The 53,613-nt window shown below is 56.5% G+C and carries 60 protein-coding genes, 8 pseudogenes and 1 other annotated feature (2 of these 69 only partly in view); of the genes and pseudogenes, 44 read left to right on the top strand and 24 right to left on the bottom strand.

The genetic code is table 11. The features are described 5' to 3' along the window. From HNQ72_RS23020 to HNQ72_RS22990, 7 genes are all read left to right on the top strand, one after another. A protein-coding gene (locus HNQ72_RS23020) for an FAD-dependent oxidoreductase (RefSeq protein ID WP_210334168.1) crosses the window boundary here: on the top strand, positions 1–713 show its 3' portion. Its footprint begins 898 nt before the window's first position; the window shows 713 of its 1,611 coding nt (coding positions 899–1,611); the start codon falls outside the window, past its left edge; its stop codon occupies positions 711–713. 36 nt (positions 714–749) lie between these two features. Next, complete coding sequence (locus tag HNQ72_RS23015; protein WP_183995632.1) at positions 750–2,021, top strand: ABC transporter substrate-binding protein; 1,272 nt, start codon at positions 750–752, stop codon at positions 2,019–2,021. Positions 2,022–2,033: 12 nt separating this feature from the next. Beyond that, a complete protein-coding gene (locus HNQ72_RS23010) occupies positions 2,034–2,966 on the top strand; it encodes a carbohydrate ABC transporter permease (protein WP_183995630.1) in 933 nt (310 codons plus the stop codon). After that, on the top strand, positions 2,956–3,798 hold the full coding sequence (locus tag HNQ72_RS23005; protein ID WP_148174173.1) for a carbohydrate ABC transporter permease: 843 nt from the start codon (positions 2,956–2,958) through the stop codon (positions 3,796–3,798). The genes HNQ72_RS23010 and HNQ72_RS23005 overlap by 11 nt, the downstream gene beginning before the upstream one ends. A gap of 16 nt (positions 3,799–3,814) precedes the next feature. Further along, the gene (locus tag HNQ72_RS23000; RefSeq protein ID WP_183995628.1) at positions 3,815–4,879 is read left to right on the top strand and encodes an ABC transporter ATP-binding protein; all 1,065 of its coding nucleotides are present in this window, start codon (positions 3,815–3,817) and stop codon (positions 4,877–4,879) included. Between the two features lie 246 nt (positions 4,880–5,125). Then, positions 5,126–5,380: a FitA-like ribbon-helix-helix domain-containing protein gene (locus HNQ72_RS22995; protein ID WP_183995626.1), complete on the top strand. Its 255-nt coding sequence runs from the start codon at positions 5,126–5,128 to the stop codon at positions 5,378–5,380. After that, positions 5,377–5,796: a type II toxin-antitoxin system VapC family toxin gene (locus tag HNQ72_RS22990; protein ID WP_183995624.1), complete on the top strand. Its 420-nt coding sequence runs from the start codon at positions 5,377–5,379 to the stop codon at positions 5,794–5,796. The genes HNQ72_RS22995 and HNQ72_RS22990 overlap by 4 nt, the downstream gene beginning before the upstream one ends. 330 nt (positions 5,797–6,126) lie before the next feature. On the opposite strand, the gene HNQ72_RS31365 is transcribed toward HNQ72_RS22990, so the two are convergent. Beyond that, positions 6,127–6,483 carry an NAD(P)-dependent oxidoreductase gene (locus HNQ72_RS31365; protein ID WP_373289475.1) on the bottom strand — a complete coding sequence of 119 codons (357 nt, stop codon included), beginning with the start codon at positions 6,481–6,483 and terminating at the stop codon, positions 6,127–6,129. Here HNQ72_RS31365 and HNQ72_RS22980 point away from each other — a divergent pair. After that, positions 6,448–6,555 (top strand): annotated as a pseudogene (locus HNQ72_RS22980) (ATP-binding cassette domain-containing protein); the annotation flags it as partial. The gene HNQ72_RS31365 and the pseudogene HNQ72_RS22980 overlap by 36 nt on opposite strands. 54 nt (positions 6,556–6,609) lie before the next feature. On the opposite strand, the gene HNQ72_RS31140 reads toward HNQ72_RS22980, so the two are convergent. Continuing rightward, positions 6,610–6,834, bottom strand: coding sequence for a hypothetical protein (locus HNQ72_RS31140; protein ID WP_188868346.1), 225 nt, complete (start codon positions 6,832–6,834; stop codon positions 6,610–6,612). A gap of 317 nt (positions 6,835–7,151) precedes the next feature. Here HNQ72_RS31140 and HNQ72_RS31135 point away from each other — a divergent pair. Further along, a pseudogene (locus tag HNQ72_RS31135) lies at positions 7,152–7,510 on the top strand (winged helix-turn-helix transcriptional regulator); the annotation flags it as partial. 128 nt (positions 7,511–7,638) lie between these two features. Here HNQ72_RS31135 and HNQ72_RS22965 read toward each other — a convergent pair. From HNQ72_RS22965 to HNQ72_RS31360, 7 genes are all read right to left on the bottom strand, one after another. Further along, on the bottom strand, positions 7,639–8,127 hold the full coding sequence (locus HNQ72_RS22965; RefSeq protein ID WP_183995620.1) for a GlcG/HbpS family heme-binding protein: 489 nt from the start codon (positions 8,125–8,127) through the stop codon (positions 7,639–7,641). Between the two features lie 96 nt (positions 8,128–8,223). Beyond that, the gene (locus HNQ72_RS22960) at positions 8,224–8,805 is read right to left on the bottom strand and encodes a response regulator transcription factor (RefSeq protein WP_183995618.1); all 582 of its coding nucleotides are present in this window, start codon (positions 8,803–8,805) and stop codon (positions 8,224–8,226) included. Continuing rightward, a complete protein-coding gene (locus tag HNQ72_RS22955; RefSeq protein WP_183995616.1) occupies positions 8,802–10,253 on the bottom strand; it encodes a sensor histidine kinase in 1,452 nt (483 codons plus the stop codon). Before HNQ72_RS22955 ends, HNQ72_RS22960 begins: the two co-directional genes overlap by 4 nt. A gap of 349 nt (positions 10,254–10,602) precedes the next feature. Continuing rightward, complete coding sequence (locus HNQ72_RS22950) at positions 10,603–11,649, bottom strand: glutathione synthase (RefSeq protein WP_183995614.1); 1,047 nt, start codon at positions 11,647–11,649, stop codon at positions 10,603–10,605. Next, on the bottom strand, positions 11,649–13,535 hold the full coding sequence (locus HNQ72_RS22945; RefSeq protein WP_183995612.1) for a flavohemoglobin expression-modulating QEGLA motif protein: 1,887 nt from the start codon (positions 13,533–13,535) through the stop codon (positions 11,649–11,651). The genes HNQ72_RS22950 and HNQ72_RS22945 overlap by 1 nt, the downstream gene beginning before the upstream one ends. After that, entirely contained in the window at positions 13,532–14,425 is an 894-nt protein-coding gene (locus tag HNQ72_RS22940; protein WP_183995610.1) for an N-formylglutamate amidohydrolase, read from the bottom strand. Before HNQ72_RS22940 ends, HNQ72_RS22945 begins: the two co-directional genes overlap by 4 nt. Before the next feature lie 417 nt (positions 14,426–14,842). Beyond that, complete coding sequence (locus tag HNQ72_RS31360; protein ID WP_183995608.1) at positions 14,843–15,106, bottom strand: DUF982 domain-containing protein; 264 nt, start codon at positions 15,104–15,106, stop codon at positions 14,843–14,845. Between the two features lie 885 nt (positions 15,107–15,991). Between HNQ72_RS31360 and HNQ72_RS22930 the strand changes: the two genes are divergently transcribed. The 3 genes from HNQ72_RS22930 (at position 15,992) to HNQ72_RS22920 (ending at position 17,200) form a co-directional block, all read left to right on the top strand. Next, the gene (locus HNQ72_RS22930) at positions 15,992–16,195 is read left to right on the top strand and encodes a CsbD family protein (RefSeq protein ID WP_183995606.1); all 204 of its coding nucleotides are present in this window, start codon (positions 15,992–15,994) and stop codon (positions 16,193–16,195) included. Positions 16,196–16,327: 132 nt separating this feature from the next. Next, complete coding sequence (locus tag HNQ72_RS22925; protein WP_183995604.1) at positions 16,328–16,804, top strand: PRC-barrel domain-containing protein; 477 nt, start codon at positions 16,328–16,330, stop codon at positions 16,802–16,804. Positions 16,805–16,957: 153 nt separating this feature from the next. Continuing rightward, complete coding sequence (locus tag HNQ72_RS22920) at positions 16,958–17,200, top strand: hypothetical protein (RefSeq protein ID WP_183995603.1); 243 nt, start codon at positions 16,958–16,960, stop codon at positions 17,198–17,200. A 909-nt stretch (positions 17,201–18,109) separates the two neighbouring features. On the opposite strand, the gene HNQ72_RS22915 is transcribed toward HNQ72_RS22920, so the two are convergent. Together HNQ72_RS22915 and HNQ72_RS30705 are read right to left on the bottom strand one after the other, a co-directional pair. Then, positions 18,110–18,313, bottom strand: a complete 204-nt coding sequence (locus HNQ72_RS22915; RefSeq protein ID WP_183995601.1) for a cold-shock protein — start codon at positions 18,311–18,313, stop codon at positions 18,110–18,112. Between the two features lie 476 nt (positions 18,314–18,789). Next, positions 18,790–19,026, bottom strand: a complete 237-nt coding sequence (locus HNQ72_RS30705; RefSeq protein ID WP_244654461.1) for a hypothetical protein — start codon at positions 19,024–19,026, stop codon at positions 18,790–18,792. Between the two features lie 389 nt (positions 19,027–19,415). Between HNQ72_RS30705 and HNQ72_RS22910 the strand changes: the two genes are divergently transcribed. The 6 genes and pseudogenes from HNQ72_RS22910 to HNQ72_RS22885 all read left to right on the top strand — a co-directional run bounded on the left by HNQ72_RS22910 (position 19,416) and on the right by HNQ72_RS22885 (position 22,004). Next, complete coding sequence (locus tag HNQ72_RS22910) at positions 19,416–19,613, top strand: hypothetical protein (RefSeq protein ID WP_183995599.1); 198 nt, start codon at positions 19,416–19,418, stop codon at positions 19,611–19,613. A gap of 300 nt (positions 19,614–19,913) precedes the next feature. Beyond that, on the top strand, positions 19,914–20,282 hold the full coding sequence (locus HNQ72_RS22905; RefSeq protein WP_244654462.1) for a response regulator: 369 nt from the start codon (positions 19,914–19,916) through the stop codon (positions 20,280–20,282). Positions 20,283–20,667: 385 nt separating this feature from the next. Beyond that, positions 20,668–20,877: a cold-shock protein gene (locus tag HNQ72_RS22900; RefSeq protein WP_183995595.1), complete on the top strand. Its 210-nt coding sequence runs from the start codon at positions 20,668–20,670 to the stop codon at positions 20,875–20,877. Between the two features lie 119 nt (positions 20,878–20,996). Then, a complete protein-coding gene (locus HNQ72_RS22895) occupies positions 20,997–21,221 on the top strand; it encodes a hypothetical protein (RefSeq protein WP_183995593.1) in 225 nt (74 codons plus the stop codon). A 30-nt stretch (positions 21,222–21,251) separates the two neighbouring features. Next, positions 21,252–21,631, top strand: a pseudogene (locus tag HNQ72_RS22890) (DUF6481 family protein). A 144-nt stretch (positions 21,632–21,775) separates the two neighbouring features. Further along, positions 21,776–22,004, top strand: a pseudogene (locus HNQ72_RS22885) (hypothetical protein). Between the two features lie 129 nt (positions 22,005–22,133). Here the strand turns inward: HNQ72_RS22885 and HNQ72_RS22880 are convergent. Beyond that, a complete protein-coding gene (locus HNQ72_RS22880) occupies positions 22,134–22,286 on the bottom strand; it encodes a hypothetical protein (protein WP_183995591.1) in 153 nt (50 codons plus the stop codon). Between the two features lie 857 nt (positions 22,287–23,143). After that, positions 23,144–23,198: a sequence feature (sul1 is cis-regulatory element that is thought to sense ions involved in sulfur or methionine metabolism; They are found in Alphaproteobacteria), on the top strand. Between the two features lie 217 nt (positions 23,199–23,415). Here HNQ72_RS22880 and HNQ72_RS22875 point away from each other — a divergent pair. From HNQ72_RS22875 to HNQ72_RS30700, 10 genes and pseudogenes are all read left to right on the top strand, one after another. Beyond that, positions 23,416–24,384, top strand: a complete 969-nt coding sequence (locus tag HNQ72_RS22875; protein WP_183995589.1) for a DUF707 domain-containing protein — start codon at positions 23,416–23,418, stop codon at positions 24,382–24,384. Between the two features lie 12 nt (positions 24,385–24,396). After that, entirely contained in the window at positions 24,397–25,521 is a 1,125-nt protein-coding gene (locus HNQ72_RS22870) for a UDP-galactopyranose mutase (protein WP_183995587.1), read from the top strand. A gap of 429 nt (positions 25,522–25,950) precedes the next feature. Beyond that, on the top strand, positions 25,951–26,589 hold the full coding sequence (gene paoA, locus HNQ72_RS22865) for an aldehyde dehydrogenase iron-sulfur subunit PaoA (protein ID WP_183995585.1): 639 nt from the start codon (positions 25,951–25,953) through the stop codon (positions 26,587–26,589). After that, positions 26,586–27,536 (top strand): FAD binding domain-containing protein, encoded by a 951-nt coding sequence (locus HNQ72_RS22860; protein ID WP_183995583.1) that lies wholly within the window; start codon positions 26,586–26,588, stop codon positions 27,534–27,536. The genes paoA and HNQ72_RS22860 overlap by 4 nt, the downstream gene beginning before the upstream one ends. Before the next feature lie 3 nt (positions 27,537–27,539). Beyond that, positions 27,540–29,738, top strand: a complete 2,199-nt coding sequence (paoC, locus tag HNQ72_RS22855; RefSeq protein ID WP_183995581.1) for an aldehyde oxidoreductase molybdenum-binding subunit PaoC — start codon at positions 27,540–27,542, stop codon at positions 29,736–29,738. A gap of 70 nt (positions 29,739–29,808) precedes the next feature. After that, complete coding sequence (locus HNQ72_RS22850) at positions 29,809–30,711, top strand: XdhC family protein (RefSeq protein ID WP_183995696.1); 903 nt, start codon at positions 29,809–29,811, stop codon at positions 30,709–30,711. A 44-nt stretch (positions 30,712–30,755) separates the two neighbouring features. Beyond that, the gene (moaA, locus tag HNQ72_RS22845) at positions 30,756–31,766 is read left to right on the top strand and encodes a GTP 3',8-cyclase MoaA (protein WP_244654485.1); all 1,011 of its coding nucleotides are present in this window, start codon (positions 30,756–30,758) and stop codon (positions 31,764–31,766) included. A gap of 12 nt (positions 31,767–31,778) precedes the next feature. Then, positions 31,779–32,390 (top strand): nucleotidyltransferase family protein, encoded by a 612-nt coding sequence (locus tag HNQ72_RS22840; protein ID WP_183995577.1) that lies wholly within the window; start codon positions 31,779–31,781, stop codon positions 32,388–32,390. A gap of 208 nt (positions 32,391–32,598) precedes the next feature. Next, on the top strand, positions 32,599–32,853 hold the full coding sequence (locus tag HNQ72_RS22835; RefSeq protein ID WP_183995575.1) for a type II toxin-antitoxin system Phd/YefM family antitoxin: 255 nt from the start codon (positions 32,599–32,601) through the stop codon (positions 32,851–32,853). Then, positions 32,850–33,261, top strand: a pseudogene (locus tag HNQ72_RS30700) (PIN domain-containing protein); the annotation flags it as partial. The gene HNQ72_RS22835 and the pseudogene HNQ72_RS30700, both read left to right, overlap by 4 nt. Positions 33,262–33,489: 228 nt before the next feature. Here the strand turns inward: HNQ72_RS30700 and HNQ72_RS22830 are convergent. Continuing rightward, entirely contained in the window at positions 33,490–33,882 is a 393-nt protein-coding gene (locus HNQ72_RS22830; RefSeq protein ID WP_183995573.1) for a hypothetical protein, read from the bottom strand. Positions 33,883–34,163: 281 nt separating this feature from the next. Here HNQ72_RS22830 and HNQ72_RS22825 point away from each other — a divergent pair, with 281 nt between their 5' ends. From HNQ72_RS22825 to HNQ72_RS22815, 3 genes are all read left to right on the top strand, one after another. Continuing rightward, positions 34,164–35,453 (top strand): TadE/TadG family type IV pilus assembly protein, encoded by a 1,290-nt coding sequence (locus HNQ72_RS22825; RefSeq protein WP_183995571.1) that lies wholly within the window; start codon positions 34,164–34,166, stop codon positions 35,451–35,453. Positions 35,454–35,851: 398 nt separating this feature from the next. Continuing rightward, on the top strand, positions 35,852–36,169 hold the full coding sequence (locus HNQ72_RS22820) for a PepSY domain-containing protein (protein ID WP_183995569.1): 318 nt from the start codon (positions 35,852–35,854) through the stop codon (positions 36,167–36,169). A 43-nt stretch (positions 36,170–36,212) separates the two neighbouring features. After that, positions 36,213–36,824, top strand: a complete 612-nt coding sequence (locus tag HNQ72_RS22815; protein WP_183995567.1) for a general stress protein — start codon at positions 36,213–36,215, stop codon at positions 36,822–36,824. A 225-nt stretch (positions 36,825–37,049) separates the two neighbouring features. On the opposite strand, the pseudogene HNQ72_RS31125 reads toward HNQ72_RS22815, so the two are convergent. Next, positions 37,050–37,166: pseudogene (locus tag HNQ72_RS31125) on the bottom strand (IS3 family transposase); the annotation flags it as partial. Positions 37,167–37,198: 32 nt separating this feature from the next. On the opposite strand from HNQ72_RS31125, the gene HNQ72_RS22810 reads away from it, so the two are divergent. After that, a complete protein-coding gene (locus tag HNQ72_RS22810) occupies positions 37,199–37,354 on the top strand; it encodes a hypothetical protein (protein ID WP_183995565.1) in 156 nt (51 codons plus the stop codon). 894 nt (positions 37,355–38,248) lie between these two features. Next, positions 38,249–39,154, top strand: coding sequence for an NmrA family NAD(P)-binding protein (locus HNQ72_RS22805; RefSeq protein ID WP_183995563.1), 906 nt, complete (start codon positions 38,249–38,251; stop codon positions 39,152–39,154). A 1,445-nt stretch (positions 39,155–40,599) separates the two neighbouring features. Here HNQ72_RS22805 and HNQ72_RS22800 read toward each other — a convergent pair. After that, positions 40,600–40,818 carry a hypothetical protein gene (locus HNQ72_RS22800; protein ID WP_183995561.1) on the bottom strand — a complete coding sequence of 73 codons (219 nt, stop codon included), beginning with the start codon at positions 40,816–40,818 and terminating at the stop codon, positions 40,600–40,602. Between the two features lie 212 nt (positions 40,819–41,030). Between HNQ72_RS22800 and HNQ72_RS22795 the strand changes: the two genes are divergently transcribed. Next, a complete protein-coding gene (locus HNQ72_RS22795) occupies positions 41,031–41,336 on the top strand; it encodes an oxidoreductase (protein WP_183995559.1) in 306 nt (101 codons plus the stop codon). A 220-nt stretch (positions 41,337–41,556) separates the two neighbouring features. Here HNQ72_RS22795 and HNQ72_RS22790 read toward each other — a convergent pair whose 3' ends face one another. The 3 genes and pseudogenes from HNQ72_RS22790 to HNQ72_RS30690 form a co-directional block, all read right to left on the bottom strand. Further along, positions 41,557–41,808 carry a hypothetical protein gene (locus HNQ72_RS22790; RefSeq protein ID WP_183995557.1) on the bottom strand — a complete coding sequence of 84 codons (252 nt, stop codon included), beginning with the start codon at positions 41,806–41,808 and terminating at the stop codon, positions 41,557–41,559. Between the two features lie 74 nt (positions 41,809–41,882). Further along, positions 41,883–42,181: pseudogene (locus tag HNQ72_RS30695) on the bottom strand (non-homologous end joining protein Ku); the annotation flags it as partial. Next, positions 42,181–42,360: pseudogene (locus HNQ72_RS30690) on the bottom strand (non-homologous end-joining DNA ligase); the annotation flags it as partial. The pseudogenes HNQ72_RS30690 and HNQ72_RS30695, both read right to left, overlap by 1 nt. A gap of 225 nt (positions 42,361–42,585) precedes the next feature. On the opposite strand from HNQ72_RS30690, the gene HNQ72_RS22785 reads away from it, so the two are divergent. After that, positions 42,586–42,864 carry an HU family DNA-binding protein gene (locus tag HNQ72_RS22785; protein WP_183995555.1) on the top strand — a complete coding sequence of 93 codons (279 nt, stop codon included), beginning with the start codon at positions 42,586–42,588 and terminating at the stop codon, positions 42,862–42,864. A gap of 150 nt (positions 42,865–43,014) precedes the next feature. On the opposite strand, the gene HNQ72_RS22780 is transcribed toward HNQ72_RS22785, so the two are convergent. Next, positions 43,015–43,656, bottom strand: coding sequence for an NrsF family protein (locus HNQ72_RS22780; protein ID WP_183995553.1), 642 nt, complete (start codon positions 43,654–43,656; stop codon positions 43,015–43,017). Beyond that, complete coding sequence (locus HNQ72_RS22775; protein ID WP_183995551.1) at positions 43,643–44,200, bottom strand: sigma-70 family RNA polymerase sigma factor; 558 nt, start codon at positions 44,198–44,200, stop codon at positions 43,643–43,645. The genes HNQ72_RS22780 and HNQ72_RS22775 overlap by 14 nt, the downstream gene beginning before the upstream one ends. 194 nt (positions 44,201–44,394) lie before the next feature. Here HNQ72_RS22775 and HNQ72_RS22770 point away from each other — a divergent pair, with 194 nt between their 5' ends. From HNQ72_RS22770 to HNQ72_RS22755, 4 genes are all read left to right on the top strand, one after another. Continuing rightward, on the top strand, positions 44,395–44,670 hold the full coding sequence (locus tag HNQ72_RS22770) for a pentapeptide MXKDX repeat protein (protein WP_183995549.1): 276 nt from the start codon (positions 44,395–44,397) through the stop codon (positions 44,668–44,670). Between the two features lie 78 nt (positions 44,671–44,748). Next, entirely contained in the window at positions 44,749–45,612 is an 864-nt protein-coding gene (locus tag HNQ72_RS22765) for a cytochrome b/b6 domain-containing protein (RefSeq protein WP_183995547.1), read from the top strand. Further along, positions 45,609–46,385 carry a molybdopterin-binding protein gene (locus tag HNQ72_RS22760; protein ID WP_183995545.1) on the top strand — a complete coding sequence of 259 codons (777 nt, stop codon included), beginning with the start codon at positions 45,609–45,611 and terminating at the stop codon, positions 46,383–46,385. Before HNQ72_RS22765 ends, HNQ72_RS22760 begins: the two co-directional genes overlap by 4 nt. 108 nt (positions 46,386–46,493) lie before the next feature. After that, the gene (locus HNQ72_RS22755) at positions 46,494–47,111 is read left to right on the top strand and encodes a hypothetical protein (RefSeq protein WP_183995543.1); all 618 of its coding nucleotides are present in this window, start codon (positions 46,494–46,496) and stop codon (positions 47,109–47,111) included. Positions 47,112–47,161: 50 nt separating this feature from the next. On the opposite strand, the gene HNQ72_RS22750 is transcribed toward HNQ72_RS22755, so the two are convergent. The 4 genes from HNQ72_RS22750 to HNQ72_RS22735 are packed head-to-tail and all read right to left on the bottom strand — an operon-like array spanning position 47,162 to position 50,086. Next, positions 47,162–47,689, bottom strand: a complete 528-nt coding sequence (locus tag HNQ72_RS22750; RefSeq protein WP_183995541.1) for a lipocalin family protein — start codon at positions 47,687–47,689, stop codon at positions 47,162–47,164. Positions 47,690–47,709: 20 nt separating this feature from the next. Beyond that, positions 47,710–48,261 carry a hypothetical protein gene (locus HNQ72_RS22745; protein WP_183995539.1) on the bottom strand — a complete coding sequence of 184 codons (552 nt, stop codon included), beginning with the start codon at positions 48,259–48,261 and terminating at the stop codon, positions 47,710–47,712. Continuing rightward, positions 48,258–49,289, bottom strand: coding sequence for an SAM-dependent methyltransferase (locus HNQ72_RS22740; RefSeq protein WP_183995537.1), 1,032 nt, complete (start codon positions 49,287–49,289; stop codon positions 48,258–48,260). The genes HNQ72_RS22745 and HNQ72_RS22740 overlap by 4 nt, the downstream gene beginning before the upstream one ends. Beyond that, the gene (locus tag HNQ72_RS22735) at positions 49,286–50,086 is read right to left on the bottom strand and encodes a DUF1295 domain-containing protein (protein ID WP_183995694.1); all 801 of its coding nucleotides are present in this window, start codon (positions 50,084–50,086) and stop codon (positions 49,286–49,288) included. The genes HNQ72_RS22740 and HNQ72_RS22735 overlap by 4 nt, the downstream gene beginning before the upstream one ends. A 192-nt stretch (positions 50,087–50,278) precedes the next feature. Between HNQ72_RS22735 and HNQ72_RS22730 the strand changes: the two genes are divergently transcribed. The 5 genes from HNQ72_RS22730 to HNQ72_RS22710 all read left to right on the top strand — a co-directional run. After that, a complete protein-coding gene (locus HNQ72_RS22730) occupies positions 50,279–51,538 on the top strand; it encodes an SAM-dependent methyltransferase (protein ID WP_183995535.1) in 1,260 nt (419 codons plus the stop codon). A gap of 5 nt (positions 51,539–51,543) precedes the next feature. Then, positions 51,544–51,918 carry a DUF2147 domain-containing protein gene (locus HNQ72_RS22725; protein ID WP_373289476.1) on the top strand — a complete coding sequence of 125 codons (375 nt, stop codon included), beginning with the start codon at positions 51,544–51,546 and terminating at the stop codon, positions 51,916–51,918. 23 nt (positions 51,919–51,941) lie between these two features. Then, positions 51,942–52,373: a DUF2177 family protein gene (locus HNQ72_RS22720; protein ID WP_183995532.1), complete on the top strand. Its 432-nt coding sequence runs from the start codon at positions 51,942–51,944 to the stop codon at positions 52,371–52,373. Positions 52,374–52,504: 131 nt separating this feature from the next. Beyond that, the gene (locus HNQ72_RS22715) at positions 52,505–53,047 is read left to right on the top strand and encodes a sigma-70 family RNA polymerase sigma factor (protein WP_183995531.1); all 543 of its coding nucleotides are present in this window, start codon (positions 52,505–52,507) and stop codon (positions 53,045–53,047) included. Continuing rightward, positions 53,044–53,613 carry the 5' portion of an anti-sigma factor gene (locus HNQ72_RS22710; RefSeq protein WP_183995530.1) on the top strand. The gene runs 159 nt beyond the window's last position, so 570 of the gene's 729 nt are visible here — the first part of the coding sequence; the start codon lies at positions 53,044–53,046; its stop codon lies off the right edge, out of view. The genes HNQ72_RS22715 and HNQ72_RS22710 overlap by 4 nt, the downstream gene beginning before the upstream one ends.

The raw sequence follows: 53,613 nt of genomic DNA, 5'->3' as shown, positions 1-53,613 counted from the left end.
TTGCGCCGGGTTTCTATCAGTCCGACATCTGCCTCGTGAACTGGCCGATGATCGACTACATGGACGGCACCATCATCGACGTCCCGGACGAGGAAAAGGCGCGGCATCTGAAATCGGCGGCTGACCTTTCCTATTCTGTCTTCTACTGGCTGCAGACGGAAGCACCGCGTCTTGATGGGGCGCAGGGTTACCGCGGCCTGCGTCTACGTGGTGATATCACAGGCACCGAACATGGCCTCGCCATGGCGCCCTATATCCGCGAAGGCCGGCGTATCAAGCCGGTGACGCGGATCGTCGAGCAGGACCTGTCCTTTACCGTCCGCGGGGAAAAGGGCGCGATGCGGTATCGCGACAGCATCGGCATCGGCATGTACCGCATCGACCTGCATCCCTCGACAGGCGGCGACAACTATGTCGACGTGCCATCCTGCCCGTTCGAGATCCCGCTCGGTGCGTTGCTGCCGCAACGGATGAAGAACCTTATTCCCGCCGGCAAGAATATAGGCACGACGCATATCACCAACGGTTGCTACCGCCTGCACCCGGTCGAATGGAATGTCGGCGAGGTGGCCGGCATGCTGGCGGCCTGGTGCCTGGAGAAGGGACTGACGCCGCATCAGGTGCAGGAAGCCGACAGTCATCTGGCGGAATTCCAGGCGGTACTGACCCGTGAAGGCATCGAGTTCCGCTGGCCGGAGATCGCCGCCTACTGATTTTTGATCGAACCCATCTTTGGAGGAGGACTGGGAATGCTTTATCAAAGGACTTTGAAATCGACCGCCTGCGCGCTGGCGATCCTCGGATCGCTTGCGCTGGGCGGAACTGCCCAGGCGCAGGATGCGGTCAATCTTCGGATGACCATCTGGAGCGCCAATGAAGCACATTTGAAGCTGTTCAACGAGATCGCCGCGGGCTTCAAGCAGAATCATCCGAATGTCAGCGTCACCTACGAGTCGCTGCCGTTTGAGACTTATACGACAGCGCTGACCACCCAGATTGCCGGTGGCAACGCTCCCGACATGGCCTGGATCTTCGAGACCTCTGCCTATGACTTCGTCAAGTCCGGTGCGCTTTATCCGCTGACCGACACGCTGAAGGCGGCAGAAGGCTATAATCTCGAAGAAGTCGGTACCGGGGCCACCGAACGCTGGACTGAAGACGGCAAGCTCTACGCCTATCCGTTTTCGACTTCGCCGTTCGCCGTTTTCGTCAACAACGACCTGATCAAGGCTGCGGGCGCCAAGACACCGGCCGAGATGATCGCTGCAGGCGAATGGACCTGGGACAACGCGATCGAAACGGCCGCCGCCGTTGCCAAATCCGGCAAGGGCGGGCTGGTTGTGCGCGACTTCAACTATCAGGCATGGCAATACCTTACCTCTGTATGGAACGGCTGGGGCGCATCGCCTTGGAGCGAAGATGGCAAGACCTGCACCATGGCCGACAAGCCGATGGCGGATGCGCTGACCTTCATCCACGACGCCGTGTTCGCCAAGAAGGCGATCCCCGGCCCGGGCGAGACAGTCGATTTTTTCGCCGGCAATGCGGCGATGACGATCACCCAGATCAGTCGCGCCTCGCTATTGCCTAAAGAAAAGCCGTTCAGCTGGGATCTCGTGCCGCTGCCGAAGGGCTCGGCAGGTGAATATGCGCTGATCGGCCAGGCGGGTGTCGGCGTCATGCAATCAGGCAAGAATGCTGAAACGGCTGCCGAATTCGTCGCATACATGACCAATCCGGAAAACTCAGCCAAGCTCAGCCAGTTCTTCCCCTCTGCGCGAAAGTCACTTCTGAATGCCGATATCCTGAAAAAGACCAATCCGTTGCTCAGTCAGGAACAGATCGAAAAGGTCGTAATTTCAGGGATTGCTACCGGCAAGGTTATGCCCGGTCATACCGGTTTTGCACAGATCCAGCAGATGGTTCGCTCCAATCTCGACGCCGTATGGCGGCCGGAGGCGGACGTGCCGGCTACTCTCCAGAAAATCTGCGGCCAGATCGGCCCGTTGCTGAAGCGCTGAAGGAGGTTGGTAATGGCTGTCGCGCAGGAAAACGCTCGTCCGGAAGGCCGTTCCTCATCGCCGTTCTGGACGATCGCCCGGCGCGACAGCCTCGCCGGCTTCCTCTTCATCGCGCCGCAACTGATCGGGATCATCGTCTTCGTACTGATCCCGCTCGGGCTGGTCTTCTGGTATTCGCTGCACGAGTGGAACGTGCTCGCGAACACCTTCACCTATACCGGTGCGCAGAATTACCGGATGCTGATGGAGGACGAGGGCCTTCTCGAAGTGCTGGGCGCGACGGCAATCTTTTCCGCCGGGCTGGTGATCTTCAACCTGGCGCTGGCCTTGCTGCTGGCCGTGCTGCTGAACCAGAAGCTCGCCGGCATCGCAGTCTTCCGCACCCTGTTCTTTTCGCCAGTCGTGGTTTCGCTGGTTGCCTGGACGATCGTCTGGGGTTTTCTCCTACAGAAAAACGGCGGCATCAATGGCATGCTCCTGACGTTCGGCATCGAAGGGCCGAACTGGCTCAGGGAAGAGACCACCGCGATGATCTCGGTCATCGTCGTGCAGGTGTTCAAGAATGTCGGTTTGAACATGATCCTGTTCCTGGCCGCCTTGCAGGGCGTGCCGAAGGAACTCTACGAAGCGGCGCGGATCGATGGCGCGCCGACCTTCAAGCAGTTCCGCCGCATCACCCTGCCGCTGATCAGCCCGACCATTCTGCTGACCTCGATCATCACCATCGTCGGGTCGCTGCAGGTCTTTGCCCAGATCGCGGTGCTGACCCAGGGCGGGCCGGGCCTCTCGACCACCGTGCTGGTCTACTATCTCTACCAGCAGGCATTCCAGTTTCACTTCTTCGGTTACGGCTCGACGCTGTCCATCCTGCTGTTTGCCATCGTCGCCATCCTGACATTCGCCCAGTGGCAGATGCGCAAGAGGATCGTCTTTTATGAGAGCTGATATTTCCCCGCGCGCAAAAGTGGCGCTCTACGGAGTGATGTGCGTATTGCTCATCCCCTTCGTTTTCCCGACATGGTGGATGGTGACGTCGTCGATAAAGCCGATCAGCGATATCTTCGCCTTCCCGCCGCAACTCGTGCCGCAAAGCTACGACTGGACGACTTATTCGAAGGTCTTCGAATTGCAGCCCTTTGTCCGGCAGTACTGGAATTCCGCCTATATCGCGGCGGTGGTGACCGTTGGCACGATGATCATCTCGTCTATGGCGGGTTATGCCTTTGCCCGGATCAGGTTTCCTTACGCGAATGCGATCTTCATGATCGTGCTGCTCGGCCTGCTGATCCCGTCCGAAGTGACGATCGTGCCGCTATTCCAGATGTTTCTGAAGGCCGGCATGGTCAACACTCACTGGCCGCTGATCCTGGTGCCGATCTTCGGCGCGCCCAGCGTATTCGCCACCTTCGTCATGCGACAGTTCTTCGTGACGCTTCCGGCCGAACTGGAAGAGGCGGCTCGCGTCGATGGTCTCGGACGGTTCAAGATCTTTACCAGGATCGCCCTGCCGTTGGCAAAACCTGCACTGGCATCGGTGGCCATTTTCACCTTCCTGCATTCCTGGAATCTGTTCCTCGAGCCTATCGTATTTCTTTCCAGCGCCGAGATGTTCACGCTGCCGCAGGCGCTTACCCAATATACCGACGCCTATGGCGGGCCAATGTGGAACATCCAGCTCGCAGCCGCCACCCTGACGGCGCTGCCCGTCCTCATCGTCTTCATCATTGCCCAGAAGCAATTCGTCGAAGGCCTCGCCCATACAGGCCTCAAGGGCTGAACAACCGGATCACATCATGGCAGACGTCACCCTTTCCGATATCCGCAAGAGCTATGGCGCAGTAATGACCGTTCACGGCGTCGATCTCGACATCAAAGACGGCGAGTTCGTCGTGCTGGTCGGGCCGTCAGGCTGCGGTAAATCCACACTTCTGAGAATGATCGCCGGTCTGGAAACGATCACCGGCGGTACCCTGAATATCGGCGGCAGTGTGGTCAATGACCTCGACCCGAAGGACCGCGACATCGCCATGGTGTTCCAGTCCTATGCGCTTTACCCGCATATGACGGTTGCGACCAATATGGGCTTTTCGCTGGAGCACCGCGGTGCCAGCAAAGCCGTAATCGCCGAGCGGGTAAATTGGGCGGCAGGCATATTGGGCCTTACCAGTCTTCTTGATCGTTATCCGCGACAGCTCTCCGGCGGCCAGCGGCAGCGCGTCGCCATGGGCCGCGCGATCGTTCGCAATCCGCAGGTCTTCCTGTTCGACGAGCCGCTGTCGAACCTCGACGCGAAGCTGCGTGTCGTGATGCGCGGCGAGATCAAGGCGTTGCATCAGAAGCTGAAGACGACCACTATCTACGTCACCCACGACCAGGTGGAGGCGATGACCATGGCCGACAGGATCGTCGTGCTGAACGGCGGCAGGGTAGAGCAGATCGGTGCGCCGCTCGATCTCTACGACCGCCCGGCCAACCAGTTCGTTGCGGGTTTCATCGGATCGCCGTCGATGAATTTTCTCGAGGGCAAGATAACGGAGGCGGGCTTCCAAACATCGGGCGGGGTTTTGCCCCTGCCTAAGTTGATAAACAGCGAAATGGGGCAGACTGCCGTCTACGGCATTCGTCCCGAACACTTTCGATTGTCTGACCATCCCAGCCACGCAAGTGTTCCTGCCGAAATCGTTCTCATCGAGCCCATGGGACCCGAGACGCAAGTGACAATGAAGTTTGGGGAAACTCAGGTAACCGGCGTCTTCCGTGAGCGGATCAATGGTGCGCCTGGCGAAGTGATACACGTCTCGCCTGAGGTCGGCTCCATTCACCTGTTCTCTGAGGACGGTGATACCCGCCTCAACTAACTACGCGCTCATACCGCGATTTGAACTATGAGTGCGAAGCGAACTTGCAGCCGCGTCATAGAGCAATCGGCCGTTTTCGTGGAATGAGCGGTTTCTCAATCGCTTACGGATAAATAGGTACGGGTCGAAGGTTCAGATCTGCTGAAGAGCTCAAACTAACAGTTCGCGCTCGGAGCGTGACTTGAAGAATGATATCATTTTCATTATGTTGATAGCGCAGCGAGACGATAGATAAGGATAGTGTTCATGGCAGCGGTCACCATTCGAAACATCTCCGATGAAACGCATCGAGCGTTACGCGCACGAGCAGCTCACCATGGCCGTAGCACCGAAGCCGAAATTCGTGACATCCTTGAAGCTGCGGTTCGTCCATCTGGACGCGTGAAACTAGGATCGTTGCTTGCGGCAATCGGCCGTGATGCCGAATTGTCAAACAGTGACGTCGAAGCGCTGCACCGACAGCGCGACAGGACCCCGGCAGAACCGATGACTTTTGAATGATCTTACTAGACACTAATGTTATATCTGAGCCTTGGAAGCCGGCTCCTGATAATGCTGTCCTGACTTGGCTGGACGCACAAGCCATCGAGACGCTGTTCATATCCGCGATTTCAATTGCCGAACTTCGTTTCGGGATCGCCTCAACGCCCTTAGGGAAGCGTCAGACAATTCTCCACGATCGGCTTGAAGAAGAAGTTCTTCCGCTCTTTGACGCCCGAATTCTGCCCTTTGATGTAGGTACCTCGAAGTTCTACGCGGAGCTGATGGCCGGCGGCCGAACATCCGGAAAGGCGATCGGGAAGGCTGATGGATACATTGCTGCTACGGCAGCAGCAAACCATCTCGCAGTCGCAACGCGAGATGTAAGCCCGTTTGAGGCAGCAGGATTGAGAGTTATCAATCCTTGGGTCGCCTAGGCCTTCAGAAATGCGGGGCGCTGGTTCGAGTCTCATCAGGAGCTAGACCGCTTGAAATCGTAAGCAGCTGTGACCGAAACGGGGACGTAACGGTTGTTTCCCACGCCCCACGCGATAGAGTCTGGAAGGCTTAAGCTAACGTCTCAAGGTCTGCTCGGATTGTTAATGTCAACGATCGTTTTACTCGTTCACGCGAGCTGATTTCTAAACGCCTTGCCATCAGCCAACGCGTTGATGTTGGATGCAAAATTCTCGATCCGCCTAGCGAAATTTTCGTTCGCCTGGCCGGAATGGTGCGGCGTCATGATGACATTTGGTAGGGCCGCGAAGTCATATTGGGTCGGCGACCACAGGACGCCTTTCCCGCCGGGGCACTGATACCAGACGGATGGCCGCGCCGGCGATTGTTCTTTCTCTTAGAGCTTTGAACAACGCGCCTTCGTCGATGATGGGGCCACGTCCCACATTGATCAAGAAACTATCCGGGCCCAGGTCAAGCAATTCGGCCTCTCCGATACTGCCTCTCGTCTCTTCCGAACGAGGAGAGGTGACGACAGCGAAAGCGGATTTTTTCATCACCCAGGATATCTCGGACGGAGACCTGACCTTTTCGACGTTGGGCGAGGCCTTGCAAGCAATTCTGGACCGCATGGGCTCGGCCATCTCGCAGATCGCTTTCCGTCCCAACTTTCCGGCGGCCAGCAACAGCGTGTGGCGATCTGCCGGGCGCTGGTCTATGAGCCGCGCGTTCTGCTTCTGGTGCTACACCGAGCCACCGGATGATTGCATCCAGGCCTGGCCGCACCTGCTTTTTCAGTTTTGTGGCGTCAAATCGGCTTCAATCCCGCAGGCCTGACTAATCGCCGTCCAGTCGATATGGCCATTCAGGAGCGGGGGCGATTTCCGGTAGATAGTCAAGCTGAGCAGGAAGGGCCGGATGTTCTCCAGCACCCGCCTGGATACAATCGGCGCGATACGTAGCTCGCAGAACTTTGATATCTTTCGCTGAAAATGGCGTGATGAAATGTCGTTGGTCATAATCATTCCGTTTCTCTCGGCGGCAATGCCGAGGGCGAGCGGAATTAGGGGGCGAGCGTTAAGAACGGATGTATCGGGCGTGGCAATTCAAACACTGCCTGACCATCGCAAACATGTGCTAGGCATATAACTCTAGCTCAGCGCTCGGCAGTTCGATGTAATCGCGTTAATTAAGCGCGCTTATTTAAGTCCACTGCTTATTTAAATTAAGCGCGTCTTGCTTAAATAGGAAGTCGGGCCGGTAATCGGTTATGTCTGATCCCCAGTCCAAACATCGTCTGGGTCGTTTCGTTGAGACGATCGCCGCCAATGAAATAGCCTGGCTAGATTTTTTCCTTGCCGGCGTCGCCGACACTGCCAATCAGGCGTTTGAGGCTGCGAGCCAGATCGTTGATCTTTTCAAGGAAGACCGGGAGCGGATCACGATAGGGAGTGACAGAGCGGGATCGGCTCTACGTATTCACGAGCTTTTCCAGCAGAATCCTTTTCAGCGGCGAACCAGATTGTGCAGATCACGGGTCTGTCCGCACCAACGGTCAACGCGGCACTCACCGATCTAGAGCGATTGGGCATCGTCGATGAGGTGACCGGCCGCAAGCGTGGACGCGTGTTCAGCTATCGACGATACCTTGCAATTCTAAGCGAAGGTACCGATCCCCTGCCTCTCAGTTCGTGACAAATAACTGGGCCAAAGGCTCGTCTCCAATCAAAAGCTTTACAATGGACTTCATCAGGCCCACAGAAAGCTGCCGAAATAGCGAAGCCCCGAGTTTTAGCCCGGGGCGTCAGAGTCCTCCGGCCGACCTATTTTAGACGGGAAGAGAGTTTTTCGACCGCCTTATTGGCACAGGTCTCGTCCAGATGGCCGCCGGGCGCACCGGCCACACCAATTGCGCCGACTGTCGCGCGACCAGCCTTGACGGGTACGCCGCCAGCAAGAACAAGGAAACCCGGAATGTCCACAAGGCCTGCCGCACCTGCGTTCTTGGCGACGTTTTCTGCCATCGCGCTTGTCGGCGTGCGTGAAGACGCTGACGTAAAGGCTTTTGCGGTTGAAGCATTTGCTGTATGCGCGCCAGCATTGTCGGAGCGGACGAGCGCGAGCAGCCCGCCGAAGCGATCGGTGACAGCGGCGGCGACATTGTAGCCATCTGCGGAGCACGCGGCCACTGCTGCCTGTGCAAGTTCGACAGCCAGCGGCGTGCCGAGGCTGGTCTGCTGGACGACATCCTGCGCGAGAGCCGAAGTGGTGAGAGACGTAGCAAGTGCAAGCGAAAGCAGGGCGGTTTTCATGGTGTCAGCCTTTCGGTTGGTGAGTGGACTGCAGCCAACCTAGCCGGACAAAAGACACCACGAAATTCGCATCGCCACCGAAGAGTATCGGTAAGATTACTGATGCCCGGCAAGCCAGATGCGCGTCTGTTCGGCGACAGCGGAGGTCCCGAATTTCATGGCAATGTTGGCGCGGTGGCTATCGATCGTACGCACGGAGACTTCGAGTGCGGCGGCGATGTCCTTGCTTGAAAAACCCTTTGATGCCAGCTCGATCACCTCTCGCTCGCGGGCCGTCAAAAGGTCGATCAAATGACTGTTTTCTTGGAACGCCAGAAATTCGCCGAGCATTGCCTCGCAGGACGTGATCGCTTCCATCAAGACATGTTCGTCGACAGGTTTTGTCAGGAAATCCGAAACGCCAGCTTTGAACGCACGACGGCAGGCTTCAATGTCGCCATGCCCTGTGATCATGATTTTGGGCCATCCGATGCGCAGATCCGTCAGTTTGTTCATCAGCTGAAGACCGCTCGTCGCCGGCATCCTCAGATCCAGGATGAGAATGCCGGGTTGCGCCTTTTCGATATTCGCCAGCAGGTGGGCCGCGTCCGGATATGACGTGACCTCCCTGCCATAGGTCGCAAGCAGAAGCGTCAGGGCCTCACGCACGGAAGGATCGTCGTCTACCAGATGGATCATCGTAACACACAGGTTGGGAGATGGATGGTGAAACGGGCACCACCATCATTACATGCTTCGATCGATCCGTTCATCTTTTCCAAGAGACGGGCAGAGAGCGGCAGCCCGAGGCCCATGCCGTCCGTCTTGGTCGTGAAGAACGGATCGAATATGCGGCCGAGCGACGAGGGTTCGATGCCGGGGCCATTGTCTGCAACGATGATCAGCACCTCATCTCCTAGGCGCCGGACATCGACCGTTATCCTCGGGTTCTGTCGGCCTGCAACGGCATCGGCAGCGTTGCGAACCAGATTGTGAAGAACCTGCTGAAACGAGATCACATCGATGCAGCCGGTTCCGACTTCGTCGGACTGCGTCACCACGAGGGTGATGCCGCGCTGTGCCAAATCGGCTTTGACGAGCCGCAGCGCGTCGGTGACTGCCTCGGTCAGGGGAATTTCTTCGATCCGGGCCGGCGCCCCGGAAACATAGGCGCGCATGCGGGCAAGGATTTCCCCGGCACGCCTTGCGTCGCGAATGTTCGCATCGACCGCAGTTACCAGGATGTCGGGGCGATCGATTGTCAAAGCGCGTTTTGCCGCCTGGCTCTGGCTGAGCATGGCCGCAATCGGCTGAGCCAGTTCATGGGCGATGCCTGACGCCATTTCCCCCATTGCGTTTACGCGACCGGCCTGGGCGAGTTTCGCCTCCTGTTCAAACAACGTGGCACGCCGCTCCTGCGACTGGCGCTCCCGGCTGGCATGGCGATACCGCATGATCAGCCATGTGATCGCTGCCAATGCTGCCAGCAAGGGCAAGGCCAGGTGCGGGGGAGCGAGTTCATTCGGCCTAAAACCGCGGCTCACCGTCAGATGAAGGGGCTGGCTGTGATTGCTGGTGTCCAGCGCATTGGACGCTGTCAACAATGCATGGGTGCCGCGGGATGTTTCTAAGAGCACTGCGCCGTCCAGTGAAAGCGTGGACGAATAGTCCGCACCGCCATCGCCCATATCCAGCAAGGCGTCCGTGTCGATACGCAGGCGCAGGATCCGCTTGGGCGCAACCAGTTTGAAGATCTCGTAAGCGTGCGGTGTCGTAGCAGGGCGGGCTGACGTATCACCGATTTTATCAAGGCCGGTCAGATCCAGGTTCGGCTGTAGGTCCGCGATTTCAGGATTTTGAGCTCTTCCGTAAGATACTGCCCTTACGGTTCCATTGCCGATTGTGATGGTCGTTATATTGGTGATGCGGGGATAGCGGGCAATGATATTCTCGGCCAGGCCCTGGATGCTCGTTGATGGCTCGTCAGGTGACATGCGAACGACTGCGCCGAGCCCGGACAGGTGGGCGTCGTGCTGCGCCAGCCTTTCGGCAAGAAGCATTTCCATGCTCCTTGCCCGCTCCGAGAGAGCAGAAAGACCGGACACGTATTGATAGGCAACCAATAGGCCGATGGTGGCAAGGCTCATCAATAGCCACACTGCCAAGGCACGAAGAGGAAATACGCCCGCTTGTTTCAGCTGTCTCAAGACCATGGATGTTATGGTTCGTTCTCCTGCCGATGACCGAAAGCCAAGCAATAGCCTTTTCGCGCGCAACGACAATCCGTAAACCTACCGTCCTCGACTTAATGACAGCAGCCAGCAACGCGAGTCGGCGAGGACCGGAGGCCTTGGACGTCGAAGCGAGAGGCGAGTGCTGTTTGCCTCCCCCTCGCATCCACGTCTGCAATTCTGGAGGCTCTCACCACCGGTCAGCGTTTAGACGGCGTCTCTTCTACAGGTCGCGGGCTCCAATCCCTTCAAGGCGAAAGACCCATCAAAGAGTCGCAAGTGCCCGATTACTTAGCTTGCCGCCATAGTTCTCGCGCATGTTGATCTTCTGCTCCAGTGAGACAATGACGTCCACGGACAGATCGACACCGTGAAGCGCTGCGATGTCGGGCAGGCCGCCCGGAGTAAATACGTTGATCTCAAGGATCTTGTCGCCAACGATGTCGAGGCCAACTAGGAACATCCCGTCTTCGACCAGTTTAGGTCGAACCATTTCAGCAACCGCAAGGATTTCTGGTGTTATCTCGGCTGTCGCTGCGGTGCCCGCTGCATGCATGTTTGAACGTACCTCACCGTCGGCAGGGACACGACGGAGGGCAGCGTAAGTACCGTCTCGTTGCAGAGGGCGACCATTCATCAGGAACAGGCGGATGTCACCGGCTGTCGCGTCCGGAAGATAGCCCTGCGCAATCAAGTAACCTTCGCCGCTGACCGCCTCGAAAATCTGGTTGAGATTTGACTCCTTGCTAGAGGCGATCTTGAACACGTTCTTCCCGCCGGAGCCCTGCAGAGGTTTTAGGATAATACCCTGCTCCTGCTCGTCGATGAAGGAACGGATCTCTTCAATACTCTTGGAGATCAGAGTGGTCGGGCGAACTGCGTCGGGAAATCCCTGAAAATATAGCTTGTTCTGGGCCCGTGCCAAGCCGTCTGGGTCATTCACGGTAAGCACGCCGTGCTCGGCTGCCAAACGACCGAAGATAATTCCGGCATGGGCTGCCCAGGGCCGCTCATCCGCGTCCTGCGAGGGATCGTTGCGGAGAAAGAGGACATCGATGTCCTTGATCGGGATCGTCTGGATCTCGGCCTGCTCACCCCGCAGAGCAGCGACAAACGAATCAGGCTTTTTGATCTTTCCACTTTTGAAAGTCGTCGCGCGCACCAATAAGCTGTCGTCAGGGCGCAGTACAAAATCGCCGGGTGTAACATAACAGACATCATGTCCGCGAGCGATTGCGGCTAGCGCCAAAGCGGTGGTTGTGTAGATGGCCGTCTCTTCGGCGATCGAATTTACGAAAAATGCAATTCGCATCACGTCTCCTGTCGCTGGATCATGTCGAGCGGTCGCATGCCGTCTCTGGCGCGGGCCAATCGGGTGCGACCTTCATCGGTCTCAAGGAAAAGCGGACGTACGGCAGGAAGGTGCAGCAGGCCTCGCTCCGCCAGTTCCTGCATCACCCCAAAATGCGAGGCAGCAATCTTGCCCATCCAGAAAGGTTCGAGCGCGCCGCCCCCACGCAAATGATCGAGCAGGGCTAGAAGTCCGCGCAGATAGATTGCATCTTTTGCCAAACCGCCGCCGCGATAAAGTCGCAGAACGACATTGAATGCAGCAGAGGTCGAGAAATTATGTTCCTCGATTAGGAGAGAATTGGTTTCCCGGAAAGTCGCACCATCAAGCATGGACGCGCAGCCAACAACCCGTCCCGCGATCAACCGCAGCCGCGCCGGCGTCATGCCGCCTGACAGGTATTCGGAAAACACCGCCAAGCCTTCCTGCATGCCCTCATATCCGGCCAAACCGGAGCGGAACAGCCGCAGCCCTTGCGCCGATCCATTGAAATAGGTGAGCAAATGAACACCGATCTCATGCGACAATAAAGGTTCTACCCGGCGCGCGTCCATCACCGTGCTGCGGGCGATTAGCAGCCGATGACCGGAAACCATCAGGCCGGACGGCAAGTCGTCGCGGATCTCGACGGAAACTTCGAAATCGTTCAACTGTCGATGATAGGCGGCAATCATCGAACGGGCACGATGTTCTATCTGATAGCAATCGGCGATTTTTCCTCGCGATCCTGCGTCATCATCTCCACTCGGTTCACCCTCGTTGAGGTGTGTAAGGATTGTTTTGGCCTCACTCAACAGATGCGGTTCGACCGGGCCGTAAAGTGCGCGTCCGAATTCTATGAACTGTGATTTCTGACGGGACGAAATCAGCGAAAGCTGAAGATCGAGCTCCTGCTGTTTTTCACGATAAAGCTGATGCAGGACCGGATCTTCAAGGTGATCAAATGAAATCGAAAAAAGCTTCTGTTTTGCCGCCTCGACCTGCAAGGTGAGGGGACGATACAGAAGAACAGGCTCCTGCTCCCCGTCCTTAAATGCCTCGAATGCCGCTCCCGCATTGATTGGGGTGACCGCGAGAAGGAAATCGAAGGTCGATGCCACGTCATCAATACTGCGATCGAGCCGCGTCACCGCATCCACGAACGCTCTGCGACCGAGCGCTCTATGTGTTTTGAGTTTGAGGATTTTCGCCGTCTCGACACGGTGTGTGACAGCCCGCAGACCTGCATCAAACAGCATCGACACCAGTTGATCACGCAGTTCCGGATAGATTTGCTCGCTTTCGGGCTGCCGGTAGACTGGGGCAAACCGGACAGCGAGCGTCGAGGCTTCCAGATCGCGCGACGCTTTGTCGACGTGTGTGGGCGGAGTTGAAACACGCTCTACGCGCGGCGTGCGGAACCTGGCCTCGCTGTCTTTGATAGCTGCAGAAAAGGTTTCGGCTGCCTCCATCATGTCAGCGCTTGCCCATATCGCAATCTCGAACGGTGGTAGGTAAGGCGCGTCTTCCGTCAGGAAACGATCCTGCTTCAGTTCGCCAATATCGAATAGAATGAACACGCCGAATTGTTTGCGGAGGGATACCTCAATTGCCTCGACAACTATCAGCGCGATAGCTGCATTGGGAGCGACGAGATAGGATGCATTTGCCTGCGCGACGTCACGTGCAACCGGCTCTGCGCCGTCTTCGGCTATGTGGATACAGAGAAAGGGAAGAGGACGGTCAATATGCAGGCGTCCGCCGCCGGGCAGGTCGCGTCGGATCGATTTGCCATCGGCAAGGCAGGACACGATTTCTTCGAGCCAGTTATCCTCACTGTTGGGGTTGCGCGACGAAGCAGTTGTCATGGCTGGCCTTCGAGTGTCTTCTCAATCAAGAGGACCGCGGCCGCAATCATGTGCCGGAGTTCGCCTAGAGCCTCCAGGTCCGGTTCCCCTGTCCACTCGTCCATAAAGATTTTCTTGAATTCAACGGCAATCGCGCATCCTGTTGTCGGGAAGTGCTCATGGATGAACCGCGTCTGCTCACCCTTGCCTTGAAAGGCGACGTTTTCCCGAACATCTAATGGGCGCCCCTTGATTTTAAACGACTGGAAATGGGCGGTGAGGGCATCAACGACTGGCGCCCAGCGGACTCGATCCATAGAGGAGGTCCCGATATTGATATCAGGTGCTCGCTCTTGTGATGTAGGCGAGGCAGTCGGACCGCCGCGACGATGATTGTAGCTGTGTATGTCGAGCACAACGAACCGGCCATATTGCCGTTCTATGCCTTGGAGAAAAGCCAGTAGCATCTGATAGTAGCTGTCGTGGATCTGGAGAGAGGCGTCCATTTGCTGCTGGGAGGGCGCACCTTCCCACACATTCAGTCCCCAAGCCTGCTGCGGCGTCAAGTAGATCGCCCCATTGCGGTTGCGGTTGATGTCCACCTCGAACCGCGATCGATGGAAGACAACACGGTTGGGCACATCACGGATGGTAAACTCGGTATAGGGATCTTCTTCGCGCAGTCGCTCTTCATGACCGAGAGCATAAAGCGCTTCCAAGTCCGGGCGAGCGAAATGCCCTTCATGAATTGCCGTTGCGATAACAGGCGACAGGCCGCGCTCCGCGGTCCAGAGCGCCGTGACGGGAACCGCGGGTGAAATCAGGGTTCTTGGCGCATCAGTGACTGTGCCCTCCTGGTCTGATAAGAAGCGACGATAAACACTTCCGCCCGCCCGTTGTGTTTCGGTCATAAATCGGCCTCCGTCTGGACCGGAAACGCGCGGGCTCCCTATTTGTTACGAGTTCTACTCAGTTTTTTTCTGATGGCCGAGAAATCCATTGTTGTGGAACTTCGTGGGAGGGAGAAAGCAGCATCGGCCATCCTCCGCCAGCCATGGCGTTCCTCACATGGCGTTCCTCCTGTCGATACCCATATCTATCGCCATATTTGCGTTTGTCACGCGGCCGCAGACGTGCGCAGACTTGTGTTCGATGCCGACGCGGCGGCAGATAGCTTTGATCCGATCATTGACGTTGTTCATGATGACAAAGCGCGGTCACTGGCATAGCAAACGCTTAACGCGTAATAACCACCGGCTAAGAAGCCGTTGCTTGGCGAGGGGCGCCTTTTCTGTGTGACATCTCGTGGCGGTCCAGCCGGTTGGGTTTCAATCCAGCATCTTTGCCTCTATCGCAGCTCGAATGAACGCCTCGCGAGATGCATCAAATTTGTGCCTTTGGCTGAGGGCCTCAATACAGCGGGACTTGGCCGATGAGTAATGCATGCCCTTCTCGCTTGGCCAACGATAGATTAGCTTTTCAAGCGCATCGCTAGGGCTTCTCACGGCCTCGGCGGCGCCACTCCCGACACGGATCCAGACGGGAGCGAGCCATCGCGCATCGGTTCGAGTGTCGAAATTCTCATACTTCATTTCATGCGCACTCTCGTTTAAGCGCGGCAAGAACTCTGAAGATATGATTCTGTTCCCGGCCGGCAGGTTGCTAATTTTCCTGTCGATTGTTGGCGAGAGACGGCGGTGTCCGTTCAGGCGGGATGAGTGATAGGCGCGACACGCAGGCAACGTGTCGCCTCCCGCGTTTAGATGCTAGTTGTTTGGCACCCAGATCGGGCTGTCGCGGCCAGTTCTCCCATCCCGGTCAGACCTCACATCGCGACGATCCGACCGGTCGGCAGTACCGTGCCGATCTTCGCGTCGGCGTTCGTTTCTTGCCCATTCGCGACTGCCTCGGTGGTCATCCCGTCGCGCCTCTTGGTTCCAGTCACGCCGGTCATTATGTCGGCGGTTCCAATCCCTACGTGGCCGGTCAGCGCGATAGACGTAAGATGGTCCGTCGTAGCGGTTGTAGCCCCTGTCGTAGGTTGAATAGCCGCTCTCGCTGACGCATCCGGCCAGCGTGAGACAGGCCATGGCTGCTGCGGCGAGCGTCGATGACTTCTTCAACATTTAGGTAAGCCTCCATTCAATCGGCACAGAAACGGGCACGGTCGCGGAACGTTCCTTGCGGGGAATGGTGGTCCAGTGTGGTGAAGGAACATCTGAGGATCTGTCGCATTCCGATTGCGTAAGGAGATCCCAATGAAACTCGCTAAGCCAGCGCCGCGATACACACTGGAAGAGCTGCAGGAAACTTATGAGCTAAGCATACCGCAGGCAGCCCAAATAATTGATAAATTCGACGGCGAGAAACGCCGCATCGACAGGTTCATGCGCCGTTGCGTTCGAAGGCGGGCATAGCGGAACATTCGTGACACTTGTCGGTTTATTCTCCAAGCGTAGAACAAAGGGAGGAAAGACATGGACTGGAATCGTGTTGAAGGTAACTGGAAACAGATGAAGGGTAAGATCAAGGAACAATGGGGCAAGCTCACTGACGACGATCTTGACGTCATCGCCGGCAAGCGCGACCAGCTGGAAGGCAAGATCCAGGAGCGTTACGGATACGAAAAGGACCGCACGAAGAAGGACGTTGACGACTGGTATGGCCGCCAGTCCTGGTAATCGCGAAACCCCGCTTCGGCGGGGTTTTTATTTTGTTGTAATATTCGTTTTCTGAGGGAACAAAAGCAGGGGCGGGTCGTTTCTGACCGCCACGAAAAACTCGTGGGATCAATTGCATACGAGGATATACTAATGAAAACGATTATCGCCGCCGCCCTTGCTCTTGGCACGATGAGCACCGCTGTTCTTGCTCAGCAGCCAGCTGCTCCCGCAGCAACCGCGCCCGCAGCAACGGCTGCTTCCGGCGCCGACGCGACGATCGTCGGTCCAGGCATCACCATGGGCACGGCAGCAACGGCGCCGCTCAAGACGGTTGAGATCAAGGGCAACGACCTTGTTACCTCCAAGCTCGTCGGCCTGAACATCTACAACAAGGAGAATGAAGAAGTTGGCGAGATTTCCGACGTCGTTATCGGTGATGGAAAGTCTGTCATCGGCGTCATTGCGAGCGTCGGTGGCTTCCTTGGCATGGGCGCAAGTTACGTCGTGATCGATCCGGCCTCAATAGCGCTTGCTGACGACAACGGCACCTGGAAGGCTTACGTCGACACCAACAAGGATGACCTTTCGAAGGCTCCGAAGTTCGATTACGACAAGATGAAGAAGTAATTATCGGGCTCTCCCCGGCGACCACGGATGTCATGGCGCCGGGCTCCGTTCGAGACGAAGGTCGGTGCGTAAACTCGTGCCGGCCTTTTTGTTTTGCCGGGGAACGAAACGCGCCGTTGCTGATTATGGCGGTCACTGATGGGAGTTTGCGTGATGATGATAATCGACGACTGGATTGAAGATCGCCTTGAAGAGCGTCGGTTCGCCGCTTTGCCAGCTGGGGAGGAGCACGATTTCGCGATACTTGCGGGTGTGCTTAGGGCGGAAGCCGACGCGGCGGGATACAGCGTAGAAAGCCTGGTTGAGGCATGTGATGGTGACATTGTCGCTTATATCATGTCGCGGCAGTTGACATCTGTGGCTGCTGAGGGGGCTGGTGCGGAATTGACGCTGTAGCCATGGTCTTCTCGTTTGCGTCACTATCTTTGCAGTGTAGCAACTGAAGAGGGGAGAGATATGACAAGAGTAATTACCACCGCAGAAGCCGCTCCCATCGTGGGGCAACTCAGTCCGAGGAGTAGGGGCAGGACGTGGCCAACACAGTGAACGCGACCCAGGACGCCGGCAATCGTGTCGGTAACGCTGCGGCACGCTAATTGCCGGCACCTGAATACGGGCACGGCACTTGCAGCGAGATAGCACTCGGCGCACATTACTCTCGCATCTGATTGCTCTATTACGTCGTCTACCCATTTTCGACTGTGAGTTCGACCCGTTCCTCGCATTCTGCGCACCAGGCGTCCGGGTAGGGACTAGGATCCCGCACACAAAAAAGCCCATCCTCTCATGTCGAACAAGATCTTCGACGATGTGCTGGCAAGCAAACGTCTCGCTTTGTCGCCCATGCGCCGCGCGAACTGGCAGAGAGCGTGCATCTTTGGGAACGGACCATCCAGCGCCGCTTTCACCGCGCGACACGGCTGAAGCTGACCGAGTATCTGCAGAACGTGCGCATCACGAAGGCGAGGCTGTTGCTGGAACCAACGAATGGTTTTGTCGAGGGCACTGCTTGGGCGGTTGGCAGATGAGCGGATCCGGTCGCAAGCGCTGGTCACTCATGCGTTATCTAAATGGTGAGGTATATTGATTTCTTTCGAGGTCGCCCAATCGCGAGGTAAATTCACTTCGCCTGGTAAGTGAATAAAGACCTAGGCGGCTAAACAACTTTGCGGCTAGGCGCACTGCACCGCCCTAGCAGCCGCCAAGGCTCTGCATATGTTGCTGATGAAACTAGTTCGGTTGTCCCAATCCCATAAATGGCTTGAGGAGTCGCACCCCGCCTATCCGACGGGGCCCGAGAGTCAATCAAAGGATCGTCACGTTTTCGGCCTTTGACTTGCCGGTTTTACGATCCTGTCCGACGTCGAAACTTACCTTCTGGCCCTCAGACAAAGATCCACCAACGCCAATGGCGGAAATATGGACGAATACGTCCGGGCCACCGTTGTCCGGGGTGATGAAGCCGAAGCCCTTGTCTTGCGCGAAGAATTTAACTGTACCGGTTGCCATAATGCCCTCGTTGAATGAATACGACTTCACCGTCATATCGAGCTGTTCCCCTGCTCACAAGGACAAAGGATTATGGCAGACAGCTCGCTTGCACGGCTAAATCTTAGGAAGGTCTGCCCTATATCTCCCTTATGAAGACGGGAAAGACATATACTGCCGAACAACTGCATCGGATCTATAGTGTGCAAGTCAGAATTTGCACGCTGCGCGGTTTAGCCTTGACAAGCGCAGAAGGCATGCGCGTCGCGAGGCGTTTACTCACGGAGTTTAGCGGATCGGAGACCGAGGAAGAAATGTTGCGGAAGTTCATGTCGTAACTCGAACTTTAAGGTAGCAAGAGGTCCGCCGTTGTTTCGTACGGAAGAAATTTACGATTTTGGCATCGTCGAGACGACGAGACCACCAAGACCGCGCGCCTCGGTAACGCGTTGGCCTAAGTACATTTCACTTCCCGCCTGGGTTGGCGCAATGCTTGGCTATTGATTTAGAGGAAGAACCTGGAGACTTTCGCCGGCGCGGGGAAGAGATACATCTTTGAACAACCGTGATAGCAGGCGCGGTCGTGATCCCTGTCTTTCGTCGATGAGGAGATATGACAGTCTCTTTATCTCGATTGTGATCACGCCCGCATCATCATGGCGACGGTAATTGCTCAGGCCGACCCTGAGGAAGCCATTCTCAACCGCCCAGGCGGCTATCATATCCGCGTTCATAAAGGTCCCGCCATAAGATGTAAGAACGCGGACTTCTCAATCGCGCTCGAGCAAATCGCTCTGCAGCTGTAGAGGTACCGCATCTCTAACGCAGTCACCTAACAAAATCCGTGTCACCTCGCAGTTCTCGCTCAGCTGTTGCGAGAAAGACTCGTTAGGCACGGTCCATTTCGCAAACCGAAGACAAACTCCTCCTCGCCGTCGTCCGCCTAGCTGACTTGAGACATACCAGGCGCCAGCAAGCTTTACAGGTAAAACGACGACGTTCGATCGCTGCGATGACGAGCAAAAGTCGGAACATCGCAGTAGAGTAGCGAGTCCGCTCTGCCTCAAATTCATGTTAAGTGCTCGGGGACATCGGGCGACAAGCCGTGCACAAAGGATCGGTAATGGGCTGGAAAACACCGAAATTCGAATACGTGAATGGCTACAAGGTCGTCGAAACCGACGGGCCGACATTCAAGGTCTATGACGGATCGGAGCAGGTCGGCGAGGATTTTCCATATTCCGGTGAGGCCGCGGCTTATGCGAAATCTCTCGCCCCGCGCGATACGCCGATATCAAGAAATCTTGGACCACGTTTTTAATCCACGCGCCTGCTAAAGGCGCGCATGACGTCCGGCCTTTCTTTTTCACCACTCAATCGATAAGCGGTGAGTGGGACGCCTGGCTCCCGACCACCACCGACTGATTGGTTCATCCGGGCGATTGCGATGGTCTTCACTCCATCAACATAGGGCAATCATGATCAGGACGAGTTCCGTGCGGAGAAATTCTCCTTCCTCCTTTGGAACGAACTCGTCCGCACTCTATTCGGTAGAACATCAGACAATATGTTTTGAAGGCTTCAGGAACGCTAATTCGCTCTAACCGAAATGAGATGGCTCGTGCATTCCGATCCCGTCACAGTGCTCGTCGTCGAGGATGAGGCCCTTATCCGTCTTGCCATCGTTGACGAGTTGGGAATAGCTGGCTTCCAGGTGTACGAAGCCGATGGTGCCGAAGCCGCAATCGCCATTATTGAACGGCATGCCGAAATCCGGATGATCTTCACTGATATCGACATGCACGGCACGATGGATGGTCTGAAACTTGCCGCGTTTGTTCGCGATCGATGGCCGCCGATCAAGATTATTGTCACATCTGGCAGAGTGATACCTGCGCCAAACGAGTTGCCGTCCGGCGTGCCGTTTCTTGCCAAACCCTACGATTTCGACCTTGTCGTCACGTCGATACGTAATGCAATGAACGAGTAGCACGAGGCTGCCCTTCAATGCCTCCCGCCCGTTGACTGATGTGTCTTCGCCATAGGCGTTTCATACCGACCTCATATCCTTGAAGGAGAAGACGGCGCTTTGAAGCGGTATGCGCGAAGGGTGCGCTAGCAGAGTTCGAGGTACGCCCACCCACGTCGAGAGCAAAATCAACCGAAAGTGGTATTTCGTTTCGTGGAAAAACAAAAGCTTTGACGTCGCTCTGTTCGCGCCCTATATCCCGCATATCGATCTTTTGCTTGCCGAGCTTGTCTACGGCGTGATTAGCACCGCGTTTTAAGCGAACTTCTCTTTCAAAAATATTCGGTTTCTGTCCGGGTGACCTTTGTCATGCGGTCCCACACTTTATGCTTCGAAAGGGTTCATCATGACTACCGGCACAGTAAAATGGTTCAATTCCATCAAGGGCTTCGGCTTTATCCAGCCCGACAACGGAGGCGCTGACGCTTTCGTCCACATTTCCGCCGTTGAGCGGGCGGGGATGCGCGAACTGGTTGAAGGCCAGAAAATCGGCTTCGAACTTGAGCGCGATATGAAATCCGGCAAGATGTCAGCCTGCAATCTGCAGTCTGCTTAACTGATATCTGCTTCCCTTTGACCACGGATGTACTGGCATCGCCGGAAGCACGTATCAGTCTGAGGCCAGGCAGTCCGCCTGGCCTTTTTCATTTCGGCTCATTGCCACATAGAGGAAAAATGACAGCGACATACAGTAAATCTCGACAACAGGCTGAGACTGCCTTTGGCAATCTTCAGACGGAGTTCTTCGCCAAGAACAATGCGGCGGAAGAGCTCGCATCGATGGCTCAGGCGCGCGACGCCAAGACTATCAGGCTGCGCGAAGCGCGCCTCGCCAGGGAACGCGCCGACAGAGCGTCTGCAACATCCGCGCTGCTCGCTAAGCGATCGAAGTCCAGCTGATCCTCCCAAACGCTAAATCAGGATAAAGATTTGAGACACGCCAGAAACAACGAACTCACCGATCGACGCTCGGCTGCTGCAGACGCCAAAGCTGCTCTTCTCACGGCCTACCGCGCAGCAAAGACGGCGGCAGAGCCGTCACGATCCGCCAGACAGGCCGAGCGCATCTCGCTTGTTGAAGCTCGCGAAGCCCGCCGTGCGGAACGGGAACGACTGAAGCACGAGGAGCGGCTCCGGATAGAAACCCTTGCGGTTCAAGAGCAGGCAGCCACCGAGGCCGCCGCCACGGCGGAGGTTGAGGCACGGCGGTCGGCCGAAAATGCCGGATCTCGCGTGTCGTGGAAGACGAGGCAGCCCGCAAGGCTGAGCGCGACAGACGCTATGCTGCCCGCAAGGCCCGGCAGGTTTAACATCCAGGCGCTCGCCTTTGAATGGATGGGGCCACGGAATAGATCAGGGCGTGATATAAAGTCGCGCTCGAACTACTCACTCCTTAGGAGCCTCTGATGGCACAGGACATGAACGAACCCCAGGCAATCGATACCGCCTGACAGATGGCGATCCAGGAAATCCTGTGCAGGGGTCATACGGGACATGTATCATGATGCTGGTGAAGCGGCCTTCAGCTCCCACATCAAGCACATTGAAGAAGCGGCCGTCGACAGCATCGATACAAACTTGAGGCTTCGCGGCACCAGCGAGTGGACCGAGATGTTGGTAAAGTCGCGGGCCAGCAATTTCGTGCCGACGCTCTTGACGCCCTTTACCTATGACCGCGCCTAAACTTTTTCACGAGCTTCGAGGTTGTCTGCCAGGGTGCTGTCTAAGTCATTCCGACTCAGCAGCGGGCCAAGCGGTGGGGCAAAATCAGACGAAACAATGCGTGAGAATTGTGCGCAATAACGCCGACCGTTATGCAGCTATCCGACGAGCGGCTTTATGAATGGCCTTGGCATCATCCCCATGCTCGGCCACGATCACCTTCGCGTCTTCCAGCGTAATCCGATATTTCTTGGCGACTGAAACAGCGCTTAAAGGCGCGCTGGCACCTTTTTCGTTAGTCATTTTTTGATCTCCAGAGAAAATTGACTGTGCCCGGCCGCTAGAAGAGGCGGGCACCATCCGTCTCTAAATGGGGCGCCAGACCGCGAATTTAAACACCCGATCCACCAGCTATCGCTTCCTAAGGCTCAGTCGCGGCTTAAAGCCCTGCCCGCACACCGGTTTTGGCAAGACGGTAGCCGTGGCAGCGTGAGGGCAGAATTGTCCGCTCGGGATCCGATATCCAGTAAGAATTTGCGTTCGCGCTGTGCTCACCGATTTACGTCATTGATCCATCGGTGTCTTACTCAATCGTAAGCAGGCGCAGAGGCGGCTGGTCTTCAAAAGCGGGCACGATTCTTATGGCGGGGCGAACTCCACCACTGCGATTGCATTTGGCTTCACCAACGCTAGGTCCGCCATAGCCGATCCGAATTGACGGGTCTTGCTATCACTCTCAAACTAAAGGTTCATGTTGGATAATCCGGGACTAATCGGTTAGCCGGCCACAGGTTCGAACCTCATCAAGACTAGAAGACCATCGCCGAAATCCGAACGATGGCTAGTCTGCTCACGATGGAGCGTGAGAAGCTGACTACGATGTTCACCGGGAAATCGATAATGCTCATAACCGAGTCGCTGGACGAGGATCTCAAGCCATGAGTCAGTCAGCCACGGGAAGAGATTGTACTGAAGTCTCAGGTCGTTTTTGACTAGCGTGCCTCAATGACACTATCTACTCTTCCGGGATGGTTGTCGTTTATGAAGTATTATTGCTCGATCAATCTCGATTGATCGGCTTGTCCAACGTGTTCGGCGGTTCCAATAAATATTAATTTAATACTTGCAGCGAAGTGCACGTAATGTATTCTTTCGTTGAACCTGGATCCCACATCACGTGGGTGGCTATCCCAGCCGCCGATCCGCTGGGCAACTTAATCTCTCTTTCAGTGAACAGCTGAATTATTGGACGAGATTTAACGGACAGGTTTTCCCATGGTTTTACTGAATAGTTAATTCTATTAGCCAACCTCGTCTTTGTGGGCGATCAAATTGCCCGCTCGACGAACCAACATTCACCTCCAGTTCAACGTTTAGAGAGCGGCTCAACCGCGTCCATGTTAGATTTTGGTGTTTTATGGAAAGTCACTCAATGCCTGCCGGCGGCTTAATGCTCGGCTCAACGATCAATGAAAAGTCGCCACGGGGATTGGCTGTGATTCGCTGTGGAGACAGAAGTCTACATCGGAATTGGGTCACGGGTCGGCGCCATTTCGACGTTGGGGTCAGTTATTATGGATCAGACTCCGCGGTCGAATTTCCAGAAGCTGACTACGTCCATCGTTGCAAAGGCGGCAAGTGGGATGGCCTATTTCACTTCTTCCAACAGTTTCCCGAAGTGACCGACCGTTATGACTACTTCTGGCTTCCAGATGATGACATTGATGCGATGGCCGCCGATGTCGATAGACTCTTCGCGCTTGGTTTTGAGAATAACTACCATGTCTATCAGCCTTCACTGGATGAGCACTCCTACTACTCGCATCTCATCACGCTGCGACATCCAAGTTTTGATGTCCGGTACACAAACTTCGTAGAAGTGATGGTACCTTTCATTAGCCGCGAAACACTCGTTCGTTCGCTTCCCTTCATTGAGAAAACCGCCAGCGGCTTTGGGCTTGATTTCCTTTGGCCTCAGATGGTTCGCGAGATAGAAAGGGAGGCGTACCGTGGCGTCGCAATCATTGACGCGATCACGGTGTGCCACACTAGACCCGTAGGCGGCAATCTTCACCAGTTCATGCGTGACACTCAAAGACACAGTGCCATGGACGAGATGGACGCTACGATGGAATGGATAAAGGACGCGCGTGGTGCGAGGATCAACGGTGTCAGTGTTCCTCGCATTCGCATCTTGTCAGGTACGATCCGTAGCGGTCGCCATCTCAGTGGGCTGGCGTTGGCGCGTCGGGTCGGATTGGACGTCCTGTTCCGGCTCACAAATAGATCTCAGCCGGTCAGGTGGTTTGCTGCAGTCAAGCATGCTGCGAAGGCCGGATTTTTAAGCCAAAGTTTGATCTTGCCGATCGCCGGCGTAATCCCATCGTTGCCTCATACATGAAAGGATAAGGCGATGGCCAAGCTTCTTGTTGTCGGGGCCGGTTTCGCCGGTGCGGTACATGCTCGGGAGCTCGCGAACGCAGGCCACCAAGTCGATGTCATCGATAAACGTGACCATATCGCCGGTAACTGCTTTGACTATGTCCACGACTGCGGAGTGCGCATTCACCGTTATGGGCCGCACCTGTTCCATACCTCCAACGATCGGGTTGTCGGATGGCTATCGCAATTCACCGGGTGGCTGCCATATGAGCATCAAGTTGTGGCGCTCCTAGACGACGGTCGCAAAGTACCTTTGCCGGTGAATCTCGATACGATAAATGCCGTGTTTGGCACCAGACTTGAAACGGCAGATGACGCGATGTCCTATCTTGCTTCGGTAGCCCTTCCACGGTCACCGGTCATCAGCGCTGAAGATCATCTCTATTCCACGATCGGAAAGGAGCTGACCGATCTCTTTTTCCGTCCCTATACCAAGAAGATGTGGCAGCTGGATCTGTCCGAAATGGATGCCGCCGTGGTTCGTCGTTTGCAAATACGCACCGATCGTGATCCGCGCTATTTTCGCAGCGACACATTCCAGGCGTTGCCAACGGATGGCTATACGAGAGCGTTCGAAAGGATACTCGATCATGACCGAATATCCGTCCGGTTGACTACATCGTTCTCTCAGGACGATATGGCTGGCTACGATGCCTGCTTCAACAGCATGCCGATAGATGAATTTTATGAATTCGATCTCGGCGAGCTGCCCTATCGGTCTATTCGCTTTCACGTCAGTCACCATCTGGCTGCGACGGCTGAGGGTCTGGCAACGATCAACTACACAGATGCTGGTCCCTACACACGAGAGACATGGTGGCATGCGCTCCCCGGACATCGAGTGCACGAAACTTCAAATGTGCTGCGAACAATCGAAGAGCCCTGCTGCTATCGCGAAAATAGTCTCGAGCGCTACTATCCGATCAAAGATCGGGATCTAATGTACCAAAGCCTTTATGAGCGATACGCCGCCAGAGCTGCCACCGATGATCAGATGTTTTTCATCGGGAGGTGCGGCACTTATCAGTATCTGGATATGCACCAGGTCATCAACCAGTCACTTGTCCATGTGTCGAAATGGATAGCGAGATCTTAGGCTGCGATGGTTTTAGGGCCGCATGGACGGGTGTGAGGTTGCCAAAAAACCAGAAATAGCGGGCGGTAACAATGAAAACAGAGGCCTAGTACATTTACGAATTGGGTTCCGTACCCCTGCAAGGCTAACGACGTCGCTGTTCTCGGCGAAGTGATAACAGCGCCCACCGCATGTTCACCATAGCGACCGCGCTATCGCGACCAGCGCCATCAGCGCTTTTTAGGGGAGGTGCGGTGACAAGGTTGAAACAGGTCAGCAGTCCATAGCGTCTAGTTTCCAGGCTGCGAAGTCAGAACGCATTTATGAACTCCGCAGATAGGTGCATCCGGATTTCAAGGGGTAATCCCTCTTGACCGAGGTTCTATTTAAAGAGCAGCGACACCGAGGCTTTGTGTCTCCACGTACCGTGTCGTCAGCAAGGAGCTTGAGATGCCAACACCAATCCAATTGGAACTTTCCCGACGAGAACTGCTTGTGTCGTCAGCTGCAACAGCAGCGGTCGCTGGTGCCGCGACGGGTGTCCGTGCGGCAGACACAAAGGGGAAAGCCTTGCAAGAAACCACCAATGTATCCTTCGAGGTCAACGGAAAATCCCAGAGCCTAACTTTGGATAACAGAACTACTTTGCTCGATGCTCTTCGCGAGCATCTGCATCTCACCGGCACCAAGAAGGGTTGCGATCACGGCCAGTGCGGCGCCTGCACAGTGATTGTCGATGGACGTCGCATCAATTCCTGTCTGTCGCTGGCCGTCATGCACGAGGGCGACAAGATCACCACGATTGAGGGACTTGGGGAGCCCGGCAATCTGCATCCGATGCAGGCCGCTTTCGTCAAGCACGATGGCTTCCAGTGTGGGTACTGTACGCCCGGACAGATCTGTTCCTCCGTGGCTGTGCTTGAGGAGATCAAGGCTAACATACCGAGCCACGTCACCGAAGATCTCACCCAGCAGGCGGCGCTTACGTCCGAAGAAATCCGCGAGCGCATGAGCGGCAATATTTGTCGATGCGGGGCCTACTCCAACATTCTCGAAGCGATCAACGAAGTTGCGGGGCTGCCGGCATGAGAGCGTTTACCTATGAACGGGCTCCCACGGTGGACGCTGCGGCAAAGGCGGCAGCCGGCAACCCGGAAGCAAAATTCATCGCCGGCGGCACCAATCTTCTCGACCTGATGAAGCTCGAGATCGAAAAGCCGTCGCATCTGATCGATGTGAACGGCCTCGGCCTCGACACGATCGAAAAGACGCCGGAAGGCGGCGTGCGCATCGGCGCGCTGGTCCGCAACACCGATCTCGCCGCCGATGAGACGGTGCGCCGTGATTACGCGCTTCTGTCTCGCGCGCTGGTCGCCGGCGCATCCGGTCAATTGCGCAACAAGGCGACGACTGCCGGCAATCTGCTTCAGCGCACCCGCTGTCCCTACTTTTACGATCCCAACCAGCCCTGTAACAAACGCCAGCCGGGCAGCGGCTGTTCCGCCATAGGCGGCGTTACTCGCCAACTCGGCGTTGTCGGTGTGAGTGATGCGTGTATTGCCACCCACCCCAGTGATATGGCAGTGGCGATGCGGGCACTGGACGCGGTGGTGGAAACCGTTAAGCCGGATGGCGCCGAGCGCGCGATCCCGATCGCCGATTTCCATCGCCTGCCGGGCGATACCCCGCATATCGAGACGGCGCTGGAGCAGGGTGAGTTTATCACGGGCGTCGTTCTGCCGGCGCCGGTTGGCGGCAAGCAGATTTACCGCAAGGTCCGTGATCGCGCCTCTTATGCGTTCGCGCTGGTATCGATCGCGGCCGTCATCCAGCCCGATGGTCAAGGTAGGGTCGCCGTCGGCGGCCTTGCCCACAAGCCGTGGCGCGTCGAAGCGGCAGAGTCCGAATTGCCGAAAGGCGCGCGGGCCATGGCATCCGCGCTGCTGGCCGATTCCCGCCCGACCGAGCAGAACAAGTTCAAGATCAGCCTCACCGAGCGCACGCTTGGTGCCGTCCTGTCAGAGGCGAAGGGATAAGTCATGCAGTTCGACAAACCAGCCACGACCAATCCAATCGACCAGCTCAAGGTCGTTGGCAAGCCCGTTCACCGCATCGACGGCGAGCTGAAAACCACCGGTCGCGCCATGTACGCCTATGAATGGCACGATCCCGGCTTGCGTTATGCCTACGGCTATCCGGTCGGCTCCGCCTTCGCCAAGGGGCAAATTACCTCGATTGACAGCGCCGCGGCAAAAAAGGCGCCCGGTGTTCTCGGCGTCGTCACCACGCTCGACGTCGGCGATCTGCAGAAGGGCAAGCTTAATACCGCCAAACTGTTCGGTGGCAGCGAGATCCAGCATTATCATCAGGCCGTGGCCGTCGTGGTGGCCGAAACCTTCGAACAGGCGCGTGCGGCAGCAGCTTTGATTAGGGTCGATTATGTGCGGGAAAAGGGTGCCTTCGACCTCAAGGCAGCAATGACAAACGCCGAGACCCCGGATCCTTCCACGGAACCAGAAAGTTCGGCCGGTGACTTTCGGGCAGCCTTTGCCGCGGCCCCAGTGGCGATCGATGCCGAATACACAACCCCCGATCAGTCGCATGCGATGATGGAGCCGCATGCATCGATTGCTGCGTGGAACGGCGACGAGGTTACGGTCTGGACGTCCAGCCAGATGATCGACTGGTGGCGCTCGGATCTTGCCATCACGCTCGGCATGGATAAGGAAAAAGTTCATTTGATGTCACCCTTCATCGGCGGCGGCTTCGGCGGCAAACTGTTTCTGCGCGTCGATGCGGTGCTGGCGGCATTCGCGGCCAAGGCGATCGGGCGTCCGGTCAAGGTCGCGCTGCCGCGCCCAATGATCTCGAACAACACCACTCATCGACCGGCAACGGTTCAGCGTATCCGCATCGGTGCCGAGCGCGATGGCAAGATCACGGCAATTGCGCACGAAAGCTGGTCTGGCGATCTGCGGGGCGGCGGGCCGGAGACGGCGGTGATGCAGACACGTCTGCTCTATGCTGGCGAAAACCGCATGACCGCGATGAAGCTTGCAACGCTAGACCTACCTGAAGGCAATGCCATGCGCGCCCCCGGCGAAGCACCGGGTCTGATGGCGCTCGAGATCGCGGTCGACGAGATGGCAGAAAAGCTTGGCATGGATCCGATCGAGTTCCGTATCAAGAACGATACCCAAGTCGATCCGGAAAACCCGGAGCGGCCGTTCTCCCATCGCGATCTCATCGGGTGTCTGAAACTTGGTGCCGAACAGTTCGGCTGGGACCAACGGGCACGTCCTGCGACACGGCGCGAGGGAAACTGGATGATCGGCATGGGTGTCGCGGCTGCCTTCCGCAATAATCTCGTTATGCCGTCCGGGGCACGAGTTCGGCTTGATCAGGATGGTGTTGTCACCGTCGAGACGGATATGACCGATATCGGAACCGGCAGCTACACGATCATCGCCCAGACCGCCGCCGAAATGATGGGCGTCGGTGTGGACAAGGTCGCAGTACAACTCGGTGATTCCCGGTTTCCTGTCTCGGCAGGATCGGGCGGGCAGTTCGGCGCGAACTCTGCCACATCGGGTGTCTATGCTGCATGCGTCAAGCTGCGCGACGCGGTGGCCAGCAAGCTTGGCTTCAACTCGGCGGATGTCGTGTTCGAGAACGGCGAAGTCCGTTCTGGCAACCGCGCTGTCGCGCTTGCGGAAGCGGCCGGGCACGGGGGTCTTGTCGGCGAGGATACGATCGAGTGGGGCGATCTCACCGAGACGCACCAGCAGTCTACCTTTGGCGGCCACTTTGTCGAGGTTGGTGTCGATATCGCGACCGGTGAGACCCGCATTCGTCGCATGCTTGCCGTCTGCGCGGCTGGCCGCATCCTCAATCCGATCACCGCCCGCAGCCAGGTTATCGGTGCGATGACGATGGGTGCCGGTGGTGCCCTGTCTGAGGAACTAGCCGTCGATACCCGGCATGGTTTCTTCGTCAACCACGATCTCGCCGGATATGAGGTACCCGTCCATGCGGACATCCCGCGCCAGCAGGTCATCTTCATGGACGAAACGGATCCGTACTCGTCACCTATGAAGGCGAAGGGCGTGGGTGAACTCGGGCTATGTGGTGTCTCGGCGGCCATTGCCAACGCGATCTACAACGCTACCGGCGTGCGTGTGCGGGATTACCCGATCACGCTCGACAAGCTGATTGGCGATTTGCCGGACGTTGCCTGATGATAGGCGGTGGCCGATCACGGCCACCGCACTCTCCCGAGGACATAAGTTGAGCGACACTGCAATCACGATGATGCCTAACCCGGTGCGGACAAGCTCGGTAGAAAACCCTGCTGATATTCTTGGCTTTGCTATCGAGGCTGCGCAGCACAGCGGCGCGGCCCTAGCAACGCTGGTTGAGATACGGGGCGGGGCGGCACGTGCTCTCGGGGCGCATGTTGCCGTTGCGTCCGACGGGCGGTTTTGCGGTTATGTCTCAGGTGGCTGCGTTGAAGCGGCGGTGGCTGCCGAGGCACTGCAAGCCATAACCGATGGCCGGGACCGGATGGTGAAATTTGGCGAGGGTTCACCATTCTTCGACATCACGCTGCCCTGCGGCGGCGGCATTACCATCGCCATCCATGTTCTGCGCAGTACAGACGTGTTGGACGATACATTGAAAGAGTTGGCTTGTCGCAGATCGGTGGCGTTGGCCTATAGGCCGGAACTACAGAGACTTATTCCTCTCGATAAAGTACCCTTGCGGCCGGGTTGGCGGGGTAAGGATTTCATCTCGGTCTATCGGCCCAAAACACGCGTGGTGATCTCTGGCCAGGTGGGGGAGGCGGAGGCTGTCCGCCGGCTGGCGGAAGCGTCCGGGTACGTGGTAGACGTTGTCGATCCCAAAGCGACATCGCAGACTATTGCGATTGACGCGTTCACTGCGGTCGCGCTGCTCCATCACGATCTGGATCTGGAGGAAATTTTGCTCATCAAAGCCCTTGCATCCCCTGCGTTCTACATAGGAGCTATGGGAAGCACCCGGACGCACCGTCGACGCATCGATCGGCTGCAATCGATTGGCGTTTCTTCAGAAGCATTTGATCGAATAAAAGCTCCAATTGGCCTGTTTGGTCCGACACGAGAGTCGGCGTCATTGGCCCTTTCGGTCCTCGCAGACATTGCCGCTGCAAGACTGGAGAACTTTGGATGACTGCCATGCTACTAGACAGGGCGCGGTCCCGATTAGCTGTCGAAATGAGCCAGGACCAGGACGCACCCATGATCGACAAGTTCGGTCGTGCGGTCACCTACCTGCGCGTCTCCGTTACTGACCGCTGCGATTTCCGCTGCACCTATTGCATGGCAGAAAACATGACGTTTCTCCCGAAAAAGGACTTGCTGACACTGGACGAGCTGGACCGGCTCTGTTCTGCCTTTGTCGCCAAGGGCGTGCGCAAACTGCGACTGACTGGCGGCGAGCCGCTGGTGCGCAAGAATATCATGCATTTGGTGCGCTCGATCGGACGCCATATCGAAAGCGGCCATCTCGACGAGTTGACGCTGACCACCAACGGCTCGCTGCTTTCTCGTTTCGGACAGGAACTTTTCGATGCCGGCGTGCGCCGCGTCAATGTCTCGCTCGATACGCTCGATCCGCAGAAATTCAGGGAAATCACCCGCTGGGGCGATTTTACCAAGGTCATGGAAGGCATCGACGCGGCGCAGAAAGCGGGGCTGAAGATCAAGCTCAATGTCGTGGCGCTTAAGGGTTTCAACGAGGACGATATTCCAGACATGATGCGCTTCGCACATGGCCGCGGCATGGATCTTACCGTCATCGAAACCATGCCGATGGGCGAGATCGAGGAAGACCGCACCGATCGTTACCTGCCACTCTCTGTTTTGCGCGAAACGCTCGAAAAGCAGTTCACCTTCAGGGAGATCCCATTCAAGACCGGTGGCCCTGCCCGTTATGTCGAGGTTGCTGAAACCGGCGGCCGCATGGGGTTCATCAAACCGATGACCCATAATTTCTGCGAGGGCTGCAACCGCGTCCGTCTCACCTGCACCGGCGTGCTCTATATGTGCCTCGGCCAGAACGACGCCGCCGATCTGCGCGACGTCTTGCGCGAAAGCAACGACCCGGCGCATCTGCCGGCCGCCATAGACGAGGCGATCGCCCGCGAGCCAAAAGGCCATGATTTTATCATCGACCGGAATAACCGGCCGGCGGTATCGCGGCACATGAGCATGACAGGCGGCTGAGGGCAATTCACTATGAAGACCATCGGCGGTTTACTTTTGGCAGCGGGTCGATCGAGCCGGATGCCGGAAGGGTGTCACAAACCTCTGGCCGAATTTAATGGTGTTCCGCTGGTACGAAGATCCGCGGAGACAATGTTGCGTTCTGACCTCCGATCTGTGACTGTCGTAACTGGGCATCGATCACCAGAGATCCAAATGGCGCTAAACGGTTTGCCGGTCTTCACGACGTACAACAAGAATTTCGCAGAAGGGATGGGTACATCGCTAGCCTGTGGATTTAGGCACCCATCTCTCGCAAGCTGTGATGGTGTTCTTGTCATGCTTGCCGATATGCCGGAGATCACCGAAGCACATATCGCCGAGCTCTTGTCGGCTTTTCGATCAGGCCAAGATGCGCTCGTGCGCGGCGCGGACGGGGAAAAGCCCGGGCACCCAGTGATCGTCCCATCCGCGATTTGCTCGCAGATGAAAAAGCTAGATGGTGACCATGGCGGTAAGGAAGCGCTTCAACGACGAGAAGTCCCGGTCACGATGATCAACATTGGAAAAGCTGCGCTAAAAGACATTGATACCGTTCAGGACCTATTGGCTGCAGGAGGAGAACTCTGTAGTCGTGGTGAGTAGTTGCAGCCAATCTTTCAGGCAAAGTTGCTAAAGATGCCTATGCCGTTGGCCTAAAGATTTCAGTGGCTTGCTTGTTTCAAGAACATATGGGTCGCGGGTTCGTATCCGCACAAGAGCTTGAAAGGCTGGCAGCCACGCGGTGCCAAAAAGCAATTGTGCGTTGAAAATGAAGGCGTTATGGTAGATACATTTCTACATGGAGGCGCCTATGGCTACTACCAGCTTGACGAGCCGCGAACTGAATCATGATGTTGGTAGAGCGAAAAAAGCTGCCGAGGCAGGACCTGTCGTCATCACCGATCGAGACAAACCTTCGCATGTGTTGATGACGTGTGGCGAATTTGAGCGTCTAACAGGTAAGCGCCACAATCTTGTCGATGCGCTTACAATGGCAGGATTGTCGAATATCGATTTCGATCCGTCTCGGTCGGTCTTTGCAACTCGCGACGTTGATCTCTCTTGAAATATTTGCTCGACACAACGTTGTCTCCGAGCTCCGTAAAGTGGGTGCGGTAAGGCTGATCTGAACGTGATAGCTTGGTTGAGTGCGCAGGATTCCCGTGATCTGTACATTTCTGCCACAACAATCTTAGAGCTTGAGCGTAGGATACTCAGCATCCAGCGGCGTGACATCGAGCAGGGCTCTCGCGTACGCGCCTGGATGGATAGCCGAGTTCGACCGGAGTTCGCTTAGCGCATCATCTCTATCGATTAAGCAATTGCGACACGATGTGCTCACCTGCACATTCCGGACAGCCGCAATGAAGCTGATGCACTCATCGCTGCGACATCGATCGTGCATGGGCTAACGGTTGTCACACGCAATATTCAAGATTTCCAAGGTACGGGCGTTGTTCTCGTAGACCCTTGGCCTAAGAACCGGCGAGCGGGATGCCTCGAAATTGTTTCTGCGAGCTCAGCAGGAACTTCGTTGAGTTTTTCGAAATTTTGAGGTCAGCTGTTCAGCTCCCATCAACAGCTAAAACGCCTGATATTCATTGCTGAGGACTTCGGCCCAAGCTGACTTTGGTTTGAAAACATCCGGACGGCTCTGGGTCCGAAAAGTGTGCCTTAGATCTGATGCGCGGAAGGTCTTATCCTACGACTTCTCGGATTTCGTCGGCCGGGATGAACTTGTGGGGGCCTCCGTGTAATGGGCGCGGCAGCCTTTGAGAACGTGTAAGCTCTCCGCCAGTATCTCCCGGTACCTTTGAACCTTTGTATTTCTCGACCGCAGCAGATCCTCTTTGGACGCATTGGGTTGCGACATCGGTGATTCGGATTCGTTCTCAACCAGATCCATCAAAAGATTGCGCATAACAGCATTCTCGTCCTTGAGCCGTGACAACTCCAGGACATAGTCGCTCGCAGCAAGCTTCCTCGCGATAACCTTATCAATCTCTCTCTCGACAAAGCGTGTCTTGATCGCGTGGTGCCGTACGAAAAAAAGCGTTGCGACGACGACGCAAAGCGCAATGAGGACGTAAAACATGCAAGCCTCCAAGGTTATCCTGAAGGTCGGCATTTGCGACGCTGATTTCAATATGGGCGTTGAATTCCTAGTGCTAGGCGAGCGATGACGCTGTGTCAGAGGTAGCCACTAGGCGAGGGAAGCATCCGTCAATTGATCAGTAACAATGACTTAATTATGTTTGGGATCACATGGTTTACCCTCCTGTTGACTTCTTCGCTTTCCAAGGCAGCGTTTACGCCAGTATTATCAAACATTTCACGTCTCTGGCCCGAAGTACCGGGACTTTCGGGGGGACGTGCATGTTGCAGAGATTTATTCGTGATCGTGCAGGAAATTTCGGGATCATAAGTGCACTGCTTATGGTTCCGCTCATTGGGGCGGCTGGCCTTGCTATCGATCTGACGAATGCGATGACGGCGAAAGCTACACTTCAGGCGGCGGCTGACGCAGCAGCATTGGGCGCTATCGCCGAGAGATCACCCGGCGCGGTCAAAGCAATGTTGATGACGAGCAACGGCAGCGTGCAGGCCGGCATCGAAGATGCAAAAAAAGTTTTCGACTCGCAAATTGCTGCCGCAGGCTATCAGCTTCAGAGTAGCTCCGCATCCGTCGTGCGGAACGACAATGAACTGACAGCAGTATTCAACTACTCAGCGACAATTCCAACCACGTTGATGCGAGTCCTTGGCCAGCAAGAAATAACAGTAGCTGGTCAGGCTTCGGCTGTTTTCCAGACGCAGACGTTTCGGGACTTCTACCTCCTATTGGACAACACGCCATCTATGGGTGTTGGCGCCACAACGGCCGATATCAACAAAATGGTAGCGAACACGTCGGACAAATGCGCCTTCGCCTGCCACATTGTTAATAATGGCAAGGAGGACAGTGGTAGTTACTACAATCTCGCAAAGAAACTTGGCGTTACGATCCGGATCAACGTCGTAGCCAAGGCAACAGCAACGCTCATGGACACGGCGATTTCGACACGAGCTAGCCCCAACCAGTTCCGCATGGCGGTCTACACATTTGGACAGAAGGCCGAGGATACCAAGCTGTTGGAGGTGACGTCCCTCACCGACGACCTCGCCGCTGCCAAAGGCAAGGCGTCACTGATAGATTTAATGTCCATCCCATATCAGGGTTACAATAACGACCAGCAAACCGACTTCGATCTTTCATTCAAGAGCATTGGCGAGAAGATGGGGTCACCCGGCACTGGCCTAAGCGCTGCGAGCCCGGAAAAGATCCTGTTCTTCGTATCGGACGGGGTTGGCGATAGCAAAAAGCCCAATGGCTGCACAAAAATGCTTACCGGAAGCCGGTGCCAGGAGCCGATCGACGTAAAGGCCTGCACCGCGCTTAAGCAGAAGGGATACAAGATCGCTGTTTTGTATACGACCTATTTGCCATTGCCGACAAACAGCTGGTACAACTCATGGATCAAGCCATTTCAAAGTGAGATTTCAACCAAGATGGCGGAGTGCGCTACTGCCGGTTACTTCTTTGAGGTTAGCCCATCGCAGGGCATTTCCGAAGCAATGAATGCTCTTTTTCTCAAGATCGTGTCCTCGCCGCGCCTCACCAGTTGAACGCGTGAAGGAAGTCGCTGCATACCGGCGATGATCAAAGCTGATCTACTGCATGAAAAGGTTGGAACATTCCATCCGTTTCTCGATGATGATGGTCGTATCGGCTGCAGATTCCATAACGGCAGCTTATGCCGCTCCATCGATCGGCGCGTTTAAGGGATCGATGTTTCAGTTGCTCAGAGGATCTGATGAGCAGGTCGATGGCTCGATTCCGCTCAAGACCGGAGCTCGTGTCGTCCGTTTTCAAGAAAGTTCTGGAGCGTAGTCGGAGTAAGAGTGTCGGCCTACCATGCCGTCTCCGCTGATCTTCAAACCATAAGGAAGTCCGCGGAACAATTCTGAACCTCGGCAGTTCTTCCATTGCATTCGAACCGGGTGCAAGAATCTGGAGTAAGACTATGAAAAAAATCGCTTTTAGCGTTGCCGCCGTTCTTCTCTCGACCTCTGCTGCCTTTGCTCAGAGCGAAACGCCGAAGACCTCGCAGACGACCCCTGCGGTCTCGACTTCAGGTGAGCAGAACCCGGGCGCACCTGTTGCTGGCAAGAATAGCTTTACCGAAGCTCAGGCTAAGTCGCGCATCGAGGAAGCTGGCTATACCGAGGTGTCCGGCTTGAAGCTGGATGACCAGGGTATCTGGCGCGCGATGGGCACCAAAGACGGCAAGCACGGAACTGTCGCGCTCGACTTCCAGGGCAACATTACGATGGCGCAGTAAGCCAGAACCTTAAAACTAAGAACAAGATAACGAGGAAACTCCCATGCGTACGATCACAGGTCTCTACGACTCCTACGACGATGCCCACTTCGCCGTGAAGGCTCTTGAAGACGCAGGTGTGCCGTCCGATCACATCAGCATCATTTCAAACAAGGACGGTAAAGAGGACATCGAAGGTCAGGGCAACAACGCTGCCGAAGGCGCGGGTACTGGCGCGGGGATCGGAGCCGTCGCCGGTGGTGCTGGAGGGCTGCTAACGGGTCTCGGTATGTTAGCAATCCCAGGCGTAGGTCCTGTCGTGGCCGCTGGTTGGCTCGCGGCAACCGCAGCAGGTGCAGTCGCAGGTGCAGTCGCCGGCGGAGCTGTTGGCGGCATCGTCGGTGCGATGATCGAATCCGGCGTCAAAGAAGAAGATGCGCACGTCTATGCTGAGGGTGTCCGTCGCGGGGGCGCAGTCGTCGCGGCGAAGGTTCAGGACGACAAGGTTGCCGCTTCGGAGGCTATCCTTCGCAGCTCTCGTTCCGTCGATCTCACCGCGCGCCGCCAGGACTACACAACTGAAGGCTGGAACCGTTTCGACGACACCGCCGATCCCTACACCCAAGATCAGATCGCTGCTGAGCGGGCCCGCTATCGCACCGCTCCGCGCGTCTGACGCCTGCCATGTTGTAACGCCATCAGAGGCCACCCCATGGGGTGGCCTCTTCGTATTCGGGCACTGGGGGAAAGTGGTCACCTGTGATGGGTAGGCGGTGAGTATATATCTCGGCTCAGTTTCAAAAAGTGCGTCGGACCGTGTCAAACCAGTCAGTGTTGATTTCCACTGAGAGCTGACCCGGCGGGGATGCGGATAAAAACTTGGACTGATTTTGACGTTATGGCCGAGACTTCTGCGATCCTCGATCGGGCTGAGCGACCCCAATGACAATTTGATACGCTTCTCATCGTACCATCGAATGTAACGATCAACCTAGCGGACAAACTGCTCGATTATTACTAAAAAGGATATCCGGCTGGGACGGAAGATCGATGGATACTTACGAGCCGTTAATACGGCTGCTGCATCAACTTCGCGATAAGAACGTCAAACCAAAACTCGATGTTGAACAGCGCAGAGCCAAAGTCGACGCAACACTCGAAAGGCTTTGGACGGTCGGGCGGCTGGAGAAGCATAAAGATCAGTGATTTTGGCTCTTCAGACTGTCAGCGAACGAAAATGATAGATCGAGCGCCACACCGCCCGTGAAGAATGAAGGAACGGCTTCTTCGTCGCGGAGACATCGAGCGTACGGCGACAGGTGGCGCAGTGTGCCGTCGACCGTAACGCGGTAGTCGATCCTGCCCATATTCCCGCCCAGGATGGACGCATGAAGCGAGGGTGCCACTCGCTCGCGATCTGCCTCCCCAACATCAATCCAATGACCTCTTCGATCTCCGCGCCTTCCGCTAGTCTTCCATCGGGTATTCCGTGAATACGCGCATAGATTTCATCGCCGAACAGAATGTTTTCTGGAACATTCCATGTAAACAGCGCGAGGCATGGTGGTTGGATTTTCGAAATAACCTGCGGAAACATGACAGCGCGCGCCCTCTACCCACGGCGGTGCGGCTCTTGCTGGCGGCTTCCTTTTGCAGCCCTCAGTATGTGTATTTTAGATAACCATCATCGCCTCGAAAAGGTTGCTGTACGCGCCTATCCACATTGACCGCGCGGTGCCCATGCGAATGTCCGCGCGCGTATCGAAAATCTCAGGGTGTCAGGTGAGACGTCTCGAATATGCAAACGCCTATCCGGTACGTCTGATGGCACATACCGTTCGAGCCTGACTTTTCCGGCGTCGTCGATGATGCAAATTGCCACTTAGCGCAATGACACGTCTAAGGCAGCGTAGAACATCGTCATCTCCCTTATCTCGGTTGCACCGGGATTGTACTGCTTGCCTCTTGCGGGGCCGCCCGATTACGCATGGTTTTGGCCGAAAGCGCACCCCACCGCCCTGACATCGATCGGGAGAAATGCGCGAAACTGACAATCAATGATGGCTCGAATAGCGTCTGTAAGGCAGCGAATTTTCCATTATGGAGGCAGCCTTGTCAGACAATCGAATAGCCGTCGCCGGAGCGACCGGACGGATCGGAACCGCACTTATTGCTCAATTGGTAGAAGCGCCCGTTGAAGTTGTCGCACTCACCAGAGATGTGAACACTGATCGACTTCCCGCTGACCTGCGGCGTCGAGCTGTCGATTTCGCCGATCAGGCAACGCTTGAAGGTGCAATGCAAGGAGCCAGCCGGTTGTTTCTTGCGCATGGAACTTCACCGCAGCAGACCGAAAACGAGATTGCGCTTATCGATGCGGCGGTGAGAGCTGGTGTGTCTCACATCGTCAAAGTATCCGCGATGGGGCCAGCGTCAAAACTTCATCCGTTCGACTGGCACATGAAGATCGAAGCCCATCTGGCGACCTATGACATCGGATACACGGTTTTGCGGGCTAGCACCTTCGTGGACATCCTTACTCGCGATGCTATCTCCGTCGCGTCAGGAACTTGGGGTGGCTCATCGAAAGAGGGTCGCGTTAATCTTGTTGACACGCGGGACGTCGCGGACGTGGCGTTCAAGGCCTTGCTGGATAACCATCATGTTGATGCACAACGCGCTTTTCATCTGACCGGACCTGCTGCCGTCACAATGACCGAAATTGCTGAAGAGCTAACGGGTCTGCTTGACCGCAAGGTCACCTATGAACATCGGACGCCCGAGGCGCAACGCGAACATCTCATTCAGATCGGTTGGACAGAGATGACGGCCAACATGCGCCTCGGTCTTGAACGGATTTTCCGCGAATCGGTTCTCTCCGAGACGACAGACACGTACAAAATGTTCACTGGACAGGAGCCACGATCGGTCGCGAATTGGCTTGCCGATAACATCGACGCATTTCAGCCGGGTCGGTATGCTCTGGATGCTCGTGGACGCGCATAGTCAAACGAAACGCAGCCCGCCGTGTGGTTCTAGCAGTCTTCAAGAATAGGGATTGCAAGCCAAAGGCGCGTCAGAGGCGGCGGAAGAAACACGTGAGACCAGATCGTCGGCTAACACCCACCGCCCTGGCATCAAAAGCCCCGCTACAACTTCGTGGAAGTAGCGGGGCTCGCCTTATTCTCGGTGTGTACGCAACAAGAATCTGGCGGCTATAAAATAGGAAAGGTAGCAAAAGGTTCCGCTGACGTGGCCGATCTCGCAGTGTGTCGGCGTCAAGCTCAACGTATTGCGCCAAAGTGGTATCTTCAACAAAACGAGACGTGCGATCCTGTGCCACTATAGATGCCCGCTATGGCGCGTATTTCGAGCGTCGCTGCAGCTTCTATTGGCTCTGTGTGCGCGGCAACATTTTCCGCGATATGGTCGATGAGTTCTTTAATGGTGATACCCTGATAAATGATAGGGAAGAGGCATACTAAGCAGCGTGGACAATTTCGCTCATTTGCGCAATCTGTTGTCTCGGTATCAATTGGGTGCCGAAACCGCTTCGGTTGCTGCGGCACCATGTCAATTCCGTGGATAAACCGTAGTCGGAAGGGGACCGGCCTCCATCGCACCCAGATCGTTGATATAGCTGGCATGCTCTGCGGAGAAAGAGTACGACACCGTACACGCAAATTGCCCCTAGGGTGGTTCCGAAGGCGAGCAAAGACTGCAAGTCAGAGGCGCACCAAAAGCGCCTTACAACTATGAGGTCGCAAAAATTGACGTTTCTCCATCCGCTGAGACCGTACGAGGGGGTCCCCTGTCAGACGCGTGACATCTCAACCTTAAGTCTTGGAGTTGCTGTGGCATCATTAGCTTCAAAGAAACCAGATAGCGATTGATGACAACCATATCGCGCCGAACGTCGTGAGAGTTGCCACGAAGGTAAACAGCAAAAGGCTGAAAAAGAGTTCTCGTCGTGATGATTGCTTCATACGCTTGGGGTACCGGTCAGTCGGTCACGGCGCAAGATTGGCTATTCGACCGCCGTGACACGGGCCATGTATTCGTCCACTGGCTTGACGGTCTGGGCTCAGGTCGTTTGAGGTAAAAAGAAAATCCAGAACCCGGCAATCGCGATCAGAAGCACTATGCCGAGCAAGAGCACGACCAAACCGCGCCCGTACCCTTTTTGCGGTGGGATGTCGTTATCCATCCTTATGTGCCGACACTGATACCATAGACCGCGATACCAATCCAAACGAGAGCGGCGATGACTGCTAAGATCGCGAGGAGTGTCAGAGTGGACCTCCCGAAGACGGCTTTCTGCTTCTGATCTTTCATCGGTTCGGCGTGGTTTTGAAGGCTCGGTTCGTCCTGTGGGCGCATTTTGATTTCTCCTTATCAAGGGAGAACAATGCGCGATCGGAAATCGTTCCTTATACCCACAGCCCTAGACATCACTCGATCATGCCAGCGTCTCGTTCGTCGGCTTCAGCGATACGGTGCATCAGGAGGAAAATATCTTCCTCGATATCAGACGCGAGACCGATTTCGATTTCATGCGCAGCAAGCAAGGTTCTTCGGACAAGGTCTGCACGTACGGATCGGCTCCCGCTATAGAGTGTTGAACGGTCTTCGAGTAGGTGGGTCAAGTTCTGGTTGAGAAAGCGCTTCATGCCGCATCCCTCCTTATGCAGGCGGGAGCAAAGCGTAACTCTCAGTCGCCGACGCCTACCTCTTCGGTTGCCGACGATTGTTCAAGCATACGCGCTTTCAACGGAGAGTCGAATCCCACCGCGGTGACATCTTCCTCTTCGAGCCAGTGTCGCGGAACTATTCTCAGCGGGCAAGGTTCGGGGCATGTAGGGTCAGGTGAGGAAAACAAATAATGATGAAAATTCTCGCGGTAACAGCGCTGTCTATCGGTCTGGCAACATCAGTGATGGCTCAGACTTCCGGTGGTGGAAACAACAGCGGAAATGGCGGTAACAGCAGCGGAACCAGCAGCGACAGCAACTCCTCCGGTAGCAATAATTCTGGTGGCAGCAATAGTGGCGGCAATCAGGGCGCTGATCAGGGTAGCTCGAACACTAACTGCGGTGCTCCCGGCGGTACACAGGGTGCCGCGCAGTCCGATCAGAACAATAACACCAGCACAAACCCGGGCGCCGGGACAGCTGGAACATCCTGCTAACTCAGCTCGAAAGCACAAGAGAGGGCTCCGTTTATACGGGGCTTTTTCTATGAAGGGATTGCCCACCACGCATCGTCCTTCGCATCCTTGACCGCTCTTCTTGCATCCATCAGATCAGTGACCAGTACTTGTCTTTTGAAATCTGGAAGCTGGGTTGCTTAGCCTCCAAAGCCGACCCCGCAGCGGCCGTCCGGTGTCCGAGGTGGCTTGGTTTCGCTGCTTAAACGCGATCCAGAGTTTGAATGGTCTGGCCTAGCACACCGCGTGCCCCTTGAGCTGCGACCACATCACTTTCGCGCACCCAAACCTTGCCGTCTACATCCTCGCAACGCCGTATGATCGTCGCCGCAAGGTCGCGATAGAACTCGGCGTAGCGGACGAGCCGCCTCAGCGTTTTCTCCGGCGGAGGCGCCGTGGCCTTCATTGCTTCGCAGGTGACTATGACTAGCCAGACGGAATATCCATCGGTCACGGCGATCCGCCCGTCCTCGAAAATAGATAAACGGTGCGGGTTCACACAGACGGATTTCAGTTTCCTCCTGCGTTTCAGCCAGCCTTTTTCTTTTTAAGATCCGCCTCAACGCTTTTGCGTAGGGCGTCCATTATGTTCACGACGTTCGAAGCTGGTGCGGCATCCGCCTTTTTTACCCTTCGCGGCCATCTTCGGCTTGAGCTGTTTTTTCTTTTGCTCGATCAGAGCATGGAGCGCGATCCTGGATTGGACCGCTGACCGTGTCTGGCGACCAACGCGTCGTCTTTTGTTTGATAAGCCTCTGGACGAGGGGGATCAGTTCCTTGTTGGCCTCCGCCTCGATATCCTCGAAGTAGTTCTCCTCCGCTCGCACCAGTCGGGGCCCCTAGGAGGTGACGATTTCAGGAGCGCCAGACAAGGCTCAATCCGGTCCGGCAGTGGATCGAATGGCAGGTTTGGTTGAGCGGGGTCGCGCGGGCGACGCAGCTGCGACAGCGCAACTTGGTCGCTCTGCAGCAGTGGGTTGGAGCGACGCTTTTGGTACTGACGCATTTACAAAACTCCTGTCACTCGCACACGATTCAAGTTAGCCGAGGGAAAACAGTTCCGGTCCGCCGTGCAGCTCGGCCTGATGTGGCGCGTTCCGTCCGTGTCCAGGGCCTTTCGAGCTCTTTAGCTGTGGACATCCTCGCCTCTAAGGCTCGTAGATTGCGGTTGATGCTGACAGTTCGCTCAAAGTGGAGAAATGCTTTGTCTATCAACTAAACGAGGACTGCTATGACGACAACAAACGAAATCGCCGACAAGATCGCATCCGACAATAGCCTGACAAAAGCCCAGGGCAAAGCAATTGTCGAGGCGGTGTTCGCCGCAATCACCTCAGCAGCGGTGTCGGGCGCTGAGACGTCCATCCCTGGATTTGGCAAATTCAAGGTTAAAGACACACCGGAGCGTGAAGCTCGCAATCCAGCGACCGGAGCAACAATCAAAGTTGCTGCTGGGAAGAAATTGGCCTTCTCGCCAGCCAAGGCGCTCAAGGACACGCTCAACAAATAAGTAGGCGGCGGCCACGCATTGAAGCTTAGGCCGCCATCTCTTCTTTTGCTTCAGTTTAATATCAAGCGAAACAGCGTGGCCGGCGGTTCATATCCGTTCAAGACCTTAGACCGGCGATCAATGCGGACCGAGTTCGCGCCCGCCCGCCGTTTACCAACGAAGCAAAGGGCGCGAGAAAGTCAATCCAAGCATACCGCACAGAGCGATCCCCAAAGTATACCAGAGTGCGACGAAAGGGAGCCCGTTTTCGATGCAGCCCCAGGAATAGGTCCAAGCGCCTCCCGAGCCTGCTACCAATCCAGCGATCAAGCCCGCCAAAGGCAGGTTGGTTGGCGCGCTTCGGCGCAGGAAGAAAACAATTACGGCAAAAACGGGAAGCGCTGCTGCAACAATGATGAACGGGCAGATCCAGGCGGAAATTCCGAAAATCAGTCTCGGATAGTCTTCGGCAGGCGCCACGCGGAGCTGCCACATTCCGAGTGCTACGAGTACGAGATAGAGGGCGAGCGATGCGAGGCCTGCCTTTCTTGGTCGGCCTCCGGGGCGAGCAACCACCATCAGCGCTGTTATACCAATGACGGTCAAGGCAAGCGGATAGATCGATTTCACCCAGAAGGCAGGTAGATGGATGGCTGTGGCCAGATCGGGCCGCGGGCCATGTCCGAACAGGATCATCGCGGCCGACAAAGCGAGGCCGGGGATAAGAACAAAAAACAGCAGACGCCCCAGCGCGCCGCGCGGCACCGGCCGCAGATCACTTGCCAGCCTGTTGATCAGATCATCCGTCTTCACTGCGTTCGCCTCTCAGTTTCGCGGCCATCGCCTGAATGCCCCTGAAAACATTGATCTTGACCGCCGCCTCGCTGCGTCCGCTCCTCATTGCCGTATCGGCCACCGAATGTCCCTCCAGCCTGACCTGGCGGATCATCTCGCCTTGCCACGCGGGCAAGCTTGCCAGCAGCCGATTGACATCCATGCCGGCCGAGACGGCGTCCTCGCGGTATTCGTCGGCCATGTCCTCCAGCATCTCCATGCCTACATTCTGCCTGTCGCCCGACCGGCGGAAGTGATCCACCAGTTTGTGGCGGGCGATGGTGAAGAACCAGGCGGTGAAGGGCCGTCCACGATCATAGGTGATCCGCCGCTGGTGCAGCGCCAGCAAGGTGTCCTGAACCAGATCGTCCACGTCCGCGGGCGCCGAGCGGGCAAGCCGCCGACCGTAATAGTTCACGAGCAGGTGCCTCAGCATGTCGAGCAGGCAGCGGTAGGCCGGCTCGTTCCCGTCGAGGGACGAGAGCATCAGGGCTTTCAGCTCGGGCTCGGTCAGTTGCTTCATGTTATCGAAGCCTCATACGCAGGCAGCGTGAAACCGTTACATGCCGCTCGAAATAAAAGCGAGACAGCTGCTGCTATCACATGGGCGTGATTATCGGAATGATGCCTGTAACCGATCCTGGCTGGCAGCGAATGAGCCTTCCGTAACGCCCACCGCAACACTGCGGCGAGCAGATGAAAAACGGGAGAACCAACATGGCCAATCGTTCATACGCTATCGCAGCCGGTGCAATCCTTTTCGGCCTCTGTGTTGCGGTCGGCAGCGCCAGCGCGCAGACCAGCACGGACAGCATGAGCAAGCCTGACAGCATGAAATCGGGCACGATGAAAACGGACACCATGAAGTCCGATCCGATGAAGACCGACAGCATGAAGATCGGCAAGAAAGCCGACTGCACGCACAAGGCCGGCATGGAGAAGGACAGCATGAGGAAGGCCGAGATGATGAAGCGTTGCGACGCGATGAAATAAGCTGGGTGCGCCCTCGCGGATGAGACTTCGGCGAGGGCGCACCGTACAGCATGAAGACCATCTGCCCGGAGGCCACTCATGGAAAACATCGATGCGCTAACCCACGGGATCGGCGGCAGGCGCGTGCTGATCCGCCGGCACAGCCTGACGGTGCGCCTGTCGCACTGGCTGAACGTCCTTTGCATGACGGTATTGCTGTTCAGCGGCTTGCAGATTTTCAACGCGCATCCGGCCCTGTACTGGGGTCAGTATGGCGCCGACAACGATCCGTCCGTCCTGTCGATGGAGGCGGTCGAAGAAGGGGATGCCATCAAGGGTAAGACCCGGATCGGCGGCTTGTCCTTCGATACCACCGGCGTCCTCGGCATCTCGAATGTCGACGGCGAGGCGACGGCGCGTGGTTTCCCTGCCTGGATCACGTTGCCGAGCTATCAGGACCTCGCGACTGGCCGGCGCTGGCATTTCTTCTTTGCCTGGCTTTTCGTCATCAACGGCCTGATCTACATGGCCTATGGGGTCATTGCCCGTCATTTTCTACGGGATCTTCTGCCCGCGCAGGCCGAACTTACGCCGGGCAATCTTCGGCACGAAATCGTCGATCATGCACGCCTGCGTTTTCCAAAGGGCGAAAAGGCCCGGCATTACAATGCGCTGCAAAAGCTCACCTATCTCTTCGTCATTTTCCTTCTCCTGCCGGTGATGATCGCAACCGGTCTCACCATGTCGCCCGGCTTCGACGCCTTCGCGCCTTGGTTGATCGATCTCTTTGGCGGCCGGCAGTCGGCCCGCACGCTGCATTTCATCACTGCCAGCGCGCTGGTCGCCTTCGTCGTCGTGCATGTAGCGATGGTTCTGGTGTCCGGCCTCTTCAACAATATGCGCTCGATGATCACCGGCCGTTATGCCATCGATATCGACGACCTGACGGAGGTAAAGCCATGAGCCGCATCATCACTCGCCGTCGGTTCCTGATCGGCTCGACGCTCACCGCCTCGGCACTCGGTCTCAGCGGCTGTGATGCGCTGGTTGAAAGCCCGAAGGTCCAGTCGATTCTGAAGATCGCCGAGGGCATGACGATGAAGACACAGCGCGCCCTGATTGGCGACGACACTTTGGCGCGAGAGTTCACCATGGCCGACATCTCGCCGACCTTCCGTGCCAACGGCACAAGCATGCCTGACGGCGCGCAATATCAGGATCTGCTCAGCCGGAAGTTCTCGACATGGCAACTGGAGGTCGGCGGTCTTGTGGAGCGGCCGACAAAATTGTCGCTTGCGGCGTTGAAGGCGATGCCGTCGCGTACGCAGATTACCCGCCACGACTGCGTCGAGGGCTGGAGCGCCATCGGGCAGTGGACCGGCGTGCCGCTCGGCGCCGTTCTCAACAAGGTCGGCCTCAAGCCGGAGGCGCGCTACGTCGCCTTCCACTGCGCCGACGAATACGAAAAGACGCTCGATGGCAGCGGCTGGTATTACGAGAGCATAGACTTGGTCGATGCCTTCCACCCCCAGACCATCCTCGCCCATTCGATGAACGGCCGTGATCTGGAGGTTCCACACGGTGCGCCGCTACGGCTAAGGGTCGAACGGCAGCTTGGTTACAAACAGGCCAAATACCTGATGCGCATCGAAGCTGTTGCAGATCTGTCCGGCCTTTATGGCGGCAATGGCGGCTTCTGGGAAGACCGCGGCTACGAATGGTACGCCGGGATCTGAGAGTTCGTGGGGCAGGCCGCGAAGGCTTTGTCCCACGATGCCGGCGGATTTTCATCCCGCATTCGCTGGTGATTGAAACGACAGGGTTTTTCAACAAGGAAAAAGACTATGTCATCTATTTACAAGGCCGGTTTTCCGGTGCTCGCCGGCATGCTGATCGCAGCCACGGTCGGCTTCTCCGCCCACGCTGCCGACCAGATCCGTGTCCGCGGCACCGTCGAAAGCCTTGACGGCTCGACCCTCGCAGTCAAGACCCGCGAAGGCACGGATGCTAAGATCATGCTCAAGGATGGCTGGAAGGTTTCGAGCGTCGCCAAAGCTTCGGTCAACGACATCAAGGAAGGTGATTTCGTCGGCATCGCCTCGTTGCCGACTGCCGATGGCGGCAACGGTGCTCTTGAGGTTCTGATCTTCCCGGCCGCCATGAAGGGTACCGGTGAAGGCAGCTATGCCTGGGATCTGAAACCCAACAGCTCGATGACCAACGCCACGGTCGCCAATGCCGTGAAGTCGGTCGATGGCCATACGCTGACCGTGACCTACAAGGGCGGAGAAAAGAAGATTTCGATCCCGGAGGGCACGCCGGTTGTTACGTTCGCTCCGGCCGAAGTGTCGGATCTGAAGAGCGGTGCAACTGTCTTCGTCCCTTCCGAAAAGGCATCGGACGGTTCAATTTCCACCTCACGCGTCGTCGTCGGAACCAACGGCATCGTTCCTCCGATGTGAGCATTTGGCAAAAGTTGCACGTTCCGGCGATGGAAGGCCGGAGCGTGTCTTCACGTTTCGGGAAATTCCAGCTTTCTCACATCATAGCCAAGCTCGCTCGCCTTTCGAACCATTGTGTGAAGTTTGGCTTTGGAAGGGACAGTGCGTGCATATATCCAAAGATTGGTCATGTCCGGATCGGCACTGATGAACCAGCTCTTGTCCGGTGATTTGTAAAGTACCCAGTAGTTGAAGGTGATCAGCAGAGGATAACGAACACGCATCTTCGCCTTTTCGCTGTCAAAGTCGACTATGCGGCCTGTTCCTCGGATAGTCTTCAATCGACCCTTTGGATTTCCGACGCGGCAACCATCTTCGACAAGCACTTCATTAGGTGATTTGCCGCGGCGATAGGTCGAATAACCGGCGACACAGCCGTTTGTCAGCCACATTGGCCGACGGCCTATCTCGAGCCATGTCCCGCGATAATGGTCAGCGCCGACCTTGACCACTTCAAGCTCAGCTGCCGCAGTGGTGTGCGGTACAAGTGTTCCGGCGAGCCAGAGAACGCCGACAAGGCATTTCCAAAGGTTCTTCATGTCATCCTCCACTGTATTTCTTAGCTTTTCTCCCCGGTCGCGGGTTCTGGGCTTGTCGCCACGCCTGCGTATCTCATGGCGATGAGTGCCATCAGGCATGCGACCGCGAAAATGTTGAGATTGAGAAGAGTGGACCGGTCGGCATCGCTCCAGCCATGGAGTGGCGGTCCGCCGGTATGGCGCGATAGAAGGAAGACGGCGAAGACGAGGGCCGCCACACTGCGTTGAATCCATTTCTCTTGCCTATGGAAAGAGACTGCCGCGAGCATGATACAGGCGCCGAAGAACAATTCCGTCCCGGAGCTTTGGCCGAATAATTGCGTCTCGAGCAGAGTGTCGAATGCCCCCACGATAGGAAGCGAAATCCGCGCGATTATGGGCGAGTGGCGGGCCATGAACGGGATTGCCAGAAAGGCGGGAGCCGCAAGCAGCGAACCAAGTGACGCGACGACGCCATCTCCGACGAGATACCAGACATAGACCGGGTAAAATGGCTTGTTCAGACATATGACCCAGGCGATCGTAACCGTCGCCTGGGTAAGAGAATCGAGAAGAGCCCGTTGAGCCTTCATGGCCTTGCCGGTTTCAGCAGGTAATGGCCGACACCCCAGATGTCGCCGTCATCGTGACCGAACAGTCCGGCGGTCGCGAGAAAAAAAAGGCGCCAGCGGCGCTGCCAGATTGAGGCGTCTTTGCCGTAGACTTCGGCGAATATCGGCTGAATGCGATCGATTTCGCGATCGAAATTGCCGAGCCAGTCGAGTGCGGTGCGACGATAATGGGTACCGGACCACCGCCATTCCTCTTCGACCGTAAACAGATCACCGAAACGATGGGGCAAATCATGCGCCGGCATGATGCCGCCGGTGAAGAAGTGATGGGCGATCCAGTCGGACGGGTCATCATGATCGAAGCGGTAGGAACGGTCCTTGTGGGTGAAGATATGGAGAAAGAGACGCCCTTCCGGCTTCACCCAGTCGCGGGCGCGCCCGAAAAGCTTTCGCCAGTTGGACATGTGCTCGAACATTTCGATCGAGACGACACGATCGAAGCGTTGGTCGATCGAAAAGTCATTCATATCGACCGTTATCACCGACAGGTTGGTAAATCCGCGCTGATTGGCCGTCGCCAGGATGAAGGCGCGCTGAGACGCCGAATTGGAGACGGAGACAATACGCGAGTTCGGGAACTGCGCCGCCAGATAAAGCGAAAGCGAGCCCCAGCCGCAGCCGAGCTCAAGGATCGTCATGCCGTCTTCGATCGCGGCATGTTTGACGGTTTCCGCGAGTGCATGGACCTCTGCCTCCTTCAGTGTCGTATGCTCGGTCGGATAGAGGCCGCAGGAGTATTTTCGGCTTGGCCCAAGAACCCGCGAAAAGAAAGCAGCTGGTACCTCATAATGCTGACGATTGGCCTCGTCCGCGTGGATGGCCACCGGGTATTGGTTCATGGCGTCGACAAACAGATTTTCATGGGTGGCCGCCGTGGCGGCGAGGCGGCGCTTGGTGCGGCCACAGAGGAAGTCGATACCCGCGAGCGTCATGCCGTCGGTCAGAGGCGCGCGTTCGGCGGTGTTTATAGCGAAGGCCAGCATGTTCATTTCAACTTTCCTTCTGGGTGGATATCCTGCCTTCTGGGGCCGAGGAAAAAAGCATTCACGCGCCGCTGCAGGGCGCGGAATTTCTGGCCGCGTGAGCGCAGCATATGATCTTCGAGGGGCGGGATGCCGGAGACATGCACAAGCAGCCAGTACATGAGGAGCGGCGCCAACAACGACAACCAGCTAGCAATGGATGGCGAGGCGGCAAACAGAATCCAGCAGCACCAGAACATCCACTCGAAGAAGTAGTTCGGATGGCGCGAATACCGCCAAAGGCCCGTCTCGCAGACCTCGGTCTTAGCCTGCGGCGTCTTTCGAAAACGGCTTAGTTGCAGGTCCGAGATTGCTTCGCCTGCGAGCGCCAGGACGGCAATAATGATGCCGACAAGGTCGGGAATACGAGGGAAGGGCGCTCCGTTCGTGGCTGCCATGTAGACCGCCAAGACCAGGATGAAGGCGGCGAGTGCCTGGATCTGCAGAAAGAAGAAGAGGCGCGAGGAGGCGCTTTCGCCCCATTCTTCGATGAATTTCGCATAACGGGGATCCTCGCCTGCTCCCCTGGTTCGCGACCCGATATGGCTACCCAACCTGAGTGCCCAGACGGCTACGATCACCAGAATGGCGACGCGCCGGTCGGGATTTCCATCGGCGAAGAGTGCGGCGATGATTCCTCCGACGCCGACAGCAAATGACCAGATCGTATCTATCCATCCGTTAAGGCCGGTCACACGCTGGATAGCCCAAGCGCCAGCCATGGCCAAGGACAGCCAGAATGCGATGATGATCAGCAGAAGCATGTTCATGGGCTCCTCCCAAGGCAAGGTCTTGGTGCCTTCCTTGAGATCTACGGAGCAAAAGCCCATCCAGTTTCATGCCGATCGGAAAAAATCGAAAAATTTGTTCTTTCCCGAGAAACTAAAAGCCCGAAGCGCTCGTAACCTCTTGCAGATGCATCGACGCAATCCTCGCAACTGATGGAGGGAGATGGCATGAGCTGGTCAGACGAGGTCACCGGAACGCAGCTTGATCTTTCGCAGGCGCCCGCAGAATTCGGCTGGGCGGGCACCATGCTCGAGAGGTTCCTAACGGGCGTGAGCTACGGCCATATCAAGATCGTGCTTCCATCCGGCCAGGTCATCAACAAACAAGGGGTTCACTCCGGTCCGGAGGCAATCATCCTGATCCGAAACTGGCGGATGCTGCGTCGGGTGATTGCAGCCGGCGATATCGGATTTGCGGAAGGTTTTATCGAAGGTGACTGGACAACGCCCGATCTGACGGCGGTTATCCGTTTTGCGGCCAGGAATGGTAAGGCACTGGCGCCAGCGATCGAAGGCGGTTTGCTGATGCGTGTCGTGAACCGCATGAGGCATCTGTTTCGCGCCAATACGAAGCGTGGCAGCCGCAAGAATATCGAAGCGCATTATGACCTCGGCAATGATTTCTATGCGCTGTGGCTTGATCCCTCGATGCTCTATTCTTCGCCGATCTTTGACGAAACGACGCGAACATTGGAGGAGGCGCAGACCAGAAAGCTGGCGCGGATCGCCGAGAAGCTCGGGCTTGCGGGTGGAGAGAGCGTCCTCGAGATCGGCTGCGGCTGGGGCGCGCTTGCCACGCATCTTGCGAAAATGAACCGCTCGAAGGTGACCGGGATCACATTGTCGCCCTCGCAGCTTTCCCGGGCGAGCGGTATTGTCGAAAAATCCGGTCTATCAAGCGACGTCACGCTCCGCCTCCAGGATTATCGCGACATCGATGGGCAGTTTGACCGCATCGTTTCCATCGAAATGTTCGAGGCGGTCGGCGAGGCCTATTGGCCGAGCTATTTCGATTGTTTGAAACGCTGCCTGAAGCCCGGCGGTCGTGCGGTTCTGCAGATCATCTCGATAGAAGAAGAGCGGTACAGGACATATCGGGGCAGTACCGATTTCATCCAGCAATATGTCTTCCCCGGCGGTTTCCTTCCATCGGACAAAGCCTTGTCGGCATCTGTGGCTCACGCTGGCCTGGCTGTCTGCGAGATCGAACATTTCGGGGCTTCATATGCCCGGACGCTAGCGGAATGGCGAATTCGTTTCGAGGAGCATTGGCCGCAGATCGCCGCACAGGGTTTCGACGAGCGATTTCGGCGTCTGTGGCTCTACTACCTTTGTTACTGCCAGGCAGGGTTCGAGGAAGGCACGATCAATGTCGGGCTCTACACGATCGAGCACGCGTCGGTGCCGGGACAAGGAGGCCTGTCATGAAGAAGATGCGCGTAGTGATGATCGGTGCCTTCCTCACATGGGGACTTGCATGGGGAACGGTCGCCCATGCCGCCGACATCGATGGCCAATGGGCCCGCGGCGATGGAAACGCCAAGGTAACGATCGCGCCATGCGGCTCCGACATCTGCGCGGTCAATACCTGGATCAAGCCGGGTACACCGAAGGAGAAGGAAGGCGACAAGCTGGTCATGAGCATCAAGCCCGATGGTGAAGGGGTCTATTCCGGCAGCGCTTTCGATCCGCAGCGCGACCTGACCTACCGGATCACGGTGACAGTCAAGGGAAACAGTATGACGACCAAGGGCTGTATCGTTGCCGGCCTGTTGTGCAAGGGCATTGACTGGACCCGGATCGATTGAGCGTGCCTAGAGAGGAAAAGCCGATGAAGAGGTATCTTGTCGCCTATTTTATAGCTTTGATCGTGATGGTCTTGATCGATGCCGTTTGGCTGAGCACCATGGCCGATCGCCTCTATCGCCCGGTGATGGGCGACATGCTGGCGCCGCAATTCACCTTGGTTCCTGCACTAGTCTTTTATCTGATCTATCCTGCTGGACTGGTGTTTCTGGCAGTTCGGCCCGCGCTCAGGCAAGGAGGGCTCTCGGCCGCGATCCTCTCTGGTGCAGTGCTGGGCTTTACCGCCTATGGAACCTATGACCTGACCAATCAGGCAACATTGATACGATGGTCGACGGCATTGACGCTCGCTGATCTTTGCTGGGGTACGTTCCTTTCTGCCATCGCGAGTGGTGCCGGTTACTGGATAACCGCGCGTCTATTCGGCGGCCCCACTTCGGGAGGGCACAGGTTGTGATGGGATCACCTACCCACGTTGTGTGTTCGGCAATGCGGGGCAGCGTCCATGGCGGCGACAGTTTTCCGGGGCACTCCTTGTTTTTTAATGTTGCCGATCTCTATACGTTGAGGTCTTCAAGGTTATTTCGAATGCAAAATAGTGAGATGGCTGGCCTGATCAATCGCGTCGCAATCGGGGATCGCCAGGCGTTCACCGATCTCTACCGCGTGACGAGTCCGAAACTCTTTGCGATCTGCCTGCGGATCCTGAAAGACAGAGGCGAGGCCGAAGAGGCGCTTCAGGAGGTCTATATCAAGGTCTGGCAGAAGGCGAAGTCCTTCGCGATCGGCTCCGGAATGCCGACCACCTGGCTCGCGACAATAGCGCGTAACCATGCGATCGACATCATTCGCGCGCGAAAACCCGTCAATGACGATATCGACGAGGTTTTCGATCTGGCCGACGAAACGATGCCCAATCCTGAGCAGTCCGTAGCAATGGCGGACGATGGGCGCCGCATCGATGCCTGTATGGGCGAACTGGATCAGGTCCATGCACAATCGGTCCGGCGAGCCTATGTCGAAGGCCTGACTTATGCCGAACTGGCAGATGATCTGCGGGTTCCGTTAAATACCGTCAGGACCTGGTTGCGGCGTAGCCTGCTGAAATTGCGGGAGTGCATGCAGCGATGACGACGGAACCGCTCGACAGAAATCCGCCAGATGGAGGCAGACCGGAGAATGATGAAATTCTGGCTGGTGAATATGTGCTTGGCGTTCTGTCTCTCGAGGCTCGCCATCGGATAGAAGCACGGATGGCCTCCGATCAGTCATTTGCGCGGCTGGTGGCGCGCTGGCAGTCGAACATGGCCTCGTTCAACGGAGATTATCAGGAGCAACAGCCTTCCACCGCTGTTTTTCAGGCAATAGAAAGACGCCTCTTTACAGAGAACCGAAGGGTTGAAGTGAAGCAGGGCCTATGGGATGCGGTCGGCTTCTGGCGTGGCCTGTCGTTCGCAACATCCGCGATTGCAGCAGTCGCCCTGCTGTACATCGCGACAGTGCAGCTCAGGCCAACCACCACAAACAATATCGTTGCGGAACTCAGCGCACCGAATGATCCAGTCGCGCTTCGTGTATCTTTCAACCCGGCCGATGGTCGTCTGCGTATCATTCCGATTGCGGATCAAAGCACTGAGAAATCCCTGCAGCTCTGGCTCGTACCGCAAAGCGGCAATCCGACCTCGCTTGGTGTCTTC

This window comes from Aliirhizobium wenxiniae, assembly GCF_014201355.1.
GTDB classification, from domain to species: domain Bacteria; phylum Pseudomonadota; class Alphaproteobacteria; order Rhizobiales; family Rhizobiaceae; genus Neorhizobium; species Neorhizobium wenxiniae.
Note: the sequence above shows the minus strand (reverse complement) of the source record. Positions and strands in the feature narration are given on the sequence as shown.

Excerpts from the sequence above, each read along its gene's own strand:
- HNQ72_RS22715 (WP_183995531.1), top strand. The coding sequence starts at position 52,505 with ATGCAAAATAGTGAGATGGCTGGCCTGATCAATCGCGTCGCAATCGGG.
- HNQ72_RS22825 (WP_183995571.1), top strand. The coding sequence starts at position 34,164 with ATGTTGCAGAGATTTATTCGTGATCGTGCAGGAAATTTCGGGATCATA.
- HNQ72_RS22850 (WP_183995696.1), top strand. The coding sequence starts at position 29,809 with ATGATGCCTAACCCGGTGCGGACAAGCTCGGTAGAAAACCCTGCTGAT.
- paoA (WP_183995585.1), top strand. The coding sequence starts at position 25,951 with ATGCCAACACCAATCCAATTGGAACTTTCCCGACGAGAACTGCTTGTG.
- HNQ72_RS22840 (WP_183995577.1), top strand. The coding sequence starts at position 31,779 with ATGAAGACCATCGGCGGTTTACTTTTGGCAGCGGGTCGATCGAGCCGG.
- HNQ72_RS22915 (WP_183995601.1), bottom strand. The coding sequence starts at position 18,313 with ATGGCAACCGGTACAGTTAAATTCTTCGCGCAAGACAAGGGCTTCGGC.
- HNQ72_RS22720 (WP_183995532.1), top strand. The coding sequence starts at position 51,942 with ATGAAGAGGTATCTTGTCGCCTATTTTATAGCTTTGATCGTGATGGTC.
- HNQ72_RS22920 (WP_183995603.1), top strand. The coding sequence starts at position 16,958 with ATGATGATAATCGACGACTGGATTGAAGATCGCCTTGAAGAGCGTCGG.
- HNQ72_RS31360 (WP_183995608.1), bottom strand. The coding sequence starts at position 15,106 with ATGAAGTATGAGAATTTCGACACTCGAACCGATGCGCGATGGCTCGCT.
- HNQ72_RS23000 (WP_183995628.1), top strand. The coding sequence starts at position 3,815 with ATGGCAGACGTCACCCTTTCCGATATCCGCAAGAGCTATGGCGCAGTA.
- HNQ72_RS23015 (WP_183995632.1), top strand. The coding sequence starts at position 750 with ATGCTTTATCAAAGGACTTTGAAATCGACCGCCTGCGCGCTGGCGATC.
- HNQ72_RS22880 (WP_183995591.1), bottom strand. The coding sequence starts at position 22,286 with ATGACTAACGAAAAAGGTGCCAGCGCGCCTTTAAGCGCTGTTTCAGTC.
- HNQ72_RS22860 (WP_183995583.1), top strand. The coding sequence starts at position 26,586 with ATGAGAGCGTTTACCTATGAACGGGCTCCCACGGTGGACGCTGCGGCA.
- moaA (WP_244654485.1), top strand. The coding sequence starts at position 30,756 with ATGAGCCAGGACCAGGACGCACCCATGATCGACAAGTTCGGTCGTGCG.
- HNQ72_RS22725 (WP_373289476.1), top strand. The coding sequence starts at position 51,544 with ATGCGCGTAGTGATGATCGGTGCCTTCCTCACATGGGGACTTGCATGG.
- HNQ72_RS22930 (WP_183995606.1), top strand. The coding sequence starts at position 15,992 with ATGGACTGGAATCGTGTTGAAGGTAACTGGAAACAGATGAAGGGTAAG.
- HNQ72_RS22830 (WP_183995573.1), bottom strand. The coding sequence starts at position 33,882 with ATGTTTTACGTCCTCATTGCGCTTTGCGTCGTCGTCGCAACGCTTTTT.
- HNQ72_RS22765 (WP_183995547.1), top strand. The coding sequence starts at position 44,749 with ATGGAAAACATCGATGCGCTAACCCACGGGATCGGCGGCAGGCGCGTG.
- HNQ72_RS22955 (WP_183995616.1), bottom strand. The coding sequence starts at position 10,253 with ATGAGCCTTGCCACCATCGGCCTATTGGTTGCCTATCAATACGTGTCC.
- HNQ72_RS22800 (WP_183995561.1), bottom strand. The coding sequence starts at position 40,818 with ATGAAGCGCTTTCTCAACCAGAACTTGACCCACCTACTCGAAGACCGT.
- HNQ72_RS22835 (WP_183995575.1), top strand. The coding sequence starts at position 32,599 with ATGGCTACTACCAGCTTGACGAGCCGCGAACTGAATCATGATGTTGGT.
- HNQ72_RS22950 (WP_183995614.1), bottom strand. The coding sequence starts at position 11,649 with ATGCGAATTGCATTTTTCGTAAATTCGATCGCCGAAGAGACGGCCATC.
- HNQ72_RS22895 (WP_183995593.1), top strand. The coding sequence starts at position 20,997 with ATGACAGCGACATACAGTAAATCTCGACAACAGGCTGAGACTGCCTTT.
- paoC (WP_183995581.1), top strand. The coding sequence starts at position 27,540 with ATGCAGTTCGACAAACCAGCCACGACCAATCCAATCGACCAGCTCAAG.
- HNQ72_RS23010 (WP_183995630.1), top strand. The coding sequence starts at position 2,034 with ATGGCTGTCGCGCAGGAAAACGCTCGTCCGGAAGGCCGTTCCTCATCG.
- HNQ72_RS30705 (WP_244654461.1), bottom strand. The coding sequence starts at position 19,026 with ATGAACGCGGATATGATAGCCGCCTGGGCGGTTGAGAATGGCTTCCTC.
- HNQ72_RS22795 (WP_183995559.1), top strand. The coding sequence starts at position 41,031 with ATGATGAAAATTCTCGCGGTAACAGCGCTGTCTATCGGTCTGGCAACA.
- HNQ72_RS22730 (WP_183995535.1), top strand. The coding sequence starts at position 50,279 with ATGAGCTGGTCAGACGAGGTCACCGGAACGCAGCTTGATCTTTCGCAG.
- HNQ72_RS22735 (WP_183995694.1), bottom strand. The coding sequence starts at position 50,086 with ATGCTTCTGCTGATCATCATCGCATTCTGGCTGTCCTTGGCCATGGCT.
- HNQ72_RS22750 (WP_183995541.1), bottom strand. The coding sequence starts at position 47,689 with ATGAAGAACCTTTGGAAATGCCTTGTCGGCGTTCTCTGGCTCGCCGGA.
- HNQ72_RS22900 (WP_183995595.1), top strand. The coding sequence starts at position 20,668 with ATGACTACCGGCACAGTAAAATGGTTCAATTCCATCAAGGGCTTCGGC.
- HNQ72_RS22995 (WP_183995626.1), top strand. The coding sequence starts at position 5,126 with ATGGCAGCGGTCACCATTCGAAACATCTCCGATGAAACGCATCGAGCG.
- HNQ72_RS22775 (WP_183995551.1), bottom strand. The coding sequence starts at position 44,200 with ATGAAGCAACTGACCGAGCCCGAGCTGAAAGCCCTGATGCTCTCGTCC.
- HNQ72_RS22820 (WP_183995569.1), top strand. The coding sequence starts at position 35,852 with ATGAAAAAAATCGCTTTTAGCGTTGCCGCCGTTCTTCTCTCGACCTCT.
- HNQ72_RS22805 (WP_183995563.1), top strand. The coding sequence starts at position 38,249 with ATGGAGGCAGCCTTGTCAGACAATCGAATAGCCGTCGCCGGAGCGACC.
- HNQ72_RS22990 (WP_183995624.1), top strand. The coding sequence starts at position 5,377 with ATGATCTTACTAGACACTAATGTTATATCTGAGCCTTGGAAGCCGGCT.
- HNQ72_RS22810 (WP_183995565.1), top strand. The coding sequence starts at position 37,199 with ATGGATACTTACGAGCCGTTAATACGGCTGCTGCATCAACTTCGCGAT.
- HNQ72_RS22815 (WP_183995567.1), top strand. The coding sequence starts at position 36,213 with ATGCGTACGATCACAGGTCTCTACGACTCCTACGACGATGCCCACTTC.
- HNQ72_RS22925 (WP_183995604.1), top strand. The coding sequence starts at position 16,328 with ATGAAAACGATTATCGCCGCCGCCCTTGCTCTTGGCACGATGAGCACC.
- HNQ72_RS23005 (WP_148174173.1), top strand. The coding sequence starts at position 2,956 with ATGAGAGCTGATATTTCCCCGCGCGCAAAAGTGGCGCTCTACGGAGTG.
- HNQ72_RS22870 (WP_183995587.1), top strand. The coding sequence starts at position 24,397 with ATGGCCAAGCTTCTTGTTGTCGGGGCCGGTTTCGCCGGTGCGGTACAT.
- HNQ72_RS22740 (WP_183995537.1), bottom strand. The coding sequence starts at position 49,289 with ATGAACATGCTGGCCTTCGCTATAAACACCGCCGAACGCGCGCCTCTG.
- HNQ72_RS22785 (WP_183995555.1), top strand. The coding sequence starts at position 42,586 with ATGACGACAACAAACGAAATCGCCGACAAGATCGCATCCGACAATAGC.
- HNQ72_RS22760 (WP_183995545.1), top strand. The coding sequence starts at position 45,609 with ATGAGCCGCATCATCACTCGCCGTCGGTTCCTGATCGGCTCGACGCTC.
- HNQ72_RS22945 (WP_183995612.1), bottom strand. The coding sequence starts at position 13,535 with ATGACAACTGCTTCGTCGCGCAACCCCAACAGTGAGGATAACTGGCTC.
- HNQ72_RS31140 (WP_188868346.1), bottom strand. The coding sequence starts at position 6,834 with ATGACCAACGACATTTCATCACGCCATTTTCAGCGAAAGATATCAAAG.
- HNQ72_RS22965 (WP_183995620.1), bottom strand. The coding sequence starts at position 8,127 with ATGAAAACCGCCCTGCTTTCGCTTGCACTTGCTACGTCTCTCACCACT.
- HNQ72_RS22940 (WP_183995610.1), bottom strand. The coding sequence starts at position 14,425 with ATGACCGAAACACAACGGGCGGGCGGAAGTGTTTATCGTCGCTTCTTA.
- HNQ72_RS22745 (WP_183995539.1), bottom strand. The coding sequence starts at position 48,261 with ATGAAGGCTCAACGGGCTCTTCTCGATTCTCTTACCCAGGCGACGGTT.
- HNQ72_RS22910 (WP_183995599.1), top strand. The coding sequence starts at position 19,416 with ATGGGCTGGAAAACACCGAAATTCGAATACGTGAATGGCTACAAGGTC.
- HNQ72_RS22755 (WP_183995543.1), top strand. The coding sequence starts at position 46,494 with ATGTCATCTATTTACAAGGCCGGTTTTCCGGTGCTCGCCGGCATGCTG.
- HNQ72_RS22770 (WP_183995549.1), top strand. The coding sequence starts at position 44,395 with ATGGCCAATCGTTCATACGCTATCGCAGCCGGTGCAATCCTTTTCGGC.
- HNQ72_RS22960 (WP_183995618.1), bottom strand. The coding sequence starts at position 8,805 with ATGATCCATCTGGTAGACGACGATCCTTCCGTGCGTGAGGCCCTGACG.
- HNQ72_RS22875 (WP_183995589.1), top strand. The coding sequence starts at position 23,416 with ATGCCTGCCGGCGGCTTAATGCTCGGCTCAACGATCAATGAAAAGTCG.